Source organism: Streptomyces sp. NPDC101237, from assembly GCF_044767465.1.
Taxonomy (GTDB): Bacteria; Actinomycetota; Actinomycetes; order Streptomycetales; family Streptomycetaceae; genus Streptomyces; species Streptomyces gramineus.
Map to the genome: position 1 here is coordinate 543,932 of NZ_JBIWNY010000001.1, position 56,139 is coordinate 600,070.

The following is a 56,139-nucleotide window of genomic DNA, read 5'->3' on the forward strand; positions in this document are numbered from 1 at the left end:
GACCTGCTCGGGGCTCTTGCGGGCACGCGGTGCCGGTTGGTTCGGGCTCACGCACCCATCGTAAGCACAGATATTTGCTTCGGATGCCCGGCGGGTCTACAGTTCCGTTCAGCGCAAGCACAGATCTGTGCTTGTGGGAGGCGTCATGGCCGACGCTCTGAGGAGAGTGCGATGCAGCAGCTTCTGTTCCCCGGCAACATCCAGTTCTGGTACGAGACCCTGCGCTCGATGAGCCACATCGCCTACGGGGGCGCGGACTTCGGTGAGGTCGTCGCCACCGCCGAGCGGATCACCGAGGGCGATGACGACAGCTGGTACACCGAGTGGGCCGCCACCGCCGACCGCGTCTCCGGCGAGGCCCGGAAGGCGCTGGAGGCCGGGCACGAGGTGAGTGCCCGCGACGGATTCCTGCGGGCGTCGAACTACTACCGGTCGGCGGAGTTCTTCCTGCACGGCCACCCCTGCGACCCGCGCCACGACGACGCCTACGCCCGCTCGGTGGAGTGCTTCAAGGCCGCCGCGGCCCTCTACTCCACCCCGCGCGTCGAGGCCGTCGAGATCCCCTACGAGAACACCACCCTGCCGGGCTACCTGTACCGCGTCGACGACTCCGGGACGCCCCGCCCGACCCTGATCATGCACAACGGCTTCGACGGCACCGCGGAGGAGATGCACTTCTTCGGCGCGATGGCCGGTGTCGAACGGGGCTACAACGTGCTGGTCTTCGACGGCCCCGGCATGCCCGGGCCCCGCCACCGCGAGGGCCTGGTCTTCCGCCCCGACTGGGAGAACGTCGTCTCACCCGTCGTCGACTTCGCGCTGACCGTCCCCGAGATCGACAACGACCGCATGGCCCTGCTGGGCCTCAGCATGGGCGGCGTCCTCGCGCCCAGGGCCGCCGCCTTCGAGCACCGCCTCGCCGCGCTGATAGCCGTCGACGGCCTCTACGACCTCGGCCAGGTCTCGGTCCGCAACATCCCCGGCACCCGCCAGGAGGCCGAGCGGCTCCTGCGCGCCGTGTCCGCCCCCGAACTCGACGCGGCCCTCGACCAGCTCATGGCCAAGGACCCGATCTCGCGCTGGGCCATCCACCACGGGATGTACGTCATGGGCGTCGACACCCCCCGCGCCTTCAACGCCTCCTACCTCGACTACACCCTCGCCGACGGCATCGCCGAACAGATCCGGTGCCCCACCCTGGTCTGCGACGCCGTCGAGGACATGTTCTTCAAGGGGCAGCCCGAGCAGCTCTTCGAGCATCTGACCTGCCCGAGGACCCTCATGGTCTTCAGCGCCGAGGAGGGCGCCGGAGCGCACTGCCACCCCGGTGCCATGCGCCTGGCCCAGGCCCGCATCTACGACTGGCTCGACGACACCTTCCGGACCGTTCGGCCGAGGTAGCCCTGCCGCGGTCGCGCCGAAGGGGACGCCGTGGCCCCCGGCGCCCCGCACGGCAGGGAAGAATTTGATCAACGGAAGGGCAGCGCACGGCCGATGCTTGACCCCGCCATTGCCTGGGCCGTGCCGACGGCGGCGGAGCGGCTCCTCGCTTGATCGGTCGAGCCCGTGAGGTGCCTATGCTTGGCGGACTTCTGTGATTCGAGGGGGAGTTGCACGTGGTTCGACGAAGATCGCTCGCTTTCATCGGTGTGGCCGCGCTGGTACCGCTGGCCGCCTCCGCCTTCTCCGCGCAGGCGGCGTCGGGCTCGCTGACGGTCACCACGCTGGGGCGGCACGGAGCCAAGGTCGCGACGACGGTCACGGTCGTCGCCGTCTCGTCCGGCCAGACGTACAGCGTCAAGTCGGGCAAGCGGATCAGCCTGCCGGCGGGGCGCTACCTCGCGATGACCGACATCTACGAGAGCACCACCGACGGACTGGGCACCGACACCATCGGCGCGCAGGTCGTGACGGTGTCGGGCAGCAAGTCGGTGACGCTCGACGCGCGCAAGGGCAAGGCCGTCAAGGTCTCGCTCGACACGCCCGCCGACGTGACCGGGCCGCCGCGGATCAGCGCGCAGGTGTGCGCCGCCACCATGGGCATGCCCTCCGCCTACAGCGCGGGCGGCTGGAACGACCAGGGGGCCCTGTTCGACATCCCGAACTCCTCCAGTCTGCTGCAGTTCGGGTATCTCGCGCAGTGGTCCGGCAAGGACAGCTACGTCGCCGTGAAGAAGACCACGGGCATCCCGGCGGCGCCCGGCGGGTCGTTCAAGCGGTCGGGGCTCGCGACGATGCGCTTCTCGGTGCGCGCCGGGACGCAGATGGGCACCCAGGTCGACACCGCGCTCCAGGCGGTGCCGAAGACCGACGACTGCACGACCGACCTGATGGCGCAGGTGCGCGACGACGACGCGCCGTACAGCGCCACCGTCCATCTGACTCCCGGAACCTGGCAGCCGCGCGACGACATCTTCGGCAGCAACGGCGACGACGTCAGCGGCGGCTTTCCGGCCCCCCGGACGGTGAAGGCGGGGCAGAACCTCACCCAGTCCTTCGGCCGGGCCGCGTGGGGGCCCATGCACAACCTGCCGCTGCTCGGACAGAAGTCCGTCACCTTCTCCCCGGACGCCATGATCGGTGACCTCGACATCGGCGGCACCTGGGGGGACGTGACGAAGGAGACGGTGGTCCTGTCCAAGGGCAGCACCACGGTCAAGAAGCAGACCCTCACCGACTGGCGCACCGGGCCCGCCGAGTTCGACGCCCCGGTCCGCTCGGCCGGCTGGTACCGCCTGACCGTCGACGCGCAGCGTTACCGGCCGGGCATCACCTTCCCGGCCGGCATGCTCTCGCCGCGGGCCACCCTCGACTGGCACTTCAAGGTGGCCGACCCGGCCAAGGCGATGGTGGCACCGGTCTTCCTGACCCGCTTCCTGCCCACCGGGCTCAACAGCCACAACCAGGCCGCGCCGAACAGCACCACGACGGTCGGCGTGAGTGCCGGGCGCGCCTCCCAGGGCCCCGACACCAAGCTCACCAAGGTGACCGCCAAGTCCGTCCGGGTCTGGTCGTCCGCCGACGGCGGCAAGACCTGGAAGGCGGCGACCGTCAAGCACTCCGGGTCGACCTGGCAGGCGTCCGTCCACAACCCGGCCTCCGGGGCGGTGGCCCTGCGCTCGGAGGTGACGGATTCCGCCGGGGACAGCTCGGTGGAGACGGTGTACCGGGCGTACGCCATCGGCTGAGGGGCCTGCTCCCTCGGCATCCCGACATTCCGACATCCCGACGGCCCGGAGGCGTCCGGCTTCCGGGCCGTGCCCGATGCGGCGGGGCGCCGCCTCAGCCGGTGAAGGTGAAGTACTTCCAGGAGCCGTGCGTGGTCGCGTTCACGCTGTCGTTCGAGGAGTTGTTGATGTACGACGACCGCACGCGCATCGAGTAGCCGGTCCGGTGCGTGCCCCGCAACTCCACCACCGACGTGCCCGTGGAGCCGAGCTTGAAGTAGTCGTACCCCGCCGACCGCCAGGCGCCGTCGGAGCGGATCTGGAACTCCAGCTTCTGCGCGCGGCCGGGGTAGGCCGTCATCGTGGTCGTGAGAAGCGGGTTGGTCTTCTTCCGGAAGTAGTACTCGGTGTAGCCGTTGACCTTGGCCGTCTTGTACTGGCGGCTCAGGCTCAGCGACACCTTGACCTTCGCGCCCACCCGGCTCGTGGCCGTCTTCGGGGAGGTCCGCGCGTCGCCGGAGAAGGACGCGCTCACCGTGGTGTCGCGCTTCAGGGGCAGGGTGACGGACAGGTTGCCCCCGCTGTTGACCTTGCCGGTCCTGACCAGTTGCCTGCCCTTGCCGTCGCCGGCGGTGTCCGCGTAGAGCGAGAGCGTCCGGTTCTTGTACGTCGTGCCGAGGTGGGCGGTGAAGGTGACGTCACTGGCGTAGTCGTAGACGCTGCCGTTCCTGTTCACGGTCAGGGTCGTCGCGTTCCGGGGGACCTCGACGGTGTCGGAGGCAGAGGCGGCCGTGCGATCGGTGTCGCCGACGTAGGAGACCTTGTAGGTGACCTTGCTGCCCGCGGGCGGGACGTCGGTGAAGGCGAAGGTCCCGTCCGCCTTCACCGTCGCGGCGGGGAGCGCTTTGCCGTTCGGTGACTCCAGGTCCGTCCGCGTCACCGCGACGGTGGCCCCCGGGGGCAGCCCGAGCGTGTTCGTGACCTTGCCGGAGACGGTCAGCGACTTGGCACGGACGGCGGTCGCCGGGGCGTTCACCGTGACGGTGGTGACCGCCTTGGCGGGTTCGGTGACGACGCGCAGGCTGTATCGGTTGGAGACGTCGTGCGTGACCGCGAAGAGCCGGCTGCTGTCGGGTGCGAAAGCGAGGTCGCCGTGGTCGAGCAGGGCCATCTGGGAGACCCCGCCCCGCTCGTCGGTGAAATTGGCGGTCCGTCTCGGAGCCGTGCCGTCCGGCTTGTAGACGGACACCTGCGGGGTGAAGTTGGCGTAGGTGTCCGTGCCCACCGCGACGAGGCCGTCCGGGGCGACGTCCACCGAGCGCTGTGCCAGGTAGCCGCTCGGATACCTGACGGTCTGCGACAGGTCCGAGGTCCGGAAGGCCTGCTGGTACTCCGTTGCCGTCGTGGCCACCACGAGTTCCGTGCCGTCCGGGGTGAGCGCCAGGTCCTCGGCGGTGTTGCCGATGGCGGCGTCCCGGCCGCCGAGGAACGCGGTCCGGTCGGCCGTGCCCGACGACACGTCGTAGACGCCGAGGGTGAAGTAGTACTGGCGCGATCCGGCCGCCAGGGTGTCGGGGGCGCCGGGCGTCGAGTCCAGCAGCGGGGCGTCCTTCCAGGTCCCCTCGGCGTCCTGGGCGAGGGAGATCCGCGGCTGCCCGCCGGACAGGTCGAGGGAGCCGATGTTGCCGTGGCCGGTGCTGCCGTAGCCGAACCAGAGCTTGCCGCCGGCGAGCGCCAGGTGCTGCGGATCCGTGCCCTCGCCGGTCGCGTACTGCCCGGCCTTGGTGAGCGTCGCCGTGTCGACGGCCACGATCTCGTCGGCTCCCGGCACGGCGACGTACACCGTTGCCGAGTCGGCGGAGAGCTCCAGGCCGTCGGCCTGCGGCAGCGAGGTGATCGTCCCGATGACGGTGCCGTCGTAGTCGGTGGCGACGACCTTGCCTCCCGAGGGGTCGCTGACGAAGACCCGCTTGTGGACGCCGTCCACGATGATGTCGCCGCTGGAGGCGATGGGCAGCGCGGCAATGCTGTCGGCGACGGCGGAGCCCGTCGCGGACCCGATCAGGGCGACGGAACCGAGAGCGACCGCGAGCGCTGTCACGGCCGAAATGCTGCGCACACGCACAGTGATGCAACCCCCACTAGGAAGACAGGACGCCCACAAGACCCCCGGAGCCCCTCCAGGGTTGTACGGCTCGCCCGCGCAGGCTTCCGCAGGTCTGCGTGGATGCCGTCCAGAAGTCGTGCGCCGTTCACGGCGGGCCGGCGCTCGGGTCACCGCGATCGAGGTCGAGCGGGCGGACGGCGTTCGTCTGCACCCGGCGCAGAAGGGTCTCGCTCAGCTCGCGCTCGTCCACGTGTCCGGGCGCGGCGCCAGCACCGCGGAGACCACCGCGGGGGACGAGGCCATGACGTCGCCCACGAATCGCAGGCGTCCGATGTGGAGTCCGCGGAGTGCCCGACCGTGGTCGACGGCGACGACGAGAGAGACCACGAGCAGAAGAAGCCGCCACAGGGTCATCACCGGGCGGCGTACGGCGCGGGGCAGTTCCGCCACGGAGGCGTGCAGGCACTCGCAGGGGAAGGGGACGTGACGCTCCTCGTCGGACAGGATCCGTCCCGCCACGTCCGAGGTGAGCGCGTCGCCGGCGCCGTCGCGCAGGGCCCGGTAGTAACGCAGCGCCACTCCTTCCGCGATCATCAGCACCAGCAGTTCCAGACGCAGGCCCATGAGACGCCGCAGCCGCACGAAGACCGTGTCGCTCCAGTGCCCGGTCAGCGTCGGCATGCCGCCCGCGGTGGTCGGACGGGACGAGAAGGTCAGCCTGTGCGCGGTCCGGGCCCGCGGATCGATCCGCGGGCCCGGCAGGCGGCGTGAGATCAGCGGACGTCGACGAAGTCGCCCGGCGAGGTCGCGGCCGCGGTGGTGGACGTGGCGTCGAAGGCGAACCGCCAGTAGCCGTCCGTCGACGCCTTCACCGTGGTCTTCAGGCCCCCCACACTGCTGGTGGAGATCGCCTTCACCGTGGTGTACCCGGACGTCGCCTTCTTGCTGAACTGGAGTTTCACCTTCTGCCCGGCGTATCCGTGATACCCGCCGAGCGTCTCCCAGTCCGCTCGGGAGAGCTTGCCCGTGACAGTGAGCGTCTTGCCCTTGGCCACCGGCTCGGGGGACGCGTTGGCCGTGACGGTCGCGTCGCGCAGCACGGACGCCGACTTCGCGGCGTGCAGATCGACGTGCCCCGTACCGTCCGCCGACTCGGCCCAGGCGGCGGCCTTCCAGGTACCGGCAAAGGAGTTGCGGCCGAGGGCCGAACGCGGCTGGACGTAGGCGAAGTGCGCCTCGCAGGTCGAGGTGGTCGCGTTCACCTTGGTGCAGATCGCCGGCCAGGTGTCGTAGAGGACGGCGTCGGGGGTGGTGTACGAACCCCGATAGAGGTACATGTCGCCGCTCGCGATCCCCGACGGATCGGTGGCGGTGAACCGCGCCCTGAACTCCTGCAGCGGCCGGTCGGACAGCTCCACCGGCTTTCCGCCGTTGATTACGACGTCCGAGATGCGGGTGGCGCCCACCGTCTCGTCGACCTGCGCGGCCGGCCCGCCGAACGCCCGCACGACGGTGCGGCGGAGGATGCCGCCCTGGTCGTCGGCCGCGGTGACGCGCAGGGTGAGGTAGGAGGCGGTGGCGGGCACGTCCAGGGTGGCGGAGCCGTCGGCCGCTACGGGCAGGTCGGTCCAGCTCGTGCCGTCGTCCGTGGAGTAGGCGAGGCCCGTGATCCTGGTGTTCGCCACCTCGGCGTCCGTGGCGCGGGTGGCGGCGCTCGCGTCGAGCCTGACCGGCCCGGCCGCCGCACGGCCGAGACCGTCGAGGCCGGAAACCCGCAAGTCGGCGTCGATCAGGGGGAGTTCCTTGCCCTGCGCGTAGCCCGACCGGAACGTCCACTCGCTCTGCACGTCCGTGGACAGCGTGGCGTACGGGACGTGGCGGTGCACGGTCTGGTCGAGGGTGTACGTCTTCTCGGACGAGGGCAGCGTCGACGACATCAGGCCGTGGTAGGCGTCGACTCCCGATGCCTGGGCGTAGGTGACGCCGTCCGACGTCAGCTTGTAGGCGTAGGACGCACGGGAGTCGAAGCCCGAGTGGCCCGCGGTGTCGCTGAAGGTGCCGCCCTCGTTCACCGAGATCTTCCCGAAGTACCGCTGCGAGCCTCCCCACTGGCCGCGCGCCGGCTGCAGCGGGGCCGCGCCCAGGACCTCGCCCGCGCTGGTCCCGGCGGGCAGGATGCGGTCGGGCAGGTCGAGGCTTACGCGGTTGCCGTATTCCAGGATGCGGCTGTACGTGATGCCAGGTGTGGCGTACTCGGTCACGGAACCGGCGGCCGGCACCGAGGAGCCGAGGTACACGCCGGTCCACTCGCCGAAGGCGGGGACGCTCTGCAGGTCGGCGGTGGTTCGGGTGCCCGGCGCGTTGATCTTCGTGACGGTCTTCGCCAGGCTCGACGTACGCACGGTGGTGACGGGCGAGGCGGGCACGGTGGTGGTGTAGCTGCGCGTGAGGTCGTAGCGGTACGGGCTCGGGACGCTCGCGGAGGATCCCTTCTTGCTGAGCACTTCGTGCACGCGCAGCGAGACACCGGGCACCGAGAACGGGGTGACGTACACCTTGTCGGGCCCGTCGCCCGCGAAGCCCGCCAGGTCGCCGCCCGGGACGCTGATCCACATGGCCGAGGAGTCCCGCGTGGCGGTCGTGTCGTCGGTGCGGATCGCGGTCTCCTTGGCCGCGCGCTGGTCGAAGGTGACCGTGGTGGCGGCCGAACCGACGGTGAAGGTGCGTGTGAGCAGGTAGCTCGGCTGCTGCCAGTCGTCGTGAAGCGCCACCGAGAAGTACTCGCCCGGCGGCAGCTTCAGGCTTGCCGTGCCGTCCATGCTGCTGCTGTCGACGGTGTAGGACGTCCAGGTCGTGCGGTTCCAGACGTAGAAGAGCTTGGACACGACGGTGGCGTGTGTGATGGCCAGTTTCACCGTGTGCGTCGACGCGGTGACGGCCGCCGTCGTGGCAGCGCGGCGCACGCTGCCCGACGCCGTCAGCGGAAGGTTCGCGGCCTTCCGGTCCGCCGCGGATGTCCCCGTCGGCCGTACGGACAGTGTGCCGTTCGTGGCGGCGACCGTGTAGCGGGCCTGACGGCTTCGGAACCCCTTCGGCTCCGCCGTGACCCGGACGTCCCGTCCGCCGACGAGTTCGACGCGGCCGTCGTCCCCCAACTCGGCGCTCGGCGCGCCGTGGTGTGCCGAGTCCTGGGCCGCGGTGATCACCCCCACCGTGGCGGGTCCGCCGTCTGCGGCACCGGCCAAGGGCGCGAGCAGCACCGAGGCCGTCACCAATGCGCCGCTCACTCCCGCGGCGGCGGGTCTTCGGAGCCGTTCACCCCAGAATCCGGACATCAGGTATCTCCTGTCCCTTCCCCTTGGGAGCCGGTTCCCGGCTCGTCCCACACAGGAGTCGTCCGGCCCGTTCCAGGAGGCGCCGAACCTTGTGTCCGATCATTGTCACGTACGGGTCACCGGGGTCTTCACCTGGTCCCTGGCCCGGTCGTTCCTCCAGAGGCGCGGGTGTCACCGATGTCTTCGACCGTGGTCCACCGCCACCCGCACCCGCACCCGCACCGGAAGTCGACGGCACCCTGCTTCCGGTGGACCGGCCATCGCCCCGTCAGGCCGCCTGCCCCGCCGGCACTTTGAAGCGGTGGACCGTGGCCTCGGGCAGGGCGCGTCGTGTCAGGCCCGCGAGGGTGGCGCCGGGGCCGATGTCCAGGAACGCGGCGGCGGCCAGGTCCTCGTGCAGGACGCGCAGGGTGTCCGCCCAGCGGACCGGGCCGACCAGCTGGCGGGCGCACAGGTCGCGCCAGTGGTCGCCGCCGCGGTGGGCGACCGCGTCGACGTTGGCCACCACGGGAAGCGTGCCGGCCGCGAAGTCCGTCAGGTCCAGGGCCCGGCGCAGCGCCTCGCCCGCGGGTGCCATGTAGGGGGTGTGGCAGGCGGCGGTGACCGGCAGGACGCTGTAGCGCAGCCCGGCCCCGGCCGCCAGGGCGGCGGTGGACGCCACCGCCTCGCGGCTGCCGGCGACCACCGTCTGCAGCGGACCGTTGTGGTTGGCCACCCACAGCTCGGCACCGTCCCGGCGGGCCGCCGCCACCAGGGCCGCGACCCGCTCCGGGCCGCCGCCCAGCACGGCGGCCATCGCGCCGGGCCGGTGCCGGGCCGCCTCGGCCATCGCCCGGCCCCGTTCGCCCACCAGCCGGGCGCCGTCGGCGGCTGACAGCACGCCGGCGGCGACCAGCGCCGCGTACTCGCCGAGGCTGTGCCCGGCGACCGCCGCCACGTGCGCGGACGGCTCGTGCCGCAGGAACTCCGACCAGGCCAGCAGCGAGGCGGTGAACACCGAGATCTGGGCGTGGTCGGTGCGGGACAGGGTCTCCTGGTCCGCCGTCAGCAGCAGGTCGGCGACGTCGAAGCCGGAGGCCCGGGAGACGGCGTCGACCAGCTCCCAGGACGGCGTGTGCCGCCACGGCTCGCCCATGCCGGGGCGCTGCACTCCCTGGCCCGGGAACAGGACGGCGTACCGCGGCTCGGCGGTGGCTTCGTGAACGTGCGCGACCATGATCTGCCCTCTCGATGTTCCGACGACGGTCGAGGACATCGTCCAAGGGGTCCGCTCAAGTCACGGATCGCTTTTTCCTCACGCCCGGCCCGCATTTCGCTCAAGGCCCGGAAAAGGAATCGGAGGCTTTTTCACGGCTTGAGCCGGGCATTGCCCGCGACCCCGAACCCTTCTTTCGGGCGGCCTCGGTCCAGAGGGCGTCCGGAGGGGAGGACAAGGCATGACCACCGTGGTCGAGAACCCCGTGGCGCACAGCCCGGTGCCGCCTGGCGAGCCGGAGCCCGAGCGTCCCGACAGCATGCACGTCCGCGTGGAGGAGCTGCGGCGGCTGCGCGCCGAGGTGCACGCGGGCCCCGGGCAGCGCGCCACCGAGGCGCAGCACGCCAGAGGCAAGCTCACCGCCCGCGAGCGCATCGAACTCCTGCTGGACGAAGGGTCGTTCACCGAACTGGAGGGGCTGCGCCGGCATCGTGCGACCGGCTTCGGCCTGGAGCACCGCAGGCCGCACACCGACGGCGTGATCACCGGCTGGGGCACCGTCGAGGGCCGCCAGGTCTTCGTCTACGCGCACGACTTCCGCATCTTCGGCGGCGCGCTCGGCGAGTCCCACGCCATGAAGATCCACAAGCTGATGGACCTCGCGGAGGCCTCCGGCGCCCCGCTGGTGAGCCTGTGCGACGGCGCGGGCGCCCGCATCCAGGAAGGGGTGACCGCGCTCGCCGGGTACGGCGGCATCTTCAGCCGCAACGCGCGGTCCTCGGGCGTCATCCCGCAGATCAGCGTGATCCTCGGCCCGTGCGCGGGCGGCGCGGCCTACTCGCCGGCGCTGACCGACTTCACGTTCATGGTCCGGGGCGTGTCCCAGATGTTCATCACCGGCCCGGACGTCGTGCGGGCGGTCACCGGCGAGCAGGTGACCATGGACGAACTGGGCGGCGCCGACGTGCACGCGTCGGTGTCCGGGGTGGCCGCGTTCGCCTACGACGACGAGACGGCCTGCCTGGAGGACGTGCGCCACCTGCTGTCGTACCTGCCCTCCAACAACCGGCAGGCCCCGCCCGTGCTGCCCTGCGAGGACCCGGCGGACCGGCGTACCGACCGGCTCGCCGGCCTCGTCCCGGCCGATCCCGCCCGCGGGTACGACGTGCGGGAGGTCGTCGAGGAGATCGTCGACCACGGCGAGTACTTCGAGACCCACCCCACCTGGGCGCCCAACGTGGTGTGCGCGCTGGCCCGGATCGACGGCCACGTCGTCGGCGTCATCGCCAACCAGCCGCTCGCCAGCGCCGGGGTGCTGGACATCAGGGCCAGCGAGAAGGCCGCGCGGTTCGTCTCGCTGTGCGACGCCTTCAACATCCCGCTCGTCACCATGCTGGACGTGCCCGGCTTCCTGCCCGGCGTGGACCAGGAGCACAACGGCATCATCCGGCACGGCGCGAAACTGCTGTACGCGTACTGCAACGCCACCGTGCCGCGCATCCAGCTGATCCTGCGCAAGGCGTACGGCGGCGCCTACATCGTCATGGACTCCCGCTCCGTCGGCGCGGACCTGTCCTTCGCCTGGCCCACCAACGAGGTGGCGGTGATGGGGGCGGAGGGCGCCGCGAACGTGATCTTCCGCAAGCAGATCGCCGCCGCCGACGAACCCGCGGCGATGCGCACGCGCATGGTCGAGGAGTACAAGGCCGAGCTGATGCACCCGTACTACGCGGCCGAACGCGGCCTGGTCGACGACGTCGTCGAACCCGGCGAGACCCGCGCGGTGCTCGCCCGCTCGCTGGCCATGCTGCGCACCAAGCACCGGGCGCTGCCGCAGCGCAAGCACGGGATCACCCCGCTGTGAGCGCCGCTCCGACCTCGGCCGACGTGCTGCGCGAGGCCGCCTTCCGGGTGGTGCGCGGCGATCCCGGCCCGGACGAACTGGCCGCGCTGGTCGCCGTGCTGACCGTGCTGCGAGCACGCGCCGAGGCTCGCGCCGAGCCGGCCGGGCCCGCCGTGCTGCGGGCCACCTGGGACCGGGCCGGCCACGCCTACCGCAGTCCGCTCGCCTGGGTGCTTTGAGTCCGCTTTTAGCGAGCGATGTGCCACCCGACCCGACAATGAAATCACGCGGGAGAAAAGGGAATCGACCCCCCGCCCGCGCCTCATCAGGAGGACGAAGGAAATGCCACCTGCCACCAAGAAGACCTGCCTGCCGGGTGCCGCGAACCTCGAATTCATGCGCACCGTGGACCGTTCCCTGCTGCACCGCTGGGCGCTTTCCGAGGTGTTCCTCACCGACGCCCGCAAGACCGGTGAGGAGGAATATCTCGCCGCCGCCCAACTGCCGCCGCTGCACGCCTACTACACCGAGAGCACCTCGCGGCTCGGCTGCCCGGACCCGATGCTGCTGCTGGAGTGCTGCCGGCAGGCCGAGACCTACGGCGGCCACGAGTACGCCGGGGTCTCGCGCAAGAGCAAGTTTCTGCTGCGTTCCTGGTCGATGGAGCTGCCGGGCCTGCTCACCCTGCCGCACCAGGAAGAGCCCGGCGAGCTGCGGATCTCGGTGCGCACCGGCAACCGCCGCGGCACGCCGGGCGACGTGCGCCGGCTCTCCTTCGGCATCGACATGAAACTCGCCCAGCGCTGCCTCGGCTTCGTGCGCATGGACGTCGGCTACATCCCCGCCGAGGTCTACGACACGGTCCGCCTGCAGGGCCGCGGCCGGCCGCTGGTGCCGTTCAGGGACCTGCCCCGCCAGACCGCCTACGTCGACCCGCACCTGGTCGGCCGCAGCGACCCGGCGAACGTCGTCCTCGGCTCCGCCACCGTGGGCAGCGACAACGCCAGCGCGACCGTGCGGGTGCCGCTGGAGAACCGCAGCATGTTCGACCACGGCCAGGACCACGTGCCCGGCATGGTCCTCATGGAGGCGGCCCGCCAGCTGTGCCTGCTCGGTGTCTCCGACCTGTGGGGCGCCTCGGTCAGCCGCAGCACGGTGGCCGGCTTCGAGTTCTCCTTCACCCGCTACGCCGAGCTGGACGCGCCCACGACGGTGCACATCCGCAAGACCGAGCCGTACGCGCACGAGGACAACCTGAGCCTGATGCTCCCGGACCTCAGGACCTTCCACATCGACTTCGAGCAGGACGGCGACATCATCGCCTCCGGCCGGATGCACACCACGACGGCGTCCACGGGCGTGCCGCTGCTGGACGGCGAGGAGTGCGTATGAGCCCCGACGGCATATGGCTCACGCCCGCCGAGTGGCTGCCGCCCGGCACCGAGAAGACGGCGGACGCGCTGGCGGCCGGCCGGGTGACGGCCGACGAGGCCGACGCGATGGGCTACGGGCAACTGCCCGTCTCCCCGGACGTGTCCGCGCCGGCGATGGCGGTCCGTGCCGCCCGGCACGCCCTGTCCCGGGCCGGGGTGAGCGCCGGCGACCTCGCGGCCGTCCTGCACGCCTGGACCTACCACCAGGGCCACGACTTCTGGTCGCCCGCGCACTACGTGGCCGCCAGGACCGGCGCCCTGGACGCGATCCCGACCGGCGTCCAGCAGATGTGCAACGGCGCGGGGGCCGCCCTGCGCACCGCGGTGCACCAGCTCGCCGCACGGCCCGGTGACGGACCGGTCCTGGTCACCACCGCCGACCGCTTCGCCGCGCCGGGCTTCGACCGGTGGGCCGGTGACTACGGCGTCTGGTACGGCGACGGCGCCACCGCGGCCGTCGTCTCCACCGGACCCCGTCCGGGCGGCGCCCTGGCACTGCGCGCCCTGCAGACCCGGGCGGCGCCGGAACTGGAGAGCGCGCACCGCGACACCGACGTCTTCCAGCCCGCACCGCACACCCGCAGCGCGGCGGTGGACGTACGCCGCACCAAGAGGGCGTTCCTCGCCGAGCACGGCAAACCGCGGTTCCTGGAGCGGCTGCGCCGGGAGACGACGGCCGTGCTGGCCGCCGCGCTGGCCGAGGCGGGCATCGGCGGCGGGCGGCGGCTGAGCGCCGTCCTGCTGCCGCGGCTCGGCCGGGCCACGGCACGGGACGTGTACGGCCCCGCCGTCGGCGAGGTCACCGACGCGCCCCTGGCCGACCTGGGCGAGAACACCGGTCATCTCGGCGCCGGCGACCTGCTGTCCAACCTGGCCGCCCTGGCCGGTGACACCGGCCCGCACCGGCTGGCCCGCGGCGAGTACGCGGCGGTGCTCAGCGCGGGCGCCGGGTTCACCTGGAGCGCGGTCGTGGTGCAGCGGACCTGAGCCGCGCGCACACCCGGGCACCCCCGCCGAACCGGTAGGTCCCGCCCCCTCGCCTCCCCGAACCCCTCCGGGTTCTCGAACTCCTCGCATCACGACCTTCGACGAAAGGACTGTCATGACGTTCCCTCAGCGCGAGGGCCCCGACGAGCGGCGTCCCGTGCTCGTCGTGGGCGCCGGCCCCGTGGGACTGGTGCTCGCCACCGAACTGCTCGCGCAGGGTGTTCCGGTCCGGCTGGTCGACCACTCGGCGGCCGGTCCCGTCCAGCACTCCCGGGCCAGCGTGGTGTGGCCGCGCAGCCTGGAACTCCTCGGCCGCATCGGCGCCTCCGAGCCGCTGATCGAGGCGGGCAACCGGCTGGACTCGGTGCAGTACTACTCGGACAAGCGGCACCTCGGCGCCATCGAGATGAGCCGCCTCGCGGACACCCCCTACCCCTTCGGCGTGGTCGTCCCGCAGGACACCACCGAGGAGGTGATCCGCACCCGGCTGGCCGCGTACGGCGGCGCCGTCGAGTTCGGCTCCCTCACCGGGCTCGACACCTCCGGGCCCCGGCCCCTGGCCCGGGTGCGGCGGGCCGACGGGCGCGACGAGGACATCGAGGCGGAGTACGTGATCGGCGCGGACGGCGCGCACAGCGCGGTGCGCCGCCTCGCCGGGATCGAACTGCTCGGCACCGGCGACGACGTGCTGTTCGCGATCGGCGACGGCCCGGTCGCCGGCGACCTGGACCAGCACGCGCTGGTGTACTGCTACTCCCGCTCCGGCGCCCTCGGGATCGCCCCGTTCGGCGGCGGCACCTACCGGCTCGCGATCAGCGTGCCGGACTGGCGCGAGGAGCAGGGACCGCCGCCGGAGCTGTTCCAGCGGTTCGTCGACGAGCGTTCGCCGCGGCCCGGCATCGTCGGCGACCTCGAATGGTCCACCATCTTCCGGGCCCGGCGCCGGGTGGCCGAGACCATGCGCGCGGGCCGGGTCTTCCTCGCGGGCGACGCCGCCCACGTGTTCAGCGCGGCCGGCGCGCAGGGCATGAACACCGGCATCCAGGACGCGGTCAACCTCGCCTGGAAGCTGGCCGGCGTGGTCCGGGGCGCGTTCGAGCCGGGCATCCTCGACACCTACGACAGCGATCGCCGCCTGGCCGCCGAGCGCATCGTGCTGACCACGGCCAAGCAGACCAGCTGGGGGCTGTTCAAGCGGCGGCACGAACTGGCGCTGCGCGACGCCACCGTACGGCTGGCCCACCGCACCGGGGTGCTCCAGCGGTTCGGCGCGCCGCTGATGGCGCAGCACGACGTCAGCTACCGGCCGGCCGAGTCCCTGCGCGACACGCTGCCGGGACTGACCCGCAGGATCCGCGCCGGCGACCGGCTGCCGGTGTTCGCCGCGCACGACGACCCGCAGCCGGGCGCCGAGCGCTGGCCGTCGATCGACCCGGCACGGCTGTCCGTGCTGCTGTGGGCCGGCGAACGGCAGGACGCCACCTGGCTGGCCACCCGCGACGCCGTGGCGGCGGCCGCCCCCGACGGCGTCCCGGTACGGGACATCTCCGCCTGGCCGGGCTTCACCTCCCTGCTCGGCACCGCCCCGAAGGCACTGGTGGTGCGCCCCGACGGGCACACCGCGGCGATCGTCGCCCCCGAGCCGACGGCCGTCCGCACGGCCCTGCGCAGGGTGGGAAGCAGCTTCCGGGCGGCCGTCGCCCGGCCCGCCCCTGAGGTCCGGGACACCCCGTCCGCCCGGCTGACGACCCTGGCGGTGCCCCCGGTCCCGGCGGCCGGCGAGTCCGAGGAGCTGGCCTCGTGAGCCGCGCCGCCGTCCTGTGCGGCCTCGGCGGCGCGCTGCCGGAACGGGTCGTGTCCAACGACGAACTGGCCCGGCAGCTGGACACCTCCGACCGGTGGATCCGTACCCGGACCGGGATCGGGTGGCGTCACGTCGTCGCGCCGGGCGAGGCCACCTCCGACCTGGCGGTGGCGGCCGGACGGGACGCGCTGGCCTCGGCCGGACGCGACGACGTCGACCTGGTGGTGCTCGCCACCAGCACGCCGGACCGGCCCTGCCCGGCCACCGCGCCGGACGTCGCCCACCGGCTGGGCCTGGGCACGGTGCCCGCGTTCGACGTCTCCGCCGTGTGCACCGGGTTCGTGTACGCGCTGGCCACCGCGTCGTCCATGATCAGCGCGGGGGTCGCCGAACGGGCCCTGGTGATCGGCGCGGACACCTTCTCCACCATCCTCGACCCGGCCGACCGCACCACCCGGGCCATCTTCGGCGACGGAGCCGGAGCCGTGGTCCTGCGGGCGGGCGAGGCGGACGAACCGGGCGCGCTGCTCGGCTTCGACCTGGGCAGCGACGGCTCGGGCGGCGACCTGATCACCGTGCGCGCCGGAGGGTCCCGGCAGCGCTCCACGCCCGGGACGCCGGACGCCGGGGACCACTTCTTCACCATGGACGGCCGGCCCGTGTTCACCCAGGCCGTCCTGAACATGAGCCGTTCCTCGCAGCACCTCCTCGACCGGATCGGCTGGACTCCCGCCGAGGTGGACAAGGTCGTCGCGCACCAGGCCAACATCCGGATCCTGGCCGCGGTCGGCGAGCAACTCGGCCTGGAGGAGAAGCAGATCGTGGCCAACCTGGACCGGGTCGGCAACACCGTCGCCGCCTCGATCCCGCTCGCCCTGCGCGACGCCGCCGCCGACGGCGACCTGCGGCCCGGCCACCGCGTACTCCTCACCGGCTTCGGCGGCGGCCTCACCTGGGGCTCCGCCGCCCTCGTCTGGCCGGCCCTGGAACCGGCCGGCCGCACCCACCACCCCGAGAACCACCAACGAGAGGACATCGTCATGAGCACTCCCGCCATCGAGACCCAGGAATCCCTCAAGCACCGCGTCTCGGCCCTGATCAGCGAGAAGTTCGGGCTCGACGAGGCCGAACTGCTCTCCGGCGCCACCTTCGACGAGCTGGAGATCGACTCGCTGATCCTCGTGGAGCTGAGCCTGATCCTGCGCAAGGAGATGGACATCGTCCTGGAGGAAGGCGACCTGAAGGCCGCCTTCACCCTGGACGAGGCCGTCGCCGTGATCCGGGCGAAGGCGGATCGGGCGTGAGCGGCGTGGCCCGGGGCCGCGGCGTCGCGATCACCGGCATGGGCCTGGTCACGCCCGCCGGCATCGGGGTGGAGGAGAACTGGCGGCGCGTGCTGTCCGGAGTCTCCGCCGCCGCCACCGACCCCGAGCTCAAGGGCGAGAAGGTCGACATCTCCTGCCGGGTCGCCGGCTTCGACCCCACGGCCGAGCTGGGCCGGCGCACCGCCTGGAAGCTGGACCGCTTCACGCAGCTCGCCGTGGTCGGTGCCCGGCAGGCGGTCGCCGACTCCGGCCTGGACACCGCGGCCTGGGACTGCACCCGGGTGGGTGTGGTGATCGGCAACTCGCTGGGCGGAGCCGCGACCCTGGAGAAGCAGCTGCGCACCTACTCCGAGGGCACCCCCGAGGACGTGTCGGCGCTGATGATCCCGATGAGCATGGTCAACATGGTCGCCGGTTACGTCGCCATGGACCTGCGCATCCACGGCCCGAGTCTGGTCACCGCGACCGCGTGCGCGTCGGGGGCGTCCGCGATCGGCACGGCCCGCGAATGGCTGCTGTCCGGGCTGTGCGACGTGGTCCTGGCCGGCGGGACCGAGTCGGCGATCAGTCCCGGCACGCTCAACGGACTGTCCCGGATGGGCGCGTTGTCCGGCCGTACCGACCAACCGGCCGCGGCGTCACGGCCGTTCGCCGCGGACCGGGACGGGTTCGTGGCCGGCGAGGGCGCGGCGATCCTCGTGCTGGAACGGTGCGCGGACGCCACCGCGCGCGGTGCCCGCAGGTACGCGGACATCGCCGGTTTCAGCGCCACCTCGGACGCGCACCACGCCACCGCCCCGCATCCGCAGGGCGAGGGCCTGGCCCGCGCGCTGCGGGCGGCCCTGGCCGACGCCGGGGTGCTCCCCGACGAAGTGGAGCACGTCAACGCGCACGGCACCTCCACCCCGATGAACGACCTCACGGAGGCCCGTGCCCTGCACTCGGTGCTCGGGGACCGCGCCGCGGTCACCTCCACCAAGGGCGTCACCGGGCACACCCTCGCCGCCGCGGGCGCGGTGGAGGCCGCGTACACCGCGCTGGCGCTGTACCACGGGGCCGTGCCGCCCACCGCCAACGTCGAGTCGCTGGACCCGGCGATCGACGTCGACATCGACGTCGTCACCGGTTCGGCGCGGCACCGGCGGCTGAGCGTCGCCGCCAGCACCTCCCTGGGGTTCGGCGGGCACAACGCCGCCCTGGTCCTCACCGCCGCCGCCTGACCGGGCCGGGGTGTCCGCACCCCGGCCCCTCGGGCCCCAGAGACAAGGAGAGAACTCCGCGTGAGCACGCGTAGCCTCGGCCCGACCGGGCTGGACGTCCACCCGGTCGGCCTCGGATGCATGGGAATGAGCTGGGGCTATGCCGAGTCCCAGCGCGACGACGAGGTGTCCCTCGCGGTGATCCGGCAGGCCCTGGACGCCGGTCCGGTCCTGCTGGACACGGCCGACGCCTACGGCGGGGGCCACAACGAGACCCTCGTGGGCCGTGCCCTCGCCGGCCGCCGCGGCGACGCGGTGGTCGCGACCAAGACCGGCATCGTCGTGGACGACCTCGCCACCCGCACCCTGAGCCGCGACGGTTCCCCCGAGCACATCCGGCGCTCTGCCGACGCCTCCCTGAAACGGCTCGGGGTCGACGTCATCGACCTGTACTACCTGCACCGCGTCGACCCCGCCGTACCGCTGGAGGAGTCCTGGGGCGCGCTGTCCGAACTGGTCCGGGCGGGCAAGGTGCGCCATCTCGGGCTGTCGGAGGTGACCCGGGAGCAGGCCGCCGCCGCGCACCGCGTCCATCCGGTGGCCGCGGTGCAGTCCGAACTGTCCCTGTGGACAAGGGAACCGCTCGACCCCGGCACCGGGATCTCCGGCTGGTGCGCCGCGCACGGTGCCGCCTTCGTGCCGTTCGCGCCGCTGGGCCGGGGCTTCCTGACCGGCCGCTACACCCGGCCCGAAGACTTCGAGGCCGGCGACTTCCGGGCCACCAACCCCCGTTTCACGGGTGCGGCGTTCACCGCCAACCTGCGCATCACGGACGCGGTGCGGAAGGTCGCCGCACGGCACGGCGCCACCGCCGCCCAGGTCGCCCTGGCCTGGGTCCTGGCGCAGGGCGGCCACGTCGTCCCGGTCCCCGGCACCAAGCAGCCCCGCTACCTGACGGACAACCTGGCCGCGGCCGCCCTGCGCCTGACCCCGGCGGACCTGCGCGACCTGGACGGCGCGCCCGCCGCCACCGGCAGCCGCTACTGACCGCACGTCTCCCCTTCGACCAGCAGGAGCACACCATGCCCGATCAGCCGGACGGCGCCTCCGCGCCGTCCCCCTCCACCGTGGCCGTCGTCGGCCTGGGCGGCACCGGACTGGCCCTGGCGCGCCGGCTGGCCGGCGCGGGCCTCACCGTCGTCGGCATCGACGACGACCCGGCGGCCCTGGTCCGCGCCGGGCAGCTGAGCCCGCCGGAGCGCCCCCGCACCCTGACCCGTTTCCCGGCCGGGGTCGCCGACGCCGACCTGGTCGTCGAGGCCGTACCGGAACCGGCGGCGCTGAAGCGGCCGGTGCTGGCCAGGCTGCGCCGGCACCTGAGGCCCGGTACGCCGGTGCTCACCACCGCGCTGACCACGCCCCTGACCGAACTCGACGAGGCCGCGGGCCCCGACCTGTTCGCGCTGCGCTTCCTGCGCGCCGACCACCTGGACGCGGTGGAGGTCGCCCGCGCTCCGGGCGCCTCGGACGCCGCGGCGGAGCGGGTGGCACGGATCCTGGCGGCGGCCGGCGTCACGGCGCACCAGGTCGTCGACCGTCCCGGCTCGCTCGCCCCCGGCCTGCTGCTGGGCCTGCTGAACCGGGCCGCGTGGATGGTCCACGACGGGTACGCGGGCGTCGAGGACGTCGACACCGCGGTACGGCTCGGCTGCGGCTGGCAGGAGGGTCCGCTCGCCGTCCTGGACGCGATCGGCCTGGACACCGCCCGCGACCTGCTCTCCCGGCTGGCCGAGTCCGGGTCCGGGCACCCGGCGCCGGCACCGGTCCTCGACGAGCTGATCGCCCGGGGCGCGCTCGGCCGCAAGACGGGCGAGGGGTTCCACCGCTACGGCGGGACCGACGGCGCGCGCCGTCCGGCCGAGCCGACCGCGCCGCCCGGCCGCCGGGTGGTGGTCGTGGGCTCCGGGACGATGGCCACCGGCATGGCGGAGTGCTTCGTGCGCGGCGGTTTCGACACCACGCTGCTGGCCAGGACCGAGGAGAGGGCGCGGGCGGCCGCCGAGCGCGTGGAGTTCGCGCTGAGCCGCGCGGGCGCGCACGAGGAGGGGCGGCGGGCCGGCTTCACGGCGACCGCGGACCGCTCGGTGCTGCGCGCGGTGGACATCGTCGTCGAGGCCGTGGTCGAGGATCTGGCGGTCAAGCGGCGGCTCTTCGCCGAGCTGGGCGCGGTCTGCGCGCCGCGCACCCTGCTGGCCACGTCCACCTCCAGCCTGCCGGTCGCCGCGTGCACCGAACCGGCGGGCCGTCCGGCGGACGTGCTGGGCCTGCACTTCTTCAACCCGGCGCCGATGATGCGCCTGGTGGAGCTGGTCGCGGCGCAGGGCACCAGCGAGCACAACCTGGCCCGTGCCCGCGCTGTGGCCGAACAGCTCGGCAAGCAGACCGTGGAGTGCGGCGACCGGGCCGGCTTCGTCGTCAACGCGCTGCTCTTCCCGTACCTGAACCAGGCCCTGGAGCTGCTGGACGCGGACCAGACGACGACCGCGGCGCTGGACGCGACCGCCCGTGCGGTGGGCGGCCAGCCGCTCGGTCCGGTACGGCTGCTCGACACGGTCGGCGCCGACGTGGCGCTGGAGGTGCAGCGCCGGCTCCAGGCCGACCCGCGCTGCCGGGCCCCCGAGCCGGCCCCGCTGCTGGAGCGGCTGGTGGCCGCGGGACATCTGGGCCGCAAGACACCCGGCAAGGGCACCCGCACCTATCTGGCCTCCGCCGCCGCGCCGGTCCCCGCGTCCGTCTGATCCCGCCGGGCCGCGGCCCCGCCCGTCCTCCCTCAGGCGGGGCCGCGGCCCGGCTTCCTCCTCCCACCCGCATGGAAGGCCGTACCTCATGTCCGCTGTCCCCGGCGCATCGAACGCCCCCGTCGAGATCGCCTTCTTCGACGTCGACGAGACGCTGATCACCGTCAAGAGCATGTTCCGCTTCCTGGAGTTCCACTACCGCGAGCGCGGGCTGCCGCCGTCCGCCTACCAGGAGGCCGCGGAGACCCTGCGGCGCAGGTCGGCGGCGGGCGTCTCACGGCTGGTGACCAACCGCGAGTACTACCGGCTGTACGCGGACCGGCCGCGCGAGGAGCTGTTCGCGCACGGCCGTGCCTGGTTCGACGCGGAACTCGCCACCGGCACGCTGCTGCACCAGCCGGTGGTGTCCGCGCTGCGCAGGCACCGGGAACAGGGTGCGCTGACGGTGCTGGTGTCGGGCTCGTTCCGGCCGTGTCTGGAGCCGGTCGCGGAGCTGCTGGGCGCCGACGAGATCCTGTGCAGCGAGCCGGGGTACGCCCACGGGTACTGCACGGGTGTGGTGGAACACCCGGTCATCGGTGTGGAGAAGGGCCGGCTCGCGCGCATGCTGATGCGGCGGCGCGCGGTGTCCCCGTCGCGCGCCGCCGCGTATGCCGATCACGCCTCCGACCTCGACCTGCTGCGCTCGGTGGAGCGTCCCGTCGCCGTCGGCGACGACATGGTGCTCGGCGCCCATGTCGCCCGGGTGGGCGGCGGGACACTGCCGGGCGTCGGCCGGGCCGTGGACGTCAGCCGGTCGGTTCCTTCGCGACCGACACCAGCGCGGTGAAGCAGAGCAGATCCCCCTGGTGCATCGTCACCAGGAAGCGGGCGCGGCCGAGCTGGTCGTCGGGGAGCAGCTGGGCGTCCACCCGGCAGGGGGAGTCGAGTTCGACGTAGCGGTGGAAGACGGTCTCCATCGCCTCGGCGACACCGACCCGCGGGTGGCGCAGGGTGCGCACGGCCTGCTTGGCGGCTTCGAGCAGGAGGATGCCCGGGGCGTGGTCGCTGGGGTGGTCGAAGTACATCGGGTGGTGGGTGTCGATCCGCAGCAGCCAGCGGTCCGCCGCGTCGGTGGGGGAGAGCACGACGTCCTGGAACTCCTCGCCGGCGCCGGAGACCGGCGGCGGCAGCGGGCGGCTGCGGGCCAGCTCCAGCATGCGGTGGGCGTCGCGCCGGTCGCCGCGCAGCCGGTCGTAGATGGCGGGCGGCTGGATGGTGAACCGGGTGTGGGCGGTGGCCAGTTGACCGCCGTCACGGAGCACGGTGATGTCCAGGGACAGGGCCGAGACCCGGCCGCGGCGGCGGACCACGTCGTGGCAGCGGATGTGCAGATCGGGCCGGCCGCCGATGCCGCCCGCGCGCAGTGCCGCGAGGTCGAGCGCGTAGCGGTACTCGCTCCAGAGCAGCCGGTGGTCGAAGGGCACGTCGTAACCGGCGTGCGACAGCAGCGGGAACGTCTGCCGGATCGTCTCGGTGAGCAGGACGGCGCTGTCCTCGGTCCGGTCCCCGTCGGTCAGGAGACCGCCGGTGTCCGTCCAGTCGGCCGCGACCAGGAACTCGTCCTGGGACAGCCGTGTGAGGCCCGAGAGCAGTACCTGCCCGGCGTCGTGCTTGTGGACGAGGCCCTTCGTGACCCGGACCGGTCTCGAAACGGCGGCCGTCACCGACTCGTTCATGTGGAATCCCCCTGTTTTCCGCATTGGCGTGCGCTGCCTCCCGCCGGGTGGCGGGGGAGCGCCATGGCCAGTAACATAGAGGACGTTCTTTTTCTTGTCGAGACCGGGATGCACCCATGGCACGAGCGAACACGAATCGCGCACTCAAGCAGGAGCGCGCGATTCAGACCCGAGAACAGCTCCTTAAGGCGGCGGCGGAGGTCTTCGACGAGTACGGCTACGCGGGAGCCGGGATCAACAAGATCCTGCAGCGCGCGGGCGTGACGGCGGGAGCCCTGTACTTCCACTTCAAGGACAAGCAGAGCCTCGCGATCGAGGTGATGAACGCGCAGCGCAGCACCATCGAGCCCCATGTGCCCACCACCGGGCTGCAGCGCCTGGTGGACATCACCCTCATCTGGTCGCACTCGCTGCAGGCCGACCCGCTGCTGCGGGCCGGCGTCCGGCTCACCGGCGAGCAGGCCGCCATCGGCCTGCGGGACGCCACGCCGTACACGGTCTGGGCGCGCACCTTCGAGGAGTGCCTCGGGACGGCGCGCGCCCAGGGCGAGTTGCGGGAGCACGTGCCGACCGGGGAGCTGGCCGAGTTCGTCGTCGGCGCCTGCACCGGCATGCAGGAGTACGCGCAGGTCGTCTCCGGCCGCGCCGACCTGCCCCGCCGCACCGTGAACATGTGGCGCCTGCTGCTGCCGGGCGTCGCCACCGAGACGGCTCTCGACGGGATCGAGAACAGCGAGGAGCGCGCTCTGTCCCTGTGGACGTCCGTCAGCGCGCCCGATCAAGGGGAGGGAACCCGAGCATGACCGACCGACTCCGCACGCTCAGCCTCGCGGCCGTCAACATCGACGGCGTCCTGCTCAACGACACCTTCAGCCCGCTCATCCACCGCTTCGTCACCCGGCGCGGCGGCGTCTACTCCGCCGACGTCGAGCGCAGCGTCTTCTCGCAGCGGCAGGCCGACGCGGGCCGCGCCATGGCGGCCGCGGTGCCGCAGGAGCTGACCGGCGAGGAGGCGCTGGCCGCCTACTTCGAGGAGCGCGCCGCCTACCTCGCCGACCACCCCGTAGAGGTCACCGAGGGAGCCGGGGCCCTCCTCGGCCGGCTGCGCGCCGCCGGGCTGGACGTGGTCTGCTACGGCGGCCTGGCCAAGTCCCACTTCGACGAGCATCTCGGCGGGTACGCCGACCTGTTCACCCCTCCCCACTACCTCTGCACCAACGACGTCCGCCCCGGACTGCGGGAGATCGCCGCGCACTTCGGGCTGGAGTGCCGCCAGGTGCTCTTCATCGACGACGTGGCCCGGGTCGCCGAGGCGGCGCGGGCGCTCGGGGCGCCGTTCATCGGCCGGCCCAGCCGGTTCGAGCACAGCCACCAGGCCGAGCTGATGCGGCAGGCCGGGGCACGTCACCTGGTGGACCGACTGGACGAGATCGACGACGCGCTGCTGCGCACGGTGGCGCGGGAGGCCGCGGCCGGCACGGCGTGGGCGGGCGCAGGCGAACCGGTGCCGACGGCGGTGTAGGGACGCGGGACCGGCCCGGTCCCGGGCCGGCCGGGCGGCGGCGCGAGGCCTCACACGGCCAGCGTGCCGCCGTCCACCGGGACGGTGGCGCCGGTCACGAAGGACGACGCGCCGCTGCACAGCCACAGCGCCGCCTGCGCCACCTCGACGGGCGCCGCGAACCTCTTCTGGACGGCACGCGCGAAGAACGCCTGCTCCACGCCCGGCATCTGCTCGACCACCGACTCCATCATCTCGGTGAGCGTGCTGCCCACGGCCAGGGCGTTCACCCGGATGCCCCGGTCCCCGTACGAGGCCGCCGCGGCCTTGGTGAGACCGATCACCGCGTGCTTGGCGGCCACGTAGGGCGCGCCCACGCCGGTGGCGATGAGGCCGGCCACGCTCGCCGTGTTGACGATCGCGCCGCCGCCGGTGCCGAGCATGGCGCGGATCTGGTGGCGCATGCAGTTCCACACGCCCCGCACGTTGACGTCCATGACGGCGTCGTAGTCGCTGTCCGGCATCTCGTGCAGATCGGTGCCGAGCGTGGCGTGGCCGGCGTTGTTGAAGGCGGCGTCCAGACGGCCGAAGCGGTCCACCGCTGTCTCCACGACCCGTGCGACCTCCTCGCCGTGGCGCACGTCCGCGGTGACGCAGGCCGCCCGGCCGCCCTTGGCCTCGATCTCCTCGGCCACCGCGGCGAGCTGCTCCCGGCGGCGGGCCGTGAGCACGACGGCCGCGCCGTGCTCGGCGAAGAGCCGTGCCGCCGCCGCGCCGATGCCCGACGACGCTCCGGTGATCATGACTACCCGGTCCCGCATGACGCACGCCTGTTCGATCATGAAGCCCAGTCAAACAGGCGTCCGGCGAACCGGTCAGCCGGATGGGACAGCCGTTACCGGCCAACCTGCCAAGAACGTTCCGAGCTGCTCGTTCTCCGGATCTCTTGGTAATTTCTTGACCTATGGTGGTGCTGTCGCGGGCCGTCCGCGGCGCACGGGGGGCGGGAGGAGGGGTGCGCGCGGATGGCGCGACAGGAGAGGGCCGAGCAGACCAGGCGGCGGATCGTCGAGGCGGCCGCCGCCGAATTCGCCGAGCACGGCTACGACGGCACCTCCCTGCACCGGATCGTCAGATCCGCGGGTGTCACCATGGGCGCGCTGACCTTCCACTTCCCCAGCAAGTCGGGCCTGGCGGACGCCGTCCAGGAGGCCGGCACCACGGCCACCCGTGAGGTGATGCGCCACTCCGTGCCCGTGCCGGGCCTGCGGGGCGTGCTCGACGAGGTGCTGACGCTCGCCGACGCCCTGCGCACCACGCACTGCATCCGCGCCGCCGCCCGGCTCACCCGTGAGGGCCACGCCGCCGGCCACGGCTGGTACGGCACCTGGGTCCCCGGTCTGCGCGAGGCGCTGGAGCGGGCCTGGCGCGAGGAACGCCTCGACGGCGCACTGACCCCGCTGGCGGCGGCCTCGCTGCTCTCCCACGTCCTGCTCGGGGTCGAGGCCGCGGTCACCGCCCCGCAGGCGCTGCGCGGCATCACCGGCGACGGACCCGAGGAGGGCCTGGCCCAGGCGCTGAAGGCGCTGGGCACCCTGCTCGCCTCCGCGTCCGCCGCCGCTCCCGGCGACGGCTGACGGTCTCCGCGCGTTCCCCGGACGAGCCGTCTCCCGCCCGGTTCTGCTCACTGAACGCACCGTTCCGCACACATGGCGTACGTCCGCTCCGGGCGCCCTCCGCGCCTGCGGGGGAATTTCCGCGCCCGGCGCGCGCCCGTGGGCGCCGCCCCCGTCCCAGCTCAGCGACGCCGGCCCCGGCTCCGGGCGGTCCCGCTCGCCGCCGCGGGGCCGCGGTCGACCCTGGAAACATAGAGAATGTTCTGTATATTTGAGCCGGACCGGGGGAGAGGAGTCCGTCATGCATCCGGCCACCGAGCACGACCCGCCGGCCCAGCGGCTCTTCGCCCACCTGCCGCGGGCCGACCAACGGCGATGGGCCGGCGTCTACCTGAAGGGGCTGCTGGCCACCCAGGGCAAGAAGTCGCTGCGCCGCATCGCGGCCTCGGTGACGCCGTCCCCGACGGCACCCCAGTCCCTGCAGCAGTTCGTCAACGACAGCGCCTGGCCCTGGCGTCCGGTCCGCTCCGAACTCGCCCGCTGGGTCGCCGGGCACACCGCCGCACACGCCTGGACGCTCTCCCCCGTGGTCATCCCGAAGCGGGGCGAGCTGGCCGCCGGCGTCCACCGGCGCTTCGTGCCCGCCCTGGGACGCACCGTCAACTGCCAGCTCGCGGTGGGGGCGTTCCTCTCCGGCGACCTGGGCGACGTCTCCGTGGACTGGCGGCTGTACCTGCCCCGGCGCTGGACCGAGGACGCCGCGCTGCGGCACCGCGCCCGCATCCCCGAGGTCACCGGACACGCCACCGCGGCCGAGCTGTGCCTCGCCCTCGCCGACCAACTCGCCCGGACCACACCCCGGATGCCGCCCGTGGTCGTGCGCACCGACGGCCACATCGACGCCGTGGCCGTGCTGGAGGGCCTCGGGGCGCGCGGCCTGGACTGGATCGTGGCCGTCCCCGGCACCCTTCCGCTGACCCCCGCCCCGGCGGCCGACCCCCACCCGGACGGCGCGGCCCTCCGCGCCGTCCCGGCGGCCGACCTGCTGCGCCGCCGCGCCCGGCCGTCCGCCGCCACCGCCGGCCCCGGGCGGCCCCGGCTGGGCACCCTGCGGGTGCTGCCGCCGGCCGGCACCGGGTCCGTGCTGCTGGTCGGCGTCTGGACCACCGCACGCGCCCAGCCCGACCGGGTCTGGCTGACCAACCTGTCACCGGCCTGGTGCGACCGGGCCCTCGCGGTCATCGGCTCCCCCACGGCCGCCCGGGTCGGCGTCACGGAGGCCGAACTGGGCCTGCACGACTTCGCCGGCCGCTCCTACCCGGGCTGGCACCGCCACGCCACGCTGGTCTCCATCGCCTCGGCGCACCGCAGGCTCGGGCACGAGGTGTGCCTGGCCCCGGGCGGCGGCTGACCGCCGTACGCAGGCCGGCGACCGCAGGCCGGCGGCCCTTCCCCCCGCACAGCACCACGGGAGCACCGCACCGCGCAGGGCTCCCGCCGACCGTTCGCCCGTACCCCGCCCACCGGGCGGAGACGCCCAACCTTGAGGAGGGGCTGTGGAGTTCCGTGTCCTCGGACCGATCGACATCCGCGTGCAGGGGCGTGACATCACCCCCAGGGCGCCCAAGCAGCGGCAGGTGCTCGCCCTGCTCATGGCGAAGGCCAACCACCGGGTGTCCGTGCCGGCGCTGCTGAGCGAGGTGTGGGACGGCGAGCCGCCGCGTACCGCCACCACCGCGCTGCAGACGTACATCGGGGCGATACGCAAGGCCCTGGCCGCCGCCACCGGCACCAGCGCCCGCGAGATCGCCGACCACCGGCTCGTCACCGACGGCAACGGCTACGTGCTGCGCCTCGGGCCCGACGAATGGGACCGGCCGCACTTCGAGCGGCTGGTCCTGGAGGCCCGCGGCCTGCTGGACAAGGGCGAGGCGTACGCCGCCGCCGAGGTGCTCGGCAAGGCGCTCGCCGTGTGGCGCGGAGCCCCCTTCGGCAACGTCCGGCACGGCAGCGGACTCACCGTGCAGGCCAGAGTGCTGAACGAGGCGCACCTCGCGGCCTGCGAGGCACGGCTCGACGCGCTCCTGCTGAGCCGGCGCTTCCAGGAGGCCGTCGGCGAGGCCGTCGCCCTGGTCGCCGAGCACCCGTACCACGAGAACCTGCACGCCCGGCTGATGCGGGCGCTCTACGCCTCGGGACGCCGGGCCACGGCGCTGGAGGTCTACCAGTCCCTGCACCGCCGTATGACCGACGACCTCGGCATCCCGCCGTCGCCCGCCACCACCACCCTGCACCACGTGATGCTCCAGGACAGCCCCGACCAGCGCTACCTCACCGCCGCGGGCGCGGGCGCCCTGCACTGAGCCGCCGCGCCCCCGGCGGTGCCGCGCCGCTCCGGCGACGGCCTCAGGCGCCCGGGGCCCCGTCCGTCCACAGACTCTCCACGGCCCGCGCGGGCCCGCCCACCGCGCGCACCCGCTCCATCGCCACCTGGACGAACGCCCGCAGCCGGGCCGTCTCGTGGCCGGTGGGCCACACGAACGCGTAGTCGATGCCCGGGGCGTCGGTGAGCGGCCTGAAGACCAGGCCCGGACGGCTGTAGTAGTGCGCGCCGGCCGCCGCGACCGGTGTCACGCCCTTGCCCGCGAGGACCAGCGAGAGCGCGTCCTCCCAGTGCGTCATGGCCTGCCCGTGCGGGATGGGGCGCCCCGACGGCGTCTGCCGCGGGAAATGGTGGTCCAGCCAGTGCGCCGGCACGTTCCCGGCCACCGTCAGCAAGGTCGCTTCCGCCAAGTCCTCCACGCTCACCGACGCACGGCGCGCGAACGGGTGCGTGGACGACATCAGCAGCACCCTCGGCTGCGACACCAGCACCGGACCCAGGGTCAGATCGGGTTCGGCCACCGGCGGTTCGGTGACCTGGAGTTCGACGTCCCCGGCGCGCAGCGGACCGTAGGGGTCCGAGATCTGCACCTGCCGTATCCGCACGTCCACGTCCGGATAGCGGCGCCCGAACACCTCGGCGACACTGTGCAGCAGATGGCCCGTGAAGGCCCCGGAGAAGCCGATCCGCAGCGAGCCGGTGATGCCCCGCCCGGCCGCCATCGCCCTGGCGACGGCCTCCTCCAGCGCCCGCCACGCGGGTGCGAGATCGTCCCTGAGCTGCTCCCCGATGGGCGTGAGGGTGACCTGACGGCTCGTGCGGTCGAACAGCTTCGCGCCGACCCGGCGCTCCACCCGCGCGATGGTCTGGCTGACCCGGCTCTGCGAGACGCCCACGCGCTCCGCCGTCCGCCCGAAGTGCAGCTCTTCCGCGAGAGTCAGGAAAATCTCGATCTCCTGGCGTTCCATGACCGGTTGTCCCGCGCCCCTCACTTCCGCGACCTCGAACGATGAGTCCAGCGGATCGATCGTTGCACAGAACGTCCTTGTTGCGCAGGTCCCCCGATTCGAAGCTGGACAGGCCAGCGAGATCATAAGGAAGGACCGCTCATGGCCGTCACCGAATCCTCTCCCCCCGCCGACACCACGCACGAGGCCACCGCACCTCCCGGCGCCGCCGGCGTCTTCGGGACCCGCGAATGGCTGGTGCTGATCACCCTGTGCTGCGCCACCTTCATGTGCGGCCTGGACTTCTCCATCGTCACCGTCGCCCTGCCCGACATCGGCAACGCCCTCGGCTTCTCCTCGGCCGGGACCCTGCAGTGGGTGGCCACCGCCAGCCTGCTGCCGTCGGCGAGCCTGCTGCCCCTGTTCGCCCGGGTCGCCGACCTGATCGGCCGCAAGCGGCTGTTCACCCTCGGCGTCAGCGTCTTCACCCTGTTCTCGCTGGGCGCCGCCCTCGCGAACAGCCCCGGCGTGCTGATCGCCACCCGCATCGGCCAGGGCACCGCCGCCGCGATGATCGCCCCGTCCGCCATCGCCCTGATGACCGGCTACTTCCAGGAGGGTCCGAAGCGCGCCCGCGCCCTGGGCCTCAACGGCGCCGTCATGTCGCTGGGATTCGTGCTCGGCGCGCTCGGCGGCGGTGTGATCACCAACGGCTTCAGCTGGCGCTGGACCATGGTCGCGCTCTGCGTGATGGGCGCGCTGGCGCTGGCCGGAGCGCTGGCCCTGCCGGCGATCGACGAGTCCCGCGCCGCCCACCGGATGGACATCCCCGGCGCGATCCTGGCCACCCTCGGCCTGTTCGGACTGGTCTACGGCATCTCCACCGGCGGTGACCAGGGCTGGACCCGTGCGGCCGCGCTCGGCCCGATCCTCGGCGGCCTGGTGCTGCTGGGCGCGTTCCTGCTGGTCGAGCGGCGCCACCCGGAGCCGCTGGTGCCGCTGTCGGTGCTGAACCGGCCGACCGTGAAGTGGTCGGGACTGTTCGGCGTCATCACCTTCGGCATGTGCGCGGGGACGACCGTGCTGCTGAGCCTGTACATGCAGGACGTGCTGGGCTTCACCGCGCTCCAGGCCGGTCTGAGCTACCTCGGCGAGGGCCTGGCCGCCACGCTCGGCGGCATGTACGTCGCCCGGCTGCTCGGCCGGTTCGGCGGCGTCAAGGTGCTGGCCGCGGGCCTGCTCATCCAGGGTGTCGGCACGGCCGCGATGTTCGCCCTGCCGGTCCACGTCAACCTGGCCGCGCTGCTCGTCACCTCGTCCGTCATGGGGCTCGGCCACGTCTTCAGCGTCGTCTCGTTCATCACCGTGATGACCACCGGCGTCACCGAGCAGGACCAGGGCGTCGTCGGCGGGCTGTCGCAGCTGCCGCAGTACGTGGCCGCGATCGGCGTCTCGGGCCTGAGCGCGATCGCCGCCGCCCGCACCAACGCCCTCGCGTCGGGCGCCGTTCCGTCCCGCGCCGACATCCTGGGCGGACTGCACGCGGGCATGGTCACGGCCGGTGCCGTCGCTCTCGCCGGTGCCCTGCTCGTCGGCTTCGTGCTGCGCAAGCGGACCGCTGCCTAGGCCGTCCCGTGCCGGGCCCGTACCGCTGCCCGCCGGAACCGTCCGTGTACCCGGCTCGGCCGCCCGCCGTCACCCGGCGGACGGCCGGGCCGTCCCCGTTCCCCCGTCGCGCCGGGCACCGCCGCCCACGAGGAGACCAGCCGTGACCGACAGCCGACTGCGCAGGCCGTCCGCCGTGCGTACGCTGCGCGTGGGGGAGATGAAGGTCAGCTACGTGCCCGACGGCGCGATGCTGCTGAAGCCGGCCGGCACGCCGCCCGCGGCCGTCGACCGCCACTGGGACCGGTACGGCGCCCACCTCAACGACACCCGCCGGCTCGTCGCCAACACCGGCGGCCTGCTCGTCGAGCACGGCGGGCGGGCGCTGCTGATCGACGCCGGGTTCGGCCCGCGCGCGGTGCCGGAGGACCCGGGCCACCCCGACCGCGGCGCGGTGCACGGCGGCTCGCTGCCCGGCAACCTGGCCCTGCTGGGACGGGCGCCCACGGACATCGGGACGGTGGCCTTCACCTGCCTCCACCCCGACCGCGTCGGCTGGGCCCGCGTCGACCCGCCGCTGTTCACCTCGGCCGGCTTCGTCATCCCCAAGGCCGAGTGGGACCACCGCGATCCCGCGGCGGCGGCCCTCGAGTCCCGGTCCCGGCCGGTGCTCGCCGGCGACGAGGTCTTCCCCGGCGTCCACGCCATGGCGCTGCCCGGACACACCGGCTACGTCATCGCCTCCCGCGGCACGCGCCTGCTCGCCTTCGGGGACGCCCTGGTCTCCCCGCTCCAGATACGGCACCCCGAGTGGTCCGCGATCTCCGAGGCCGACCCCGCCGGAGCGGAACTGCGCCGCCGCGAGCTGATCGCCGAACTCCTGCGCCCGGACACCCTCGGCTTCGGCATCCGCTTCGCGGACGTGGTCTTCGGCCGGGTGCTCCCGGACGGCCCGGACGCCACCTGGCACCCGCTGTGAACCCGGTGCGCGGCGTCGCCCGCACGGCGGACGGGAATGGTCAGACAGGCCCTAGGAGTAGCTCCAGTCCATCTCGCTCTGCTCGACCGGTTCCCTGATCACCACCAGGCGCTGGGCGTCCTCGTCCCAGATGCTGACCGCGCCGGTCTCGTCGTCGACGTAGGTCACCTGCCCGATGCGGTCGACCTGCCGGGTGTAGCCGGCGAAGTCGGGGTACTGCGCGGTTCCGGTGGACGTCCCCACGTCCGCGATCGCGTAGGTGCGGGCGGCGCTCGGTGCGGTCAGGGTCCTGGAGAAGCCGCTCTGCGGAGCGCCGCCGTCCGTTCCGGACATCGGCACGTCGTCGTCGTACACCGGCCCGGACGCCCGGCCGTCCGGCACGTTGGCGGCCTCGACCGTGTTGACGAGACGGGTCAGCGAACGCTCCGCCATGTGCAGCATCCGTGCCATCGACGACACGGTGTACTCGTTGCTGAGCCCGGCCACCGTCTGCGCCAGGGCGTCGGGCATGGTCCGCGGCTCGATGTGCGACTTCTCCTTGCCCTTGTCCCTGCGGCGCCACTCGGAGTAGAAGTGTTCGTCGCCCGCCATCACCGACTTGATCCTGGCCCAGCCGGAGGAGTCCTTGTTCATGGACTTGCGGGTGGGCTTGGACGACTTCTTCTTGCTCGGATCCGACTTCTTCTCGGCGTACTTGCCCTTGTCCGGCCTGCGGGTGACGGGCGCTCCGGCCTCCCGGCCGTCGCGGGCCTCGTGGCCGGTCCGGTCCTTCACGTACCGGTAGAGAGCGGACTTGATGCCCTCCATGGTCCGCTCGCTGTCGACCTCGCTGATGATCTCCGCCAGCTCCGGACGGCTCGCCCGCGCCGTCTCCTCCCAGTACTTGAAGAGGGTCTTCTTGGCCTCCGGCGATCCATTGAGCCAGGTGTCCTGGATGCGCCGCCGGGCGGCGGGGTCGGTGATGATGCGGTCGGCGCGCAGCCTCGACTTGATCTGGTCCGATCCCTGGCCGACCCGGGCGGCCCCGGCCTCCGTGCCGGCGATGTCCTGCTTGCGCGTGAAGGAGGAGAAGACCGGCTCCCCGTTCTCGTCCGTGTCCCTCTCGATGTCGCTGAGGGACGGGGTCCGGTAGTTGCGGCGTGCGGCGAGCCCTGCGTTCACGACGCTCTCCGGACCGTTGTTCTCGTAGGCGTCCTCGGGCGGCTGCATCCGTGACAGGGCGGGCGTGGCCGGCATCTGCGACGCCAGCTCCAGCATGTAGCGCTTGAAATCCGGGTCGTTGACGACGTGAGCCTGGTGCCGGTACAGGTTCTCGAGCGATTCCCAGTAGTAGAAGCCGGGGTTCGGGTCGAAGTCGAGGTTCCCGAACCCCTTCTTGCGCCGGTAGTACTCGAGGGCCGCGGTGCAGCAGAGGCAGCCCCGGTAGCGGCCCATGATGGCGTGCTGGCCCCGGACCTCCTTGGGATTGATCCCGGACCGGTGCAGCGCCAGCAGCAGCTTCTGCTCGGCGTGCAGCAGCCCCTTCTCCTCCTTGAAGGTGAGCAGGAAGATCGAGCCCTCGAACTTCTCGTGGGTGAGCAGCGTGTGCAGCTGCGGATTGCTGACGTCCACCAGCGCCACGGGCTTGCCGTAACGCTTGCGCAGTGCCTCGGCCGTGGCGTCGTCCTCACCACCACGCCGGTCCGCCATGACCGCCTGGGTCTTGAGGTCGGCCCGGTTCACCCGGTCCGAGTACTCCCGCGCGTCCGGTCCCGCCATCCCCCGTTCCCGGCCGGCCGTGCTCTGGTGCGTCGACACCAGGTCGGCGTAGCCGTCGCTGCCGCCGTCGGTCGTGAACTCCTTGAGCGCGTCCATCGACTCGTTGTAGTTCGAGGCGAAGAGCAGCCGGTTGTTGATCAGCATGCCCTGGACCTCGCGCTCCCTGTCGTCCCGGGCGCCCTGCTCCTCCTGCACCCCCGCGACGGCGTCGTACACCAGGAACGCCTGGTGGGACAGGGTCTGCGAGGTCGCGTCGTCCTCCATGGAACGCGCGTACCGGCGCCGGACCTGGTCGGGGCCCTGGCCGTGCCGTCCGCCGCCGTAGGCCTTCTTCCACTTCTCCTTGACGGCCTCGTCGATCTCCTTCGCCGTCTGCCGGGGCGTCTTCTTCTTGTCGTCCTTGCCCATGCGCTGTACGGGAGCCGAACCCGGACCGAGCAGCCGTGCGACGGCGTGGTTGCCCGCCGTGCCCTGCAAGGAGCGCATCCGGGCCAGGGCGTCCCCGCCGGCCGACCGCTGGACCGCCCCGGCCGGTGCGGCCCCGTGGCCGCCCGCGCCCGCCGACGGCGCCGTGCGGGCACCCGCCGCGAAGGCCGCGCCGTCGGCCGCCGCCGTCCGTTCGGAGTCCTGCCCGGGGTCGGTCACGCTGAGACCGGCGCCGTTGTCGGCGCCGGTCTCCCGGACGCCCCTCAGGTTCTTGTCGACGTGGCCCAGTTCGTGGCCCATGACCTCCTTGTCGCCGGCCACGCCCGGCCCGAGGAAGACGTGCGCCCCCACCGTCATCGCCTGCGCGCCCAGCGCCTCGGTGGCCCGCTGCGCCACGTGGTCGTCGTGGATGCGGGCGCTGGAGAAGTCGTTCCGGTAGAAGGAGTCCGCCTCGGCGCGCAGGGCACCGGACAGCGGCCGGCTCGGCGAGGAGAGGGCGGACGCCAGCAGCGCGCTCTGGGCGGCGGGGTCCACGCCCTCGGCGCCGTCGTGACCGCAGCCGGAGCCGTGGACGTGCCGCTCCGGCCCGGCGTCACGGGCCACGACACCGGGATCCGCCAGCCGCTGGAGCGAGGTCAGCTCCGCGGAGGTCAGCGGGCGGGGTGCGGGCGGGACCGGGGTGGAGGCCTTCTGCCGGGCGCCGAGCGCGTCCCCTTCCGACTGCTCCGACCGCGACCGCATCCGTGTTCTCCTCCGCGTGGCTGGGGGACCATGTCCCGTTCATCCATGCACGCGTGCCACGGCGGCGCAAGGGACCGCCGTACCTGATCCGGGGCAGAGACCGCTGCCCTCGTGGACCCCCGGACGGTGCCGTCCGCGGCGGCGGCGCGGTCCGATCGGTCCGCGCGCGGAAGGGCTCCCGCGCCCGCGACGCCCGGCACGGCCGGCAGCCGTCCGGCTCCCGGAGGTGTCCGGCCGGGAGGGGAGACCGCCGTGACCGTGCCGCGGGCGCGCCCTACTTGCTGACGGCGAACCGCATCAGGGCGAGCTCGTCCCCCTGCTTGATCTTTCCCGTCGTGTTGATCACCTCCAGCTTCCAGGCGCCGCCGACCCGCATCGCCTTGGCGACGGCGCAGCCGTTGTCCTGGGTGAGCAGGCTCGGCCAGATGTCGGCGACCTGCTGGGAGCTGCCGCCGGTCGCGTCGTACACCTTGAAGCTGATGTTGCGCGCCTTCTGGAAGGAACTGCCCTTCTTGTAGGCGGCGGCTATGAACACGATCGACGTGATGTTGGGCGGGATCCGGCCGAACTCGACGGTCACCGTCTCGTCGTCGCCGTCCCCGCGCCCGGTCTGGTTGTCGCCGCTGTGGACCAGCGAACCGTTGCCCATGGGGTCGAGCGAGTCGAGCCCCGCGAGGCGCACCGGGTCACCGCCCTGCATGGCGACGGCGATCAGGTCGAGGTCGGTGCCGGTCTTGCGGCGGATCTTGCCCAGCACTCCGCCGGTGCTGCCGGCCGTGGGGTCCCAGGAGACCCCGAGGGACAGGTGGGTCACCCCGTCCAGGTCCGCGGGACCGTCTTCCTTGGTGAGCGTGATCATGCGTGGCGCATCCTTGTCTCGGAGGGACTACAACACGCAGAGTGTGCCCGCCGCCCTCGCGGTTCCGCGTGAGGGGGCCGCCCATCGTGCGCGTCCCGGCACGGTCGCCGCGTACGGTGGGGGGATGGCGCCGCCTCTTCCGGGACCGCTGGCCCACCTCGCTCCGCTGCTCGGCCACTACGGGTACTGGGCCGTCGGCGCCGTCGTCCTCGTGGAGGACTTCGGCGTGCCCGCGCCGGGGGAGACGATCCTGATCGCCGCCGGGGTGTACGCGGGGGCGGGACGGCTGGACATTGTCGCCGTCGCGGCCATCGCGTTCGTGGCGGCCGTCGTCGGGGACAACATCGGCTATCTGATCGGCCACACCGGCGGGCGGGCCTTCGTGCACCGCTGGGGCCGCTACGTGTTCCTGACGCCCGAGCGCTTCCGCGCCGCCGAGGACTTCTTCGTCCGGCACGGCGGCAAGGTCGTCACCGTCGCCCGGTTCGTCGAGGGGCTGCGGCAGGTGAACGGCATCATCGCGGGCACCAGCGGCATGCCCTGGCTCCGCTTCCTCGCCTTCAACGCGCTCGGCGCCGCGCTGTGGGTCGGCCTGTGGACGAGCCTGTCCTATCTCGCGGGCACCCACATCACCGCGATCTACGACGAGATCCGCCGCTACCAGCTGTACGCGCTCATCGCTCTCGGCGTCCTGGCCGCGGCCCTCGTTCTGCGGCGGCTGCTGCGCCACCGCCGCCGCGACCGGCAGCAGGGCTGACCCGGCCCCCGGACGACCCCATGGATCACGCCCTGTCCCGGACGTGGGGGGGGGGGGGGGGCGGGGGGGCGCCCCCCCCCCCCCCCGGGGGGGGGGGGCGCCCCCCCCCCAACCCCACCCCGCCCCCCCCCCCCCCCCTGTTACCCCCCCGGGCCCGGGCGGGGGGGGGGGCCGGCCCGGCCCCGCCCGCCCCCTCCGCAGGGCTGTACGGGATCAGATCACCATCGGTACCAGCGTCCCCGGCCGCCTCCGGCATTGGTGGAACGCATCACGAAACCGAGCAGCCACAGCACGAGCACGGCTATGGCCACCCACCACAGCACCTTGACGGCGAAGCCGACGCCGAAAAGGATCAGGGCGAGAAGCAGAACAAGAAGCAAGGGAACCATGTTTATCGACCTCCTGGCCCTCCGAGTGCCCCGCCATTTCACCGTCACTCCCGATCAGTGCCTGGTTTGTGAAGGGAAAGTGTGGGCATAGGCCTTCTTCCCTGGCAGCGGGCGGCCCTTTCCGCGGACGGCCCTTCGCAATTGTCCGCCGGAAATCCGTTCTGTCCCGTCCCCTCATGAATGCGGCGACCCCGGGTACGCGACAGGAAGAACGACGGCGACAGCCTGTGACGAAACGACAAGGACGACCCACGGGAAGTGTTCTATGGTCACCCCGCTGAAGAATCGGGCATCGGACGAACAGGAACCCGCGGCGCCCCTGCGGTACAGCACCGCGTGGGACACGAGGGCCGCGTCGGTCGCCGACGCCCGCGCGGCCGTGCGCGCGCTGCTGGACCGGGCCGGTCACCATCCCGGCGATCGGCCGAACCAGGATGCCCAGCTCATCGTCAGTGAACTGGTCACCAACGCCCTGCGCCACGCGCCCGGCCCCGGCGGCCTGGCCCTGGAGGTGGCACCGGACACCGGCCTGCTGCGCATCGTCGTGCGCGACAGTTCCCCGCAGCCGCCCGTACTGCCCGAGCGGGACGCCCGCCGGGTCGGCGGACACGGGCTGCACCTGGTGATCCGGCTGTGCGGCAGGCTGCAGACCGTCGTGCACGACACCGGTAAACAGGTGGTCGCGCACTTCCGTCTGCGTCCGCCCGCCGCACCCGAGCACGGGAGCCGCTAGGCCTGGTCCGACGCATCCCGCCCGCCGCGCTCGGGGCGACGACGGGACGGGAAGGGTCGTGAAGGGCCGTGAAGGGTCGGACGGGCCCGGGGCCCGGCGGCCGTCAGGTGGTGAGCATGCCCTCGCGCAGGCGGGTCAGGGTGCGGGACAGCAGCCGGGAGACGTGCATCTGGGAGATGCCCAGGCGCTCGCCGATCTGGGCCTGGGTGAGTTCCTCCACGAACCGCATGTGGATGATCTGCCGGTCCCGCTCTTCGAGCTCGGCGACCAGCGGCGCCAGGGTGTGGAAGTCCTCGACCAGCTCCAGCGCCGTGTCCTCGGTGCCGATGAAGTCCTGCAGCGCGCTCTCGCCGTCCTCGCTGCCGCCGATCGCGGCGTCCAGGGAGGCGGAGTTGTAGCCGTTGGCGGCCAGCCGGGCCTCGCGGACCTCGTCCTCGGGCAGGCTCATCAGTTCCGAGAGTTCCTTGACCGTGGGAGTGCGGTCGAGGCGGCTGCGGAGTTCCTCGGTGGCACGGGCGAGCTGGACGCGCGCCTCCTGGAGCCGGCGCGGGACGTGCACGGCCCAGGTGGTGTCACGGAAGAAGCGCTTGATCTCGCCGACGATGTACGGCACCGCGAAGGAGGTGAACTCGACCTCGCGGGTGAGCTCGAAGCGGTCGATCGCCTTGATCAGGCCGATCATGCCGACCTGGACGATGTCCTCCATCTCCTCCGCGCCGCGGCTGCGGAAGCGGCCGGCCGCGAAGCGCACCAGGGACATGTTCATCTCGATCAGCGTGTTGCGGGCGCAGCTGTACTCGGGCGTGCCCTCCTCCAGGACCGCCAGCCGGTCGAAGAACAGCTTCGACAACTCCCGCGCGTCCTTGGGTGCGACCTTGGACGGGTCCGCGATCTCGGGAACGTCCGTCCTCTGCCCGGCGGTCTGAACGGTCGTCGTCGGCATGCTGAGCCCTCCCAGTCGGTCACCCATGTCGTGTCCTCGCCGGATCGTCGCCCGGCACGCACGCGTCTACCCCGGTCGTCGTCAGGCATTCCTCATTTTATTGTCATGGGTCGGCGGGGGTCGGTGTCCGGGGTGCCGGGATGGCCCTGTCCTTCGGGGGCACCCGGTAGGACATGGCTACTGGATCGGTAACGGCAGGCGGACAGGACCGAGTTCGACGGGCGGCGAACAGCAGGGCGGTCGAGGTGGCCGCCCGCGCGGGCTTCGTCGCCCGCGGGATCATCTACGTGCTGATCGGGGTGCTCTCCTTGCGGATCGCCTTCTCCGGCGGAGGCGAGCAGGCCGACCGGGGCGGCGCGATCGCGGAGATCGCCCAGAAGCCCTTCGGCACCGTGCTGTTGTGGCTGCTCGGCATCGCGCTGGCCGGGATGGCGCTGTGGCGGCTGTCCGAGGCCGCCTTCGGGCAGGCGGGCCCCGACGGGGGCAAGGCGACCAAGCGGGCCATGGCGGCGGGCCGGTGCGTCTTCTACGGATTCGTCGCCTACTCCGTGCTCTCCTTCGCGGCCGGGGACAAGGGCAGCGGCAGCGGGAGTTCCGACAAGAACTCCCAGGACGTGACGGCGAAGGCGCTGGACTGGCCCGGCGGGCAGTGGATCGTCGGCATCGCGGGTGCCGCGGTGACCGCCGCCGGCCTCTGGATCGCCGCCCGCGCCCTGATGCGCAAGTTCGAGAAGCACCTCAAGATGCAGGAGATGTCGGCGCGGATGCGCAAGGCCGTCGCCTTCTTCGGTGTCTTCGGCGGTACGGCCCGGGGCATCGTGTTCGCCACCGCGGGCGGCTTCGCCATCGCCGCCGCCGTCCAGCACCAGCCGGGCAAGGCCAAGGGGATGGACAACACCCTACGCACGTTCGCCGCCACCCCGGCGGGCCCGTGGCTGCTGGCGCTGATCGCCGTCGGCCTGATGGCCTTCGGGGTGTTCTCCTGGGCCAACGCCCGCTGGCGCAAGGTCTGACGGCCGGCGCGACGGGGCCCACGAGCCACGACGGACGGCACACCGCGGCCCGCGGCCGGTCACCCGACCGGTGCGCGGGCCGCAGTCGGTCACCGGGCTGGTGCGCCGGCCCCGGCCTCTTACCGGGCCGGTGTGTGGGCCGCAGTCGGTCACCCGACCGGTGGGCGGGCTGCGGCCAGTTACCGGGCCGGTGTGTGGGCTGCGGGCGGTCTCCCGACCGGTGTGCGGGCCCTGGCCTCCGGACCGGTGTGTGGGCCGCAGTCGGTCACCGGGGCGGTGTGTGGGCCGCGGTCGGTCACCGGGCCGGTGCGCGGGCCCCGGCCGGTCACCCGACCGGTGTGCGGGCCCTGCCCTCTTACCGGGCCGGTGTGTGGGCCGCGGTCGGTCACCGGGCCGGTGCGCGGGCCCCGGCCGGTCACCGGGCCGGGGCGCGGGCCGCGACGTCGACCGGATCCAGGCGGCGCACCCGGGGCCGGCCGCGCCGCAGCAGGGGCCGCTCCAGCAGGGTGTACGAGGCGAGGGCCACGACGAGCGTCGCCGCCAGGCCCGCCGGGAGCAGCAGGCCGTCCGGTACGCCGAGGTCGTGGAGGAGCCGGATGACGGGGTAGTGCCACAGGTACATCCCGTAGCTGAGGTTGCGCCCGATCCACGCCGGCCCGGACAGCGACAGCAGGCGGGAGAGCGGGGAGCGCGGGCACAGCTGCAGGGCGGCCACCACGCAGGCCGACAGCACGGCGGCGGCCAGGAATCCGGCCGTGTACCAGAGGGGGCTCCAGCCACTGGTCTCGGTGATCGGGATCCGCCAGGCGATCAGCGCCAGCAGCACGGCCGCAGGCGGCCAGAGCCGTCCCGCCCACCGGCGCAGCCGCTCCCGGCGGGGATCGTCCTCGCGCAGCCGGGCCAGTACGAGGGCCAGCAGGGCGCCGACCAGGAGCTGGTCGGCGCGGGTGTCGGGCCCGTTGTAGATGCGGTGCACCGCGGCCGGGTCCCACAGGACCGTCCGCCACACCACCGGCAACAGGCACAGCGCCGCGACCGCGCCCAGCACCGTGCGCGGAGCCGAGCGCCGCAGCAGCGCGAGCAGCAGCAGCGGCCAGGCGAGGTAGAACTGCTCCTCCACGCCCAGGGACCAGGTGTGGCCGAGCGGCGCGGTGGGGTCCGCGGGGGCCGCGAAGTCCCCGGCCCGCACCAGGTTGACCACCGAACCCGCCGCGAGCAGCGCCGCCAGCCAGGTCCCGTGGAACAGCGGCAGGGGAAGGGCCAGCGACAGCAGCGCGGTCACCACGCACATCACCAGCAGGGCCGGCATCAGCCGCAGCCACCGCCGCCGGTAGAACGGCCACAGGCCGATCCCGCCGGTACGGGCGTACTCGGCGACCAGCAGCCGGGTGATGACGAAGCCGCTGATCGTGAAGAACACGTCCACGCCCACCGCGCCGCCGGGCACCAGGTCCGGCCGCACGTGGTAGACGATCACCAGCAGCACCGCGACGGTGCGCAGCCCGTCCAGCCCCGTCACCCGCCCGCCACCGCCGAGCGCCGGTGCGAAACCCCGGCCGCCGCCCGCGCCCCGGTCCGCGGCCGCGGGCACGTCGGCCGGCGCCTCGCGCGCCCCGGATCCGAGCCGGGTGGTCTCGTCCGCGGTGCCGCGCTGGAGGGTGCTCATGATGAGCGGCGTCTGCCCCCGCCGGCCGCGACCACACCAGCGCGCCGGTCTCCCGCAGGTCAGCGCCGTGGGCCGGGCACGGTCGCTACGGTGGGACGCGTGACTCGGGAACCGGGACGGCGGCGGTGGCGCGGGCCGGGTGCGCCGTCCGCCGGTGCGCTCGGCCCGGCGGTCCCGGCCGTCGTCGTGCCGACGGTCGCGGTCGCGGTGGCGCTGGCGTCGGCGGCGGCCGGGGCGGACCGGCGGCCGGCGCTGGCGGCGGGGCTGGCCGTGCTCCAGTTCGGTGCGCTGTGGTGGGTCCCGCGCCGTCCGGCGGCCGTGCTCGGCGTGACGGCGGTGACCGGCCTCGCGGTGTTCGCGCTGTTCCCGGCGGTGACCCTGACGGGCGCGCTGCTCGCCGCGCAGGTCGCGCTGTGCGCGCTGGCGGCGACGCGGCCCCGGCGGATCTCCCTGCGCGGTGCGGCGGCGCTGTGCGTGCCGGCGCCGCTCGCGCCGCAGGCCGGCGGCGGCCTCGGTCTGCCGCTCTACCTGCTGGCCGTCGCGCTGGCCTGGACCGCCGGGGAGCTGTACCGGACGCGGCGGGCCAGGGCGGCGGCCGAGACGCGGCGTGCGGTGGCGGAGGAACGGGCCCGCATCGCACGCGACGTGCACGACGTGGTCGCGCACACCGTGTCCGTGATGGTGATCCAGGCGAGCGCCGCCGAGGACGGTTTCACGGACCGTCCCGAACAGGCCCGGCAGGCGCTGCGGGACATCGAGACGGTGGGACGCTCGGCCCTGACCGAACTGCGCTGGCTGCTGCGGGCGTTCCGGGACGACGGGCCGACCGCGGAGCCCGGCGCCGGGCCGCCGGGACTGGCCCGGCTGGACGCGCTGGCGGACACCGCGCGCGCGGCCGGTCTGTCGGTCGTCGTACGGCGGGACGGTCCCGGGGACGCCGCCGCCGGTCCGCCGGCGGCCGTGGACCTCACGGCCTACCGGATCGTCCAGGAGGCGCTCACCAACGTGCTGCGCCACGCCGACGGCGCCGGCGAGGTGCGGGTGTCGGTGCGTCTCGGGGCGGCGGCGGTGGACGTCGAGGTGGTCGACGACGGCCGCCCGCGCCCGCGGCCGCGCACGGCCGTACCGGGCACGGGCAACGGCCTCACCGGCATGCGGGAGCGCGCGGCGCTGCTGGGCGGCAGCCTGCGCGCGGGCCCGCTCGACGGCGGCGGCTGGCGCGTGCACGCGACCCTGCCCACGGGGCACGCGGCGTCGGCCGCCGGGGGCACGACACCGCCCGGGGAGGGCCCGACATGACGATCCGGGTCGTGGTGGCCGACGACCAGGCACTGGTCCGCACCGGATTCCGCATGATCATCGACGCCCGGGACGACCTGGAGGTGGTCGGCGAGGCGGCCGACGGGGACGAGGCGGTACGGCTGGTGCGCCGGACGCGGCCGGACGTGGTGCTGATGGACGTACGGATGCCGGTCCTTGACGGCATCGAGGCGACCCGGCGGATCGTCGCCGACGGCGGTGCGGCCCGGGTGCTGGTGCTGACCACGTGGGACGTCGACGAGCACGTGCTGGCCGCGCTGCGGGCCGGAGCCAGCGGGTTCCTGCTCAAGGACATCCGGCCCGCCGAACTGGTCGACGCGATCCGGGGCACGGCCCGGGGCGGCCTGCCGCTGGCGCCGAGCGTCACCCGCCGCATGCTCGACCAACTGCTGCGCACCGCGCCCCGCACGGCCCCCGCGGAGGGAGTGCAGGGACTGTCGCCGCGGGAGACCGAGGTGCTCACGCTGGTCGGGCAGGCGCTGTCCAACGCGGAGATCGCGCGCGAGCTGGCCCTGTCGGAGGCCACCGTCAAGAACCACGTCTCCGCGGTCCTGCGCAAACTGGGGCTGCGCGACCGGGTCCAGGCCGTGGTCGCGGCCTACGACTGCGGACTGGTCCGCCCACGCCGCCCCTGAACCGGGCGGCTCCCTGACACGGGCGAGCCCCTGGCGCGGGTGGCCCCCTGGCGTGGGCGGTCTCCTCGCGCGGGCGGTCTCCTGAAGCGGGCGGCCCCTGGCGTGGGCCGGTGGTCTGCCGAGGGCGTGTCGTCTCCTCCCTGAGGATGACGTCCGCGCGCGCTGCGTCCCGGCGCCTATTCCGAGGCCGTCCCCGGGGCCGATCCGCGGCGGGGGCGCCGCGCCTAGCGTCGAAGGCATGACCGACGCGCTGCCCTACCGGATGTATCTGCTCGCCCACGACGACGCGGCCCGCGGCCCCTGGGACCGCCGCAGGACCGGGTTCCTGGTGCGGGCCGCCGTCCTCGTCGAACTCGCCCTGCGCGGGCACCTGGTGCCGGGCGACGACGGCGCGGTCCGGACCGCCGGTTCCGGATCGACCGGCGACCCGGTGCTGGACGAGGTCCTGCGGGAGGCCGCCGGCCGGCCGCAGGGCTGGAAGGCGCTCGTGCGGCGGCACCGCGAACGGACGCTGCGGGCCGTGGAGGACCGGCTCGCGGCACTCGGCTCGATCACCGTCGAGGAGCGCGGCGGCCCGTTCGCCCGCCGCCGCGTGACGGTGTCGGACCCGGCGGCCGTCCGGGCGCTCACCGCCCGTGCCGCGGCCGTCCTGCACGCCACCGGCCCGGCCGCCGAGGCCGACGCCGCCGACGCCGCCCTGGTCGTGCTGTCCGCGGCCGGTCACGTCCCGTCCGTCGCCCCGCGCCACGACACCCGGGCCCACCGGGCCCGGATCGACGCCCTCACCGGCCGGCTCGGCGCCCTCGCGCCCGGCCTGGAGAAGGCGGTGCGCGGACTGCGGACGACGATGATCGCCGCCCAGGGCGGCATGGGCGGCAGCTGAACCACCACCGGTACCGACCACACCGCAACGGGGGAGACGATGCGCAGGATCCCGACCGTACGACGACTGACCACGGTCCTGGCGTGCCTGGCCGCCGCCTGGACCGCCGTGCCCGCCGGGCCCGCGGGCGCCGCGGAGCGGGTGCCGCGACCGGACACGGTCGTACGGACCCACGACGGCGCCCTGCGCGGCGGCGCCGGGGACGGCTACCGCACCTTCGAGGGCGTCCCCTACGCGGCCGCCCCCGTCGGCCGCCTGCGCTGGGCCCCGCCCCGGCGCCCCGCACCGTGGCCGGGCGTGCGGGACGCGACCGCGCCCGGCAGCGCGTGCCCGCAGCAGGCCGGCGAGGTGCCCGGCGGCAGCACGGACGAGGACTGCCTCCACCTGAACGTGACCGCGCCCGCCGACGCCACGCCCCGGCGGCCCAGGCCCGTGATCGTCTGGCTGCACGGCGGCGGGTTCACCACCGGCGCGGGCAGTTCCTACGACGCCCACCGGCTGGCGGTGCGCGGCGACGTCGTGGTGGTCACCGTCAACTACCGCCTGGGCGTCCTGGGTTTCCTCGCGCACGACCGGCTGCCCGGTTCCGGCACCTTCGGACTCGCCGACCAGCAGGCCGCGTTGCGCTGGGTGCGCGCGAACATCGGTGCCTTCGGCGGTGATTCCCGCGACGTCACCCTCGCCGGCGAGTCCGCGGGCGGCTTCGGCGTCTGCGCCCAGCTCGCCTCGCCGTCGGCCGCCGGCCTGTTCGACCGGGCGATCATCCAGAGCGGTCCGTGCACCGGCCGGCCGGAGCGTCCGTTCGCGCCCTCCGCGGCGCCGCTGAGCGAGGTACGCGCGGCCGGGACCCGGTTCGCGGCCGCCGTGGGCTGCGGAACCGCCCCCGACCAGCCGGCCTGCCTGCGGCACGTGAGCGTCTCCCGGCTGCTCGCCGCGCAGGACACCGACCAGCATCCCGCCTACGGCACCCCGCTCCTGCCGCAGGACCCGGGCGCGGCCCTCGCGCGGGGACGGACGCGGCGCGTGCCCGTCCTGATCGGCGGCACCCGCGACGAGGGCAACGGCTGGGCCGCCGGCATCATCCGGGCCGGCAACCCCGTCACCCCGCGGACCTGGCCCGACGTCGTGGCCGCCTTCTTCCCCGACCCGGCGTCGGCGGCGGCCGTGGTCCGCGCCTATCCGGTCACCGGGTCCGACGGCGGCCCGGTGTTCGGGGCGGTCATCGGGGACAGCAACTTCGCCTGTCCCACGCTGCGCTCCGCCGCCCTGCTCGCCCGTCATGCCCCGGTGTGGCGCTACGAGTTCGCCGACGAGCACGCCCCGCCGCTCACCCCGGGCACGCCGCCGTTCCCGCTCGGCGCACCGCACGCGAGCGAACTCCCGTACCTGTTCGACCTGGGCGGCCGCCCGCGCGCCATGACCCCGGCCCAGCACCGGCTGGCCGACCTGATGATCGACTACTGGTCCGGCTTCGCCCGCACCGGCGACCCGAACGCCGTGCTCGCACCCACCGCGCACCGGCCGGCCTGGCGGCCCGGCGCCGTACAGTCCCTGGCCCCCGACCGCACCGGCCCGGCCGCCACCGCGGCCGCCCACCGGTGCCCGTTCTGGAACGCCCTGCCGTGACGGCCCGCGCCGCCGGGTCAGCGCGGCACCGGCTCCGGCTCCCGCCCGGCGCCGGCCAGGCGGCGCAGCAGGGGCAGCGCGTCGGCGGCCGTGCGGGCCCGCCCGGTGACCAGGCGGTCGACGGGGGCGGGCAGGCGCATGCCGTCGCGCGGGACGGCGAGGACCCGCAGGCCGGCGGCGGCCGCCGCGCGGATGCCGTTCGGGGAGTCCTCGACGGCGAGGCAGCCCGCGGGCTCCACGCCGATCCGCGCGGCCGCCCGCAGGTAGGCGTCGGGCGCGGGCTTGGCCCGCTCCACGTCCTCGCCGCACACGACGGCGCTCAGCCGGTCCGTCAGGCCCAGCCCGTCGAGGACGGCGTGCACGAAGCGGCGCGGACTGGCGGTGGCCACCGCGACCGGGCCGTACCGCTCGGCTTCGAGGACGAGTTCCAGCGCCCCCGGCAGCGCCCGCACCAGACCGGCGGCGTGCTCGCCGACCATGGCGGTGGTGCAGGCCTCGACGACGTCCGCGGCGTCCGCCGTACCGCCGCACAGGCCGGCGACGTACGACGCCCAGCCGCCGTTGCCGTGGAGCGCGGCGGTGTCCGCGGCGGTCCACCGGTGGCCGTGGCGGGCGCTGAACGCGGCGCAGGCGCGGGCCCAGCCGCCGGCGGTGTCGATGAGCGTGTCGTCCAGGTCGAAGACGGTCGCGCGGTGGGTCAGGGGCATGCCGTCGTCCGGTCGCCGAGGTGCGGCCGGGGCGCCAGCTGCTCGATGGAGATGAGCGTGAGCCCGTGTTCCCGGGCGAAGGCGCGCAGCCGGCCGGCGCGGGCCAGTGAGCCGTCGTCCTCGCAGACCTCGCTGATCGCGCCGACCGGCGTCAGGCCCGCGAGCCGCAGCAGATCGACGGTGGCCTCGGTGTGCCCGCGGCGTTCGGCGGTCCCGCCGGGCCGGGCCCGGAGCGGGAACACGTGGCCCGGACGGATCAGCCCGGCGGGCCGGGTCGCGGGGTCGGCCAATGTCCGCAGGGTCAGGGCCCGGTCCTCGGCGGAGATGCCCGAGCCGGTGCCGACCGCGTCCACCGACACGGTGTACGCGGTCGTGTCCTGCGGTCCCGCGCCCGTGTCCGGGGCGGGCGGGACCATCAGCGGCAGCTCCAGCCGGTCGGCGATCTCGGGCGCCAGCGGCGCGCAGATCAGACCGCTGGTGTGGCGGACGAAGAAGCCCACGGTCAGGGCGGTGGCGAACTGCGCGGCCATGACGAGGTCTCCCTCGTCCTCGCGGTCCGCGTCGTCCGTCACGATCACGGGCCGTCCGGCCCGCAGTTCCTCGACGGCCGCGGCCACCGTGTCCTGGTCCGCGGGTTGCCGCGGCACCGAAACCGACGTCACAGGAACCAGCCCCTTCCCGGCTCGATCGTTCCTGCGGGATGCATCGGCGGCCCGCGGGGCGGACTTGAGGCCGGTCACGGCGGCGCCTGCGGCACGACGGCCGGCCGCCGGGCGCACCGGAGCGCTCCGGTGCGCCCGGCGCTCTTCGAGACGGCCGCGGCGCCCGGTTACCAGGCCAGGGCGTCCTGGGCGTTGTCCTGCCAGTAGGTGACGTCGGCCGCGCTGTTGAAGAAGACACCGCCGCCGGGGAGCGTCAGGGTCTTCTCGCCGTTGATCGCCTTGCCGTTGCGGTTCGTGAAGATCACGCCGAGGGTCTTCTCCTTGGCGCCGCCCTCGCCCTCCGGGGTGGAGGTCGTGATGCCCGCGTACGCCGACTTGCCGGGGTCGAGCGTCACCACGGCCTGCGGAGTGGTCTCGTCGGCCCAGTTCAGCGGCGCCTGGGCGTCGGCGCCGGCCCGCAGGAAGGGGGCGATGTAGGCGTAGCAGGGCTTGGTGCCGGTGTTGGTGGCCTTGAGCAGCAGGTGGTTGACCGGACGGGACACCTGGGTGACCGTCAGCTTGGTGTTCGCCGTGGTGCAGGTGACGACGGAGGCGGCCTTCCTAGGGGTGGCGGCCGAGGCGGTCTGCGCGGTGGCCTGGACGCCGACGGCCGCGAGGGCGGCGGCGACGACCAGGGAGGAGGCGGCGGTGCGGGAGGGGAAACGGGCCGGTACACGCATGAGGGGGCTGCTTTCTCTGAAGGTCCGGAAGATGTCGCTGTGAAGGTCCGGAAGAGGTCGTGCTCGGACGGTCAAAGCCTGTGCCGGGCGCTGTCCCGCGCGCCATCACCCACCGGCGGTCCGGGAAGCTGGAACGCGGACAGCGGCTCTGACCTGCGGTGACGCGGTGTTCCTGGAACGCCCGACGGGACGGGACACGCTGGTGGGCGGCTCTGTCCCGGCGGCGGCAGGCCCTACGCTGATCCCCGTGAGGCAGACAGGCGCTCGGAAGGACGGTCGGCGATGACGCCCCTGAGCCCGGGGGACCCGGAGTCCATCGGCGGGTACACCCTTCTCGGCCGGCTCGGGGCGGGCGGCATGGGAGTCGTCTACCTCGGTGTCTCCGCGTCGGGACGGCGGGTCGCGGTCAAGCTCGTGCGCGGGCCGTACGCCGAGGAGGAGGAGTTCCGGACGCGGTTCCGGCAGGAGATCGCGGCGGCGCGCCGGGTGAGCGGCGCCTTCACGGCCCCCGTCGTGGACGCCGACCCGGACGCCGAACGGCCGTGGATGGCGACGCTCCACGTGCCGGGGGCCGACCTCGCCGAAGTCGTCGAGAAGAGCGGCCCGCTGAGCGGGCGTGAACTGCGCGCGCTGGGGCTCGGGCTCACCGAGGCGCTGCGCGACATCCACCGCGCGGGCCTGGTGCACCGGGACCTCAAACCGCGCAACGTCCTGATGACCGATGACGGTCCGCGCGTCATCGACTTCGGCATATCCCGCGCCGCGGACAACCAGAGCCTCACCACGACCGGGCGGATGATCGGCACCCCGCCCTTCATGTCGCCGGAACAGCTGGCCGCCCCGCGGGACGTCACCCCGGCCTCGGACGTGTTCTCGCTCGGCTCGCTGCTGGTGTTCGCGGCCGTCGGCACCGGGCCGTTCGACGCCGACAGCCCGTACATCACCGGCTACCAGGTGGTGCACGGCACTCCGGACCTCGGCGGGGTGCCCGGCGCGTTCCTGGAGATCGTCGAGCGCTGCCTCGACAAGGACCCGGCCGCCCGCCCGGAACTGGCGGACGTACAGCGCATGCTCCAGGCGCTCCCGGACTCCGACGACGCCCCGGCCCCCGCCCCGCACCTCGCCCCCGGTCCGGCCCCCGTCGCGCGGACGGGTACCGGCACGGACCCGCGCACCGGCGGCCGTCGGCGGTCCCGGATGCTGCTCGCCGGCCTCGCCGCGCTGATCCTCACCGCGCTGTGCGCCGTGACCGGGGTCCTGCTGTCCGGTCCTGACGCCCCCGCCGGGACCGCCGTCTCCGGTGCCACCGCCCGTGCGGCCGACCTGCCCGACGGCTGGCGGCCGTGGACCACGAAGCTGCGGTACGACGTCAAGGGCGTCCCGCTCGACTACGACAGCCCCGGATGCGTGACGCGGGGAGACGCCCTGTTCTGCGGCGGTACGGGGTTCATCGCCGCCCGGGTCGACGCGGCCTCCGGCCGTGTCCTGTGGCGGGCCGGCACCCGCCCGCAGGGGACGCGGCCGATCGGTGTCCGCGACGGCCTGGTCTACGTCTACGAGGATCCGAACGACAGGATCAGGCGTCTGGTGGCCCTCGACGCCGCCACCGGCCACCGCCGCTGGCAGCGCGACATCAACAAGTCCCAGCCGGCCGTCCTGTACGACGACGGGCTGCTGACCCTGTCCCCCGACTACGAGTCGTTCGTGGCCTACGGTCCCTCCGGCAAGGAGCTGTGGCGGGCGCCCTCGCTGGACGAGTACTGCACTCCGGCGGCGCTGGGCGGCACGCCCTGGGCCCTGTGCTCGCGGGGCACCGAGGCCGGTCAGGCCCCGGTCGAGCTGATGAAGCCGGAGGCCGGCAGCCTCAGCGAGGTCGCCAGGCTGCCCGAGAAGGCGCTGCCGCTCGGCGCCGTGGGCGGCCAACCGCTCTTCCTCGCCCCGCAGACCGCCAAGGACGTCTACGAGTCCGGGTACGAGCGGCCGTACGACGCGCTGCTGCGGGTGGCCACGGAGACCGGGGAGGTCGGCCGGACACCGCTGGCGCATCCGCTGACCGGCGCGGCGACCCTGGTGGACGGCGTCGTCTACTTCGTCCGGTCCGACGGGGTGGTCACCGCGGTGTCGGCGGACAGCGGCAGGCAGCTGTGGCAGAAGGTGACGGACGTGGAGAGCCTGTCCGCGCCCGCGGTGTCGACGACGCGGCGGCGGGTCTGCTTCGCCAACCGGTTCGGGCGGCTGCTGGCGCTCGACAGCCGCACCGGGGCGGCGCTCTGGCGCACCTCGGCGCTCGCGGACCCCGGCGACAAGGCGCAGGACTACCCGCCGCACGTCCTGCTCGTCGGGGACGCGATCGTGGCGACGGCCGGCGACACGGTCTTCTCCCGGGGCCCGGACGGATCCGGCTGACCGGACCCGGACGCGGACGCGCGGCGCGGGGCGGCCGTCAGCCGCGGGAGCCCGCGCACAGGTCGAGGATCTTCGTGAACGGTCTGCGCAGCAGCACGGCCACCGGCTCGGCGTCCTCCTCCTTGTACCGGGCCAGCGCGGCGCGGGCGGCGGCCGCGTCCTGACCCGGGTCCCGTCCTTCGAGCAGGGCCCGCAGGGCGCCCGCGGTGGCCTCGGCGACCGGGACGAGACGGGTCCTGGCCCGGGACAGGACCGCCGTGGGCCCGTCGCGCGCGGTGAAGAAGTCCACCTCGGCGGCCAGGGCGAGGACATGGGGCGCGGCCTGGGCGGCGCGGCCGATCCGGTCGCCCAGTTCCGCCACCTCGGCCCGGTGGCGGCGGCGCAGCGGATTGAACCGCATGGCCTTCCGCGCCTCCCCGGCCCGCTCCCCGTACTCCCGCAGCCTGGCCGCCTCCGCCCGCGTGTACTCCCGGTTCGCGTACGCGGCGTCCGGCGAGCCGATCGCGCGGGCGCCGCGGACCAGGCCCGCCGCCAGGTCGTCGGCGTACCGGCGGGCCAGTGTCCCCGCCTCCCGGCGGGGGTCGCGCGGCCACAGCAGCGGAGCGAGGACGGCGGTGACCGCGCCGCCCAGCGCGTTCTCCCACAGCCGGGCGAAGCCGTAGGACTCCGGGGAGGAGTTGGCGAAGACCAGCAGCGAGGTCACCGCGACCTGCACGTTCAGCGTGGTGCCCGAGCTGACGACGGTCCCGCAGAGCAGCGCGAGACCGAGCACGACGGCGAGGACGCCCGTGGCCGGCCGGAAGAAGTGGACCACGGTCACGCCGAGGGCCACGCCCGCCATCACGCCGAGGATCCTCAGCAGCAGGGCCGTCAGCGAGGAGGCGGAGTCACCGCGCAGGCACAGCAGCGGGACGATGGCGGCGAACACCGGCGGCTGGTCGGCACCGGCCCACAGCGCGGTCTGCCAGCAGACCACCGCGATCACCAGGATCCGGGCCGCCGTCGGCCCCTGTGCCGTGAGCCTGGAGCGCACCCGCGTCCACGGCGAAAGGCCTGTCACCCGCACACCTTAGGCACCGCACCCGGCCGCCCTCCGGTGCGGGCGCCCCCGCGTGTCCCACGGCGGCACGGTGACCGCAGCCACGGGTCCCTAATGCGTCGCCTCCGGCTGCAGGTCCTGGCGGGGGGTCGGGGGCGGTTCCGCCACGGCCTCGCGCTGGGTCCGCAGGTAGCCGTAGACGGCCGAGGCGAGCGTGAGCAGGAGGAGCGGTCCGGCCACCCACGGGTAGCGGGCCATCTCCAGCGGCAGCCAGCGGTACGCCAGCAGGAGCGCGACGAAGACGGTCGTGCCGTACGCGACGAACCGGAGCCCCGGCCGGTCCCAGCCGCGGTCGAACGAGCGCAGCGCCGCCTCCACGGTGAGCGTGAACACCGCGCCGGCGATCAGGTCCACGCCGTAGTGGTAGCCGAAGCCCAGCGTCGCGGTGAGCGTGGCGACCAGCCAGAACGCGCCGGCGAAGCGCAGCGCGCGCGGGCCGCTGCGGGAGTGGATGAAGATCGCGACGGCCCAGGCCGTGTGCAGGCTGGGCATGCAGTTGCGCGGTGTGAACCCGTCGAACGGCATGCCGTGCGGGGTGTCGACGGCCGGCATCGTGTGCGGCCACAGGTCGGCCACCTCCCAGTGGCCCGGGTCGTGGCCCGCGCCGCCGACCGGCGCCTCCGGCCACAGGCTGACCGAGGCCCAGTGCTCGACACCGGTGCCGTAGGCGAAGACCGGTCCGACCACCGGGAAGATCAGGTAGACGGCCGGTCCGAGGAGGCCGATCACCAGGAAGGTGCGCACCAGGTGGTGCCGGGGGAAGCGCCGTTCGACCGCCACGTGGCGCAGCTGGTAGAGCGCGACGACGACCGCGGCCACGGCGAGCTGGCCGTAGACGATGTCGAGGAGGTTGAAGCCGACCGGTCCGGTGGTCGTGACGAGCCGGCCCACCAGCCACGAGGGATCGCCCAGCGCGCGGTCGGCGGTGGCCACGTACTGGTCGAGGACCGTCGGGCGGGTCTTCGAGGTGAGGAGCAGCCAGGTGTCGCCGGTCTTGCGGCCGGTCACCAGCAGCAGGCCCAGCCCGGCGCCCTTGAGCAGCAGCACCCGTTCGTCGCCGGTGCGGCGGGTGACCGCGAGGACCGCGGTGCCCAGGATCACCCACAGCGCGCCGTTGCCGAAGGGATGGCCGTCGGTCACCTGGACGCCGAGCGCCCACCGCAGCGCGACGACGGCGAGGTCGATGCCGACCGCGGCGGCCAGCGCGACGAGCCGTTGCCGCCAGGTCAGCACCGTCATCATCAGCGCCATGCCGGCGTACAGCAGGAAGCCCGACTTGGGGGCGAAGACCACCTCCCGCGCCTGGTTGGTGAGCGGGCCCGGCAGACCGTAGTGCCGTGCCGCGATCTCCATGGCGAGGAGGAACCCCAGGGCGGTGACTCCGGCCGCGGCCCAGAGTCCCGCCCCGGCCCGGTGCCGGCGGGAGAGCGGCATTCCGTCGCTCGTTCGCGAAGGAACCCGCGGTGGTATGGATCTCAATTTCCGGCCGATTCGCTAGACGACGACACCTGCCCGATCCGGGAAGACGGAAGGCGCGCCTGCCGGGTTCCGGTCTCGTTCAGGAAAGACTCCCGGATTGTTCACCCTCCGGTGGCGGGGGACCAGAGGGGGTCCACCGGTTGTGCGCGGACCCCCGGCCGGGGCCGCTCACTCGGTGGTGCGAACCTCACCCCGTACGGGCACGGCGGGCCCTGCTGGCCGTCGGCGGGGCGCTGGTCCTGGTCCCGCTCACGTTCCTGTACGGCATGCGCAAGCTGCGGGTCCAGATCCTGTTCGTCGCCTCGGTCGCCGGGCTCGTCGGCTTCAGCCTGCTGCTGGTCTTCGTCCTGGACCGCCCCTTCGCCGGTGATCTCAGCGTCAGTCCGGCCCCGTACCGGGAAGGAGCACTCGCCAGGTACTGGACCCCGTGAGGATCATGGTCGCAGAGTGGGGTCCGGACGCCGGGCGATCCGGCCCGCGGACCACGGACCGGACGAGGAGTCATCGGTGACCAGCGACACACGCACGGGACCGCCCGCCTTCGGCAGCGAGCGCGACACGCTGCGGGCCTTTCTCGACTACCACCGGGCGACCCTCGCCATGAAGTGCGAGGGGCTCACCGACGAGGAGCTGCGGCAGCGGTCGATGCCGCCGTCCACGCTCTCCCTGCTCGGTCTGGTGCGGCACATGGCGGAGGTCGAACGAGCCTGGTTCCGGCGGGTGTTCGAGGACAACGACGCGCCCATGGTGTGGTCCGAGGAGATCGACTTCCAGGCGGCCTACGACGCGAGCGCGTCGACCCGCGCGGAGGCGTTCACCGCCTGGGAGGCCGAGGTGGCGGCCTCCCGCCGCATCGAGCGCGAGGCCGCCTCGCTGGACGTGGCCGGACACCAGCCGCGCTGGCAGGAGGAGGTGTCGCTGCGGATGGTGATGATCCATGTCCTCCTGGAGTACGGCCGCCACAACGGTCACGCCGACTTCCTCCGGGAGGGCATCGACGGGACCGTGGGAGCCTGAGCTTCCGCGGGCGTCAGGCGTCCGCGCCGATCCAGACGGTCTTGGCGTTCATGAACTCCCGCATCCCGAGGTCGGACAGCTCACGGCCGTAGCCACTGCGCTTGACGCCGCCGAAGGGGATCTCGGGATAGCTGGTCGTGTTGCCGTTGATGAAGGCCATGCCGGACTGCACGTCGCGGACGAACACCTCGCGCTCGGCCTCGTCCTCGCTCCACAGGTTCGAACCGAGGCCGTAGGGATGCCCGTTGGCCTCCCGCAGGGCCTCCTCCAGGGAGGCGACCGTCCACACCTGGGCGACCGGGCCGAAGACCTCCTCGTGGTACATCCGCATCTCCGCGGTGATGCCGGTCAGCACGGTGGGCGGGTAGTACCAGCCGGGGCCCTCCGGGAGCCGGCCGCCCAGCAGCACCGTCGCGCCCTTGCTCACGGCGTCGTCCACGTAGGCCGCCACGTCCTGCCGGCCGGACTCGGTGGCCAGCGGCCCGACGTCGGTGGCCTCGTCCATCGGATCGCCCACCACCAGCGCGCCCATCTTCGCGACGAACATCTCCAGGAACGCCTCGCCGACGTCCTGGTGGACGAAGAACCGCTTGCCGTTGATGCAGGACTGCCCGTTGTTGAGGCACCGCGCCTTCACCGCGACGTCGGTGGCCCGGTCCAGGTCGGTGGAGGGCATGACGATGAACGGGTCGGAACCGCCGAGTTCGAGGACCACCTTCTTGATCTCGTCGCCGGCGATCGAGGCCACCGACCGGCCCGCCGGCTCGCTGCCGGTCAGCGTCGCGGCGGCCACCCGCGGGTCGCGCAGCACCTGTTCCACCCGTCCCGAGGAGATCAGCAGGGTCTGGAAGACGTCGTCGGGGAAGCCCGCGTCCCTGAAGAGCTCCTCCAGGTACAGGGCGCACTGCGGCACGTTCGAGGCGTGCTTGAGCAGGCCCACGTTCCCGGCCATCAGCGCGGGCGCCGCGAACCGCATGGCCTGCCACAGGGGCAGGTTCCACGGCATCACCGCGAGCACCACCCCGATCGGCTGGTACGTCACGAACGTCCGCTTCGCCTGCACGCGTTCGGCGTCACCGTCCAGGTCCCGCAGGAAACCGGGGCCCTCGGCGGCGTAGAAGTGCAGCCCGTGCACGCACTTGGCCACCTCCTGCTCCGCCGCGCGGAACGTCTTGCCCATCTCCTCGGTGATCATCCGGCTGACGCTCTCGACCTCCTTCTCCAGGCGTTCGGCCGCGTGCTGCAGCCAGCGCGCCCGCTCCTCGACGCTCGTCAGCCGGTACGAGGCGGCCGCGGCCGCCGCCCGCGCGAGTCTGTCCTCCAGCTCCTCGGCGGTCAGCTCGTCGAAGGTCCTCAGGACCTGGCCCGTCACCGGACTGGTCGTTGCGATGGCCATGGTTCACTCACCTGTCCGCCCCGGCCAGCACCTCGACGAGTTCCTGGGCCAGCGGGCCCGAGGACGCCGGGTTCTGGCCGGTGTAGAGATTGCGGTCCGCGACCGTGTACGGCTCCCAGGCGGGTCCCCGCGAGTACTCGGTCGGCAGCTTCCTGAGTTCGTCCTCCAGCAGCCACTTGGCCCTGTCGGCGAAACCGACGCCGGCCTCCTCCTCGTTGCAGAATCCCGTCAGCCGGTAGTTCGCGAAAGGCGTGTCGCCGTTCTCGTCGCGGGTGGCCAGGATGGCGGCCGGGGCATGGCAGACGATGCCGAGCGGATTGCCGGACGCGAGCGCCCTGATCAGCAGTTCCCCGGATTCTCGATCCACCGCGAGATCCTCCATCGGGCCGTGTCCGCCGGGGTAGAAGACCGCGTCGTAGTCCTCCAGGCGCACGTCCCGCAGGGAGACGGGGTGGCGCAGTTCGTCCGCGGCTTCGATGACGGCCTCCTCCTGGAGGGAGTTCTCCTCGCCGCCCGTCATGCGCGGTTCCAGGCTCATCGTGTCCACAACCGGGACGACGCCGTGCGGAGTTGCCACGGTGACCTCGTGTCCGGCCGCGGTGAACACGCTGTAGGGCGCGACGAACTCCTCGGCCCAGTAGCCGGTCGGATGCCGGTGTCCGTCCTTGAGGGTCCAGTAACTCGCGCCGGTCAGCACGCACAGGATCTTGGCCATGGGAAACTCCGTAGGTGCGCGGACGAATTGAGCAGACGAACTAAATTCTGAGCGGGCCGTTCGGCGGCAGCAACTCGTGACGGAGTCATCCGCGTTTTCCCCGCCGTCCGTTAACGGCCTGTCCGCGGTCCGTTGCTGTGCGCGCGGATGCGCCGTGCGCACGGGTTTCCGGTTTGACCGCCGCCGATACGGGACTACGCTGATCTCATCCCGAAGCCCGGCCTCCCGGCCCGCCCTTTTCGCCTTGT

At 73.5% G+C, this 56,139-nt stretch carries 47 protein-coding genes and 3 pseudogenes (1 of these 50 running past the window's edge); 30 read left to right on the forward strand and 20 right to left on the reverse strand.

Annotated elements, in window-relative coordinates:
* Positions 1-51, reverse strand: the 5' portion of a protein-coding gene (locus ACIRQ9_RS02575) for a TetR/AcrR family transcriptional regulator (RefSeq protein ID WP_404166280.1). Its footprint begins 543 nt before the window's first position; only the first 51 of its 594 coding nucleotides appear in the window; the start codon lies at positions 49-51; its stop codon lies beyond the left edge, outside the window.
* A 120-nt stretch (positions 52-171) separates the two neighbouring features.
* Here ACIRQ9_RS02575 and ACIRQ9_RS02580 point away from each other — a divergent pair, with 120 nt between their 5' ends.
* Complete coding sequence (locus ACIRQ9_RS02580) at positions 172-1,401, forward strand: alpha/beta fold hydrolase (protein ID WP_404166282.1); 1,230 nt, start codon at positions 172-174, stop codon at positions 1,399-1,401.
* Between the two features lie 215 nt (positions 1,402-1,616).
* Positions 1,617-3,188: a hypothetical protein gene (locus ACIRQ9_RS02585; protein WP_404166284.1), complete on the forward strand. Its 1,572-nt coding sequence runs from the start codon at positions 1,617-1,619 to the stop codon at positions 3,186-3,188.
* A 94-nt stretch (positions 3,189-3,282) separates the two neighbouring features.
* On the opposite strand, the gene ACIRQ9_RS02590 is transcribed toward ACIRQ9_RS02585, so the two are convergent.
* The 4 genes and pseudogenes from ACIRQ9_RS02590 to ACIRQ9_RS02605 form a co-directional block, all read right to left on the reverse strand.
* The gene (locus tag ACIRQ9_RS02590; protein WP_404166286.1) at positions 3,283-5,268 is read right to left on the reverse strand and encodes a YncE family protein; all 1,986 of its coding nucleotides are present in this window, start codon (positions 5,266-5,268) and stop codon (positions 3,283-3,285) included.
* 237 nt (positions 5,269-5,505) lie between these two features.
* A pseudogene (locus tag ACIRQ9_RS02595) lies at positions 5,506-5,979 on the reverse strand (ferritin-like domain-containing protein); the annotation flags it as partial.
* Positions 5,980-6,047: 68 nt separating this feature from the next.
* Positions 6,048-8,609 carry a hypothetical protein gene (locus tag ACIRQ9_RS02600; protein WP_404166288.1) on the reverse strand — a complete coding sequence of 854 codons (2,562 nt, stop codon included), beginning with the start codon at positions 8,607-8,609 and terminating at the stop codon, positions 6,048-6,050.
* A gap of 268 nt (positions 8,610-8,877) precedes the next feature.
* Positions 8,878-9,825 (reverse strand): ACP S-malonyltransferase, encoded by a 948-nt coding sequence (locus ACIRQ9_RS02605; protein ID WP_404166290.1) that lies wholly within the window; start codon positions 9,823-9,825, stop codon positions 8,878-8,880.
* Between the two features lie 298 nt (positions 9,826-10,123).
* Between ACIRQ9_RS02605 and ACIRQ9_RS02610 the strand changes: the two genes are divergently transcribed.
* The 11 genes and pseudogenes from ACIRQ9_RS02610 to ACIRQ9_RS02660 all read left to right on the forward strand — a co-directional run bounded on the left by ACIRQ9_RS02610 (position 10,124) and on the right by ACIRQ9_RS02660 (position 22,022).
* Positions 10,124-11,668, forward strand: coding sequence for an acyl-CoA carboxylase subunit beta (locus ACIRQ9_RS02610; RefSeq protein ID WP_404166407.1), 1,545 nt, complete (start codon positions 10,124-10,126; stop codon positions 11,666-11,668).
* A complete protein-coding gene (locus tag ACIRQ9_RS02615; protein WP_404166291.1) occupies positions 11,665-11,886 on the forward strand; it encodes an acyl-CoA carboxylase epsilon subunit in 222 nt (73 codons plus the stop codon). Before ACIRQ9_RS02610 ends, ACIRQ9_RS02615 begins: the two co-directional genes overlap by 4 nt.
* Before the next feature lie 103 nt (positions 11,887-11,989).
* Positions 11,990-13,039, forward strand: coding sequence for an AfsA-related hotdog domain-containing protein (locus tag ACIRQ9_RS02620; RefSeq protein ID WP_404166293.1), 1,050 nt, complete (start codon positions 11,990-11,992; stop codon positions 13,037-13,039).
* A complete protein-coding gene (locus ACIRQ9_RS02625; RefSeq protein WP_404166294.1) occupies positions 13,036-14,067 on the forward strand; it encodes a ketoacyl-ACP synthase III family protein in 1,032 nt (343 codons plus the stop codon). The genes ACIRQ9_RS02620 and ACIRQ9_RS02625 overlap by 4 nt, the downstream gene beginning before the upstream one ends.
* A gap of 115 nt (positions 14,068-14,182) precedes the next feature.
* Positions 14,183-15,871, forward strand: a complete 1,689-nt coding sequence (locus ACIRQ9_RS02630) for an FAD-dependent monooxygenase (protein WP_404166296.1) — start codon at positions 14,183-14,185, stop codon at positions 15,869-15,871.
* A pseudogene (locus ACIRQ9_RS02635) lies at positions 15,868-16,863 on the forward strand (beta-ketoacyl-ACP synthase III); the annotation flags it as partial. The gene ACIRQ9_RS02630 and the pseudogene ACIRQ9_RS02635, both read left to right, overlap by 4 nt.
* Positions 16,864-16,911: 48 nt before the next feature.
* The gene (locus ACIRQ9_RS02640; RefSeq protein ID WP_404166409.1) at positions 16,912-17,175 is read left to right on the forward strand and encodes an acyl carrier protein; all 264 of its coding nucleotides are present in this window, start codon (positions 16,912-16,914) and stop codon (positions 17,173-17,175) included.
* 5 nt (positions 17,176-17,180) lie between these two features.
* Positions 17,181-18,416: a beta-ketoacyl-[acyl-carrier-protein] synthase family protein gene (locus tag ACIRQ9_RS02645; RefSeq protein ID WP_404166411.1), complete on the forward strand. Its 1,236-nt coding sequence runs from the start codon at positions 17,181-17,183 to the stop codon at positions 18,414-18,416.
* Between the two features lie 60 nt (positions 18,417-18,476).
* Positions 18,477-19,442 (forward strand): aldo/keto reductase, encoded by a 966-nt coding sequence (locus ACIRQ9_RS02650; protein WP_404166298.1) that lies wholly within the window; start codon positions 18,477-18,479, stop codon positions 19,440-19,442.
* A gap of 35 nt (positions 19,443-19,477) precedes the next feature.
* Positions 19,478-21,193, forward strand: coding sequence for a 3-hydroxyacyl-CoA dehydrogenase family protein (locus ACIRQ9_RS02655; RefSeq protein WP_404166300.1), 1,716 nt, complete (start codon positions 19,478-19,480; stop codon positions 21,191-21,193).
* Positions 21,194-21,281: 88 nt separating this feature from the next.
* On the forward strand, positions 21,282-22,022 hold the full coding sequence (locus tag ACIRQ9_RS02660; RefSeq protein WP_404166302.1) for an HAD family hydrolase: 741 nt from the start codon (positions 21,282-21,284) through the stop codon (positions 22,020-22,022).
* Here ACIRQ9_RS02660 and ACIRQ9_RS02665 read toward each other — a convergent pair.
* Entirely contained in the window at positions 21,982-22,911 is a 930-nt protein-coding gene (locus ACIRQ9_RS02665) for a ScbA/BarX family gamma-butyrolactone biosynthesis protein (protein ID WP_404166304.1), read from the reverse strand. The genes ACIRQ9_RS02660 and ACIRQ9_RS02665 overlap by 41 nt on opposite strands.
* A gap of 116 nt (positions 22,912-23,027) precedes the next feature.
* On the opposite strand from ACIRQ9_RS02665, the gene ACIRQ9_RS02670 reads away from it, so the two are divergent.
* Positions 23,028-23,714 carry a ScbR family autoregulator-binding transcription factor gene (locus ACIRQ9_RS02670; protein ID WP_404166306.1) on the forward strand — a complete coding sequence of 229 codons (687 nt, stop codon included), beginning with the start codon at positions 23,028-23,030 and terminating at the stop codon, positions 23,712-23,714.
* On the forward strand, positions 23,711-24,433 hold the full coding sequence (locus ACIRQ9_RS02675; RefSeq protein WP_404166308.1) for an HAD family hydrolase: 723 nt from the start codon (positions 23,711-23,713) through the stop codon (positions 24,431-24,433). Before ACIRQ9_RS02670 ends, ACIRQ9_RS02675 begins: the two co-directional genes overlap by 4 nt.
* A gap of 50 nt (positions 24,434-24,483) precedes the next feature.
* Here ACIRQ9_RS02675 and ACIRQ9_RS02680 read toward each other — a convergent pair whose 3' ends face one another.
* Entirely contained in the window at positions 24,484-25,254 is a 771-nt protein-coding gene (locus tag ACIRQ9_RS02680; protein ID WP_404166311.1) for an SDR family NAD(P)-dependent oxidoreductase, read from the reverse strand.
* A 183-nt stretch (positions 25,255-25,437) separates the two neighbouring features.
* Between ACIRQ9_RS02680 and ACIRQ9_RS02685 the strand changes: the two genes are divergently transcribed.
* The 3 genes from ACIRQ9_RS02685 to ACIRQ9_RS02695 all read left to right on the forward strand — a co-directional run bounded on the left by ACIRQ9_RS02685 (position 25,438) and on the right by ACIRQ9_RS02695 (position 28,391).
* On the forward strand, positions 25,438-26,049 hold the full coding sequence (locus ACIRQ9_RS02685) for a TetR family transcriptional regulator (RefSeq protein WP_404166313.1): 612 nt from the start codon (positions 25,438-25,440) through the stop codon (positions 26,047-26,049).
* A 280-nt stretch (positions 26,050-26,329) separates the two neighbouring features.
* Positions 26,330-27,439, forward strand: a complete 1,110-nt coding sequence (locus ACIRQ9_RS02690) for an IS701 family transposase (RefSeq protein ID WP_404166315.1) — start codon at positions 26,330-26,332, stop codon at positions 27,437-27,439.
* A 145-nt stretch (positions 27,440-27,584) separates the two neighbouring features.
* On the forward strand, positions 27,585-28,391 hold the full coding sequence (locus tag ACIRQ9_RS02695) for a BTAD domain-containing putative transcriptional regulator (protein ID WP_404166317.1): 807 nt from the start codon (positions 27,585-27,587) through the stop codon (positions 28,389-28,391).
* Positions 28,392-28,434: 43 nt separating this feature from the next.
* Here ACIRQ9_RS02695 and ACIRQ9_RS02700 read toward each other — a convergent pair whose 3' ends face one another.
* Positions 28,435-29,379 (reverse strand): LysR family transcriptional regulator, encoded by a 945-nt coding sequence (locus ACIRQ9_RS02700; protein ID WP_404166319.1) that lies wholly within the window; start codon positions 29,377-29,379, stop codon positions 28,435-28,437.
* Positions 29,380-29,520: 141 nt separating this feature from the next.
* Here ACIRQ9_RS02700 and ACIRQ9_RS02705 point away from each other — a divergent pair, with 141 nt between their 5' ends.
* Together ACIRQ9_RS02705 and ACIRQ9_RS02710 are read left to right on the forward strand one after the other, a co-directional pair.
* Positions 29,521-30,984 (forward strand): MFS transporter, encoded by a 1,464-nt coding sequence (locus tag ACIRQ9_RS02705; RefSeq protein WP_404166321.1) that lies wholly within the window; start codon positions 29,521-29,523, stop codon positions 30,982-30,984.
* Positions 30,985-31,126: 142 nt separating this feature from the next.
* Positions 31,127-31,942 carry an MBL fold metallo-hydrolase gene (locus ACIRQ9_RS02710; protein WP_404166323.1) on the forward strand — a complete coding sequence of 272 codons (816 nt, stop codon included), beginning with the start codon at positions 31,127-31,129 and terminating at the stop codon, positions 31,940-31,942.
* A gap of 51 nt (positions 31,943-31,993) precedes the next feature.
* Here the strand turns inward: ACIRQ9_RS02710 and ACIRQ9_RS02715 are convergent, their stop codons facing one another.
* Together ACIRQ9_RS02715 and ACIRQ9_RS02720 are read right to left on the reverse strand one after the other, a co-directional pair.
* Entirely contained in the window at positions 31,994-34,867 is a 2,874-nt protein-coding gene (locus ACIRQ9_RS02715; RefSeq protein WP_404166325.1) for a DUF4157 domain-containing protein, read from the reverse strand.
* Positions 34,868-35,141: 274 nt separating this feature from the next.
* Positions 35,142-35,726: a TerD family protein gene (locus ACIRQ9_RS02720; protein WP_404166327.1), complete on the reverse strand. Its 585-nt coding sequence runs from the start codon at positions 35,724-35,726 to the stop codon at positions 35,142-35,144.
* Between the two features lie 124 nt (positions 35,727-35,850).
* On the opposite strand from ACIRQ9_RS02720, the gene ACIRQ9_RS02725 reads away from it, so the two are divergent.
* Positions 35,851-36,483 carry a DedA family protein gene (locus ACIRQ9_RS02725; protein ID WP_404166329.1) on the forward strand — a complete coding sequence of 211 codons (633 nt, stop codon included), beginning with the start codon at positions 35,851-35,853 and terminating at the stop codon, positions 36,481-36,483.
* Between the two features lie 218 nt (positions 36,484-36,701).
* On the opposite strand, the gene ACIRQ9_RS02730 is transcribed toward ACIRQ9_RS02725, so the two are convergent.
* Positions 36,702-36,872 carry a hydrophobic protein gene (locus tag ACIRQ9_RS02730; protein ID WP_362640162.1) on the reverse strand — a complete coding sequence of 57 codons (171 nt, stop codon included), beginning with the start codon at positions 36,870-36,872 and terminating at the stop codon, positions 36,702-36,704.
* A gap of 265 nt (positions 36,873-37,137) precedes the next feature.
* Here ACIRQ9_RS02730 and ACIRQ9_RS02735 point away from each other — a divergent pair, with 265 nt between their 5' ends.
* On the forward strand, positions 37,138-37,605 hold the full coding sequence (locus ACIRQ9_RS02735; RefSeq protein ID WP_404166332.1) for an ATP-binding protein: 468 nt from the start codon (positions 37,138-37,140) through the stop codon (positions 37,603-37,605).
* A gap of 103 nt (positions 37,606-37,708) precedes the next feature.
* Here ACIRQ9_RS02735 and ACIRQ9_RS02740 read toward each other — a convergent pair whose 3' ends face one another.
* On the reverse strand, positions 37,709-38,548 hold the full coding sequence (locus tag ACIRQ9_RS02740; protein ID WP_404166334.1) for an RNA polymerase sigma factor SigF: 840 nt from the start codon (positions 38,546-38,548) through the stop codon (positions 37,709-37,711).
* 173 nt (positions 38,549-38,721) lie between these two features.
* Between ACIRQ9_RS02740 and ACIRQ9_RS02745 the strand changes: the two genes are divergently transcribed.
* Positions 38,722-39,561, forward strand: a complete 840-nt coding sequence (locus ACIRQ9_RS02745; protein ID WP_404166336.1) for a DUF1206 domain-containing protein — start codon at positions 38,722-38,724, stop codon at positions 39,559-39,561.
* Positions 39,562-39,976: 415 nt separating this feature from the next.
* Here the strand turns inward: ACIRQ9_RS02745 and ACIRQ9_RS02750 are convergent, their stop codons facing one another.
* Entirely contained in the window at positions 39,977-41,227 is a 1,251-nt protein-coding gene (locus tag ACIRQ9_RS02750) for an acyltransferase family protein (protein ID WP_404166338.1), read from the reverse strand.
* Between the two features lie 99 nt (positions 41,228-41,326).
* Between ACIRQ9_RS02750 and ACIRQ9_RS02755 the strand changes: the two genes are divergently transcribed.
* The 4 genes from ACIRQ9_RS02755 to ACIRQ9_RS02770 all read left to right on the forward strand — a co-directional run bounded on the left by ACIRQ9_RS02755 (position 41,327) and on the right by ACIRQ9_RS02770 (position 45,691).
* The gene (locus ACIRQ9_RS02755; protein WP_404166340.1) at positions 41,327-42,526 is read left to right on the forward strand and encodes a sensor histidine kinase; all 1,200 of its coding nucleotides are present in this window, start codon (positions 41,327-41,329) and stop codon (positions 42,524-42,526) included.
* A complete protein-coding gene (locus ACIRQ9_RS02760) occupies positions 42,523-43,182 on the forward strand; it encodes a response regulator (RefSeq protein ID WP_404166342.1) in 660 nt (219 codons plus the stop codon). Before ACIRQ9_RS02755 ends, ACIRQ9_RS02760 begins: the two co-directional genes overlap by 4 nt.
* A gap of 238 nt (positions 43,183-43,420) precedes the next feature.
* Positions 43,421-44,065 carry a GPP34 family phosphoprotein gene (locus tag ACIRQ9_RS02765; protein WP_404166344.1) on the forward strand — a complete coding sequence of 215 codons (645 nt, stop codon included), beginning with the start codon at positions 43,421-43,423 and terminating at the stop codon, positions 44,063-44,065.
* 39 nt (positions 44,066-44,104) lie between these two features.
* The gene (locus ACIRQ9_RS02770) at positions 44,105-45,691 is read left to right on the forward strand and encodes a carboxylesterase/lipase family protein (RefSeq protein ID WP_404166346.1); all 1,587 of its coding nucleotides are present in this window, start codon (positions 44,105-44,107) and stop codon (positions 45,689-45,691) included.
* 17 nt (positions 45,692-45,708) lie between these two features.
* On the opposite strand, the gene ACIRQ9_RS02775 is transcribed toward ACIRQ9_RS02770, so the two are convergent.
* The 3 genes from ACIRQ9_RS02775 to ACIRQ9_RS02785 form a co-directional block, all read right to left on the reverse strand.
* Positions 45,709-46,398, reverse strand: coding sequence for an HAD family hydrolase (locus tag ACIRQ9_RS02775; protein ID WP_404166348.1), 690 nt, complete (start codon positions 46,396-46,398; stop codon positions 45,709-45,711).
* Positions 46,389-47,060, reverse strand: coding sequence for a 3,4-dihydroxy-2-butanone-4-phosphate synthase (gene ribB / locus ACIRQ9_RS02780; protein ID WP_404166350.1), 672 nt, complete (start codon positions 47,058-47,060; stop codon positions 46,389-46,391). The genes ACIRQ9_RS02775 and ribB overlap by 10 nt, the downstream gene beginning before the upstream one ends.
* Before the next feature lie 167 nt (positions 47,061-47,227).
* On the reverse strand, positions 47,228-47,779 hold the full coding sequence (locus tag ACIRQ9_RS02785) for a DUF4232 domain-containing protein (protein ID WP_404166352.1): 552 nt from the start codon (positions 47,777-47,779) through the stop codon (positions 47,228-47,230).
* 282 nt (positions 47,780-48,061) lie between these two features.
* Here ACIRQ9_RS02785 and ACIRQ9_RS02790 point away from each other — a divergent pair, with 282 nt between their 5' ends.
* Positions 48,062-50,185: a PQQ-binding-like beta-propeller repeat protein gene (locus tag ACIRQ9_RS02790; RefSeq protein ID WP_404166354.1), complete on the forward strand. Its 2,124-nt coding sequence runs from the start codon at positions 48,062-48,064 to the stop codon at positions 50,183-50,185.
* 37 nt (positions 50,186-50,222) lie between these two features.
* Here ACIRQ9_RS02790 and ACIRQ9_RS02795 read toward each other — a convergent pair whose 3' ends face one another.
* Entirely contained in the window at positions 50,223-51,245 is a 1,023-nt protein-coding gene (locus ACIRQ9_RS02795) for an aromatic acid exporter family protein (protein WP_404166356.1), read from the reverse strand.
* A gap of 90 nt (positions 51,246-51,335) precedes the next feature.
* Positions 51,336-52,718, reverse strand: coding sequence for a phosphatase PAP2 family protein (locus tag ACIRQ9_RS02800; RefSeq protein WP_404166358.1), 1,383 nt, complete (start codon positions 52,716-52,718; stop codon positions 51,336-51,338).
* 257 nt (positions 52,719-52,975) lie between these two features.
* Between ACIRQ9_RS02800 and ACIRQ9_RS02805 the strand changes: the two are divergent.
* Both ACIRQ9_RS02805 and ACIRQ9_RS02810 read left to right on the forward strand, forming a co-directional pair.
* Positions 52,976-53,194 (forward strand): annotated as a pseudogene (locus ACIRQ9_RS02805) (hypothetical protein); the annotation flags it as partial.
* 76 nt (positions 53,195-53,270) lie between these two features.
* A complete protein-coding gene (locus tag ACIRQ9_RS02810; protein WP_404166360.1) occupies positions 53,271-53,780 on the forward strand; it encodes a DinB family protein in 510 nt (169 codons plus the stop codon).
* 13 nt (positions 53,781-53,793) lie between these two features.
* On the opposite strand, the gene ACIRQ9_RS02815 is transcribed toward ACIRQ9_RS02810, so the two are convergent.
* Complete coding sequence (locus tag ACIRQ9_RS02815; RefSeq protein ID WP_404166362.1) at positions 53,794-55,176, reverse strand: NADP-dependent succinic semialdehyde dehydrogenase; 1,383 nt, start codon at positions 55,174-55,176, stop codon at positions 53,794-53,796.
* A gap of 7 nt (positions 55,177-55,183) precedes the next feature.
* Entirely contained in the window at positions 55,184-55,891 is a 708-nt protein-coding gene (locus ACIRQ9_RS02820) for a type 1 glutamine amidotransferase domain-containing protein (RefSeq protein WP_404166364.1), read from the reverse strand.
* Positions 55,892-56,139: the final 248 nt, after the last annotated feature.

Excerpts from the sequence above, each read along its gene's own strand:
- ACIRQ9_RS02580 (WP_404166282.1), top strand. The coding sequence starts at position 172 with ATGCAGCAGCTTCTGTTCCCCGGCAACATCCAGTTCTGGTACGAGACC.
- ACIRQ9_RS02600 (WP_404166288.1), bottom strand. The coding sequence starts at position 8,609 with ATGTCCGGATTCTGGGGTGAACGGCTCCGAAGACCCGCCGCCGCGGGA.
- ACIRQ9_RS02605 (WP_404166290.1), bottom strand. The coding sequence starts at position 9,825 with ATGGTCGCGCACGTTCACGAAGCCACCGCCGAGCCGCGGTACGCCGTC.
- ACIRQ9_RS02610 (WP_404166407.1), top strand. The coding sequence starts at position 10,124 with ATGCACGTCCGCGTGGAGGAGCTGCGGCGGCTGCGCGCCGAGGTGCAC.
- ACIRQ9_RS02620 (WP_404166293.1), top strand. The coding sequence starts at position 11,990 with ATGCCACCTGCCACCAAGAAGACCTGCCTGCCGGGTGCCGCGAACCTC.
- ACIRQ9_RS02625 (WP_404166294.1), top strand. The coding sequence starts at position 13,036 with ATGAGCCCCGACGGCATATGGCTCACGCCCGCCGAGTGGCTGCCGCCC.
- ACIRQ9_RS02630 (WP_404166296.1), top strand. The coding sequence starts at position 14,183 with ATGACGTTCCCTCAGCGCGAGGGCCCCGACGAGCGGCGTCCCGTGCTC.
- ACIRQ9_RS02640 (WP_404166409.1), top strand. The coding sequence starts at position 16,912 with ATGAGCACTCCCGCCATCGAGACCCAGGAATCCCTCAAGCACCGCGTC.
- ACIRQ9_RS02655 (WP_404166300.1), top strand. The coding sequence starts at position 19,478 with ATGCCCGATCAGCCGGACGGCGCCTCCGCGCCGTCCCCCTCCACCGTG.
- ACIRQ9_RS02660 (WP_404166302.1), top strand. The coding sequence starts at position 21,282 with ATGTCCGCTGTCCCCGGCGCATCGAACGCCCCCGTCGAGATCGCCTTC.
- ACIRQ9_RS02665 (WP_404166304.1), bottom strand. The coding sequence starts at position 22,911 with ATGAACGAGTCGGTGACGGCCGCCGTTTCGAGACCGGTCCGGGTCACG.
- ACIRQ9_RS02670 (WP_404166306.1), top strand. The coding sequence starts at position 23,028 with ATGGCACGAGCGAACACGAATCGCGCACTCAAGCAGGAGCGCGCGATT.
- ACIRQ9_RS02675 (WP_404166308.1), top strand. The coding sequence starts at position 23,711 with ATGACCGACCGACTCCGCACGCTCAGCCTCGCGGCCGTCAACATCGAC.
- ACIRQ9_RS02680 (WP_404166311.1), bottom strand. The coding sequence starts at position 25,254 with ATGATCGAACAGGCGTGCGTCATGCGGGACCGGGTAGTCATGATCACC.
- ACIRQ9_RS02685 (WP_404166313.1), top strand. The coding sequence starts at position 25,438 with ATGGCGCGACAGGAGAGGGCCGAGCAGACCAGGCGGCGGATCGTCGAG.
- ACIRQ9_RS02690 (WP_404166315.1), top strand. The coding sequence starts at position 26,330 with ATGCATCCGGCCACCGAGCACGACCCGCCGGCCCAGCGGCTCTTCGCC.
- ACIRQ9_RS02700 (WP_404166319.1), bottom strand. The coding sequence starts at position 29,379 with ATGGAACGCCAGGAGATCGAGATTTTCCTGACTCTCGCGGAAGAGCTG.
- ACIRQ9_RS02705 (WP_404166321.1), top strand. The coding sequence starts at position 29,521 with ATGGCCGTCACCGAATCCTCTCCCCCCGCCGACACCACGCACGAGGCC.
- ACIRQ9_RS02715 (WP_404166325.1), bottom strand. The coding sequence starts at position 34,867 with ATGCGGTCGCGGTCGGAGCAGTCGGAAGGGGACGCGCTCGGCGCCCGG.
- ACIRQ9_RS02720 (WP_404166327.1), bottom strand. The coding sequence starts at position 35,726 with ATGATCACGCTCACCAAGGAAGACGGTCCCGCGGACCTGGACGGGGTG.
- ACIRQ9_RS02725 (WP_404166329.1), top strand. The coding sequence starts at position 35,851 with ATGGCGCCGCCTCTTCCGGGACCGCTGGCCCACCTCGCTCCGCTGCTC.
- ACIRQ9_RS02730 (WP_362640162.1), bottom strand. The coding sequence starts at position 36,872 with ATGGTTCCCTTGCTTCTTGTTCTGCTTCTCGCCCTGATCCTTTTCGGC.
- ACIRQ9_RS02735 (WP_404166332.1), top strand. The coding sequence starts at position 37,138 with ATGGTCACCCCGCTGAAGAATCGGGCATCGGACGAACAGGAACCCGCG.
- ACIRQ9_RS02740 (WP_404166334.1), bottom strand. The coding sequence starts at position 38,548 with ATGCCGACGACGACCGTTCAGACCGCCGGGCAGAGGACGGACGTTCCC.
- ACIRQ9_RS02745 (WP_404166336.1), top strand. The coding sequence starts at position 38,722 with ATGGCTACTGGATCGGTAACGGCAGGCGGACAGGACCGAGTTCGACGG.
- ACIRQ9_RS02750 (WP_404166338.1), bottom strand. The coding sequence starts at position 41,227 with ATGAGCACCCTCCAGCGCGGCACCGCGGACGAGACCACCCGGCTCGGA.
- ACIRQ9_RS02760 (WP_404166342.1), top strand. The coding sequence starts at position 42,523 with ATGACGATCCGGGTCGTGGTGGCCGACGACCAGGCACTGGTCCGCACC.
- ACIRQ9_RS02765 (WP_404166344.1), top strand. The coding sequence starts at position 43,421 with ATGACCGACGCGCTGCCCTACCGGATGTATCTGCTCGCCCACGACGAC.
- ACIRQ9_RS02770 (WP_404166346.1), top strand. The coding sequence starts at position 44,105 with ATGCGCAGGATCCCGACCGTACGACGACTGACCACGGTCCTGGCGTGC.
- ACIRQ9_RS02775 (WP_404166348.1), bottom strand. The coding sequence starts at position 46,398 with ATGCCCCTGACCCACCGCGCGACCGTCTTCGACCTGGACGACACGCTC.
- ACIRQ9_RS02785 (WP_404166352.1), bottom strand. The coding sequence starts at position 47,779 with ATGCGTGTACCGGCCCGTTTCCCCTCCCGCACCGCCGCCTCCTCCCTG.
- ACIRQ9_RS02790 (WP_404166354.1), top strand. The coding sequence starts at position 48,062 with ATGACGCCCCTGAGCCCGGGGGACCCGGAGTCCATCGGCGGGTACACC.
- ACIRQ9_RS02800 (WP_404166358.1), bottom strand. The coding sequence starts at position 52,718 with ATGCCGCTCTCCCGCCGGCACCGGGCCGGGGCGGGACTCTGGGCCGCG.
- ACIRQ9_RS02815 (WP_404166362.1), bottom strand. The coding sequence starts at position 55,176 with ATGGCCATCGCAACGACCAGTCCGGTGACGGGCCAGGTCCTGAGGACC.
- ACIRQ9_RS02820 (WP_404166364.1), bottom strand. The coding sequence starts at position 55,891 with ATGGCCAAGATCCTGTGCGTGCTGACCGGCGCGAGTTACTGGACCCTC.